Source organism: Kitasatospora sp. NPDC085464 (assembly GCF_044541955.1).
Lineage (GTDB): Bacteria > Actinomycetota > Actinomycetes > Streptomycetales > Streptomycetaceae > Kitasatospora.
Map to the genome: position 1 here is coordinate 1 of NZ_JBITTM010000028.1, position 55684 is coordinate 55684.

Consider the following 55684-nt stretch of genomic DNA (forward strand, 5'->3'; position numbering starts at 1 on the left):
CACCCTAGTGCGGCCTCCGGACGGCCGCACTAGGGTGGCGCGAAAAGGCGGTCGGCCCGGGATTCTTCACGCCGCGTTCCGCATTCATCGGGCGGGCGCCGCCCGGTTCGTCGGCGGACGTACGTGAAACTTGGAGTTGCGCGTGTTCCTGGGTGTGGAGATCGGCGAGCCGGAATCCGTGCGGTCCGCCGTGTCCGGCTGCGTGCGTGCCGCGGGACTGGCCGAGCGGGGATCCTTGGACTTCGTGACGCTCGACGAGGCCCTCACGCCCCCGGCGGTCTCCGTGCCCGTCCGGGGGGCCGCCCAGAGCCGGTTGAACCCGGTGACCGCGCTCGCCCACGTCGCCCCGCGGACGACCTCGATCGGGCTCGTCGCCACGGCGACCGTGACCGGTCTCGAACCTTTCCACGTGTCGAAGGCCCTGGCGACGCTGGACCACGTCAGCGCCGGACGGGCGGGCTGGTGCGTGCGGGTGGCCGGGGGCGCGGAGGAGGCCCGGCTCCTCGGTGAGCGCCCGGACCGGGACCTCTCCGAACTGTGCGAGGAGGCCGCCGAGTTCACCGAGGTGGTCGCGCTGCTCTGGGACAGCTGGGAGGACGGGGCGGAGATCCGGGACGCCGCCACCGGGCGCTTCCTGGACCGCACCAAGATCCGTGCCGTGAACCACAAGGGCCGGTACTTCCGGGTGAAGGGCCCGGGAATAGTCCCGCGACCGCCGCAGGGACACCCGGTGACTGCCGTGCGGATCACCTCGGAGCAGGAACTGGCGCTCGCCGCCCGCGCGGACCTGGTCTTCGGCCGCCTCGAACGGCTCGCCGGCGCCCGTCCACGGCTCAGGAGCGGAACCAGGACGATCGCGGACCTGTTCGTGGACCGCCGCGGGCTGCCGGCCGGCCGGTGGGCGTGGGGGACCGGAAGCGCGTTCGAGACCGGCGGCGTCGGCGAGTTCGCGGACTTCCTTCAGCGGCACGCGGAGACGGGCCCGGTGGACGGGTTCCGTCTGGTGTTCGCCGAGGTGGGCACGGAACTGGCCCGCTTCGTGGACGAAGCCGTCCCCGAACTGCGCAGGCGCGGGCTCGTCACCCCCTGGCGCGAGGAGTGCCGCAGCTTCCGCGAGCACCTGGGGCTGCCGCACCGGGCGCCCAACAGTCTGGTCCCGTAGGGGAACCACGTCACTCCGTCCGCGCGGATCGGCCCGGAGCGCGGAACGACCGGGTCCGCCGGGCCCGTCACCATCTTAGGAAGCCCTCAGTGAACCCTGAACCGCGCCGACTCCACCTGGGCGTTCTCTTCCCGGTCAACCCCAGTACGACGGTGTGGCAGGGCGGCCGCCCCGGCAGCCAGATCGACTTCGCCGCGATCGCCCGGCTGGCCCGGACCGCCGAGCGCGGCGGGTTCGACTACCTGCTGCTCGCCGACGACCTCCGTCTGCCCGAGCGCGGCGGCGAGGTGACAGAGGTCGGAGTGGCCGGCCGGCACGACCTGCTGACGATCCTCTCGGCTGTCGCGGCCGTCACCGAGGACCTGGGCCTGGTCGCCACCGTCAACACCACCTTCAACGAGCCCTACGACCTGGCCCGTCAGCTCGCCACCGTCAACCACCTCTCGGGCGGGAGGCTGGGCTGGAATGTGGTGACCACGCCGGACGCCTGGGTCGGCGAGAACTTCCGGCGCGGCGGCTTCCTCCCGCACGCCGAACGCTACGAGCGGGCCGCGGAGTTCGTCGCGCTGTGCCGGGCGTTCTGGCGCTCCGGCGGGTCCTTCGGCACCGGGCCGCTGGCCCACGAGGGAAACCACTTCCGGGCCGGGGGAGCGGCCGACACCGCCTACGAGGGCGTCGAGCCGGTCCTGGTTCAGGCGGGGGACTCCGAGCAGGGGAGGGAGTTCGCAGCCGCCCACGCCGAGCTCGTCTACAGCAGGAAGCGGGGCCGCGCGGGCCTTGAGTTCTACGCCGACCTCAAGGGAAGGCTGGCGCGCCACGGGCGTGCCCCGAGGCAGTTGAGGATCATGCCGGCGATCACCTACGCGGTCGGGCGGTCCCGGGCGGACGCCGAGGAGCGGGCGCGGGCACGGCAGCTGGACATCGTGACGCCGCAGTTGGCCATCCACCACCTGGAGGGGCTCTGGGGGTGCGACCTGTCCGCCCATGACCCGGACGGACCGCTGCCCGGCGTCGACCCGGACCCGGACGGAGGGGCGTTCGTCAGCGGACGGCCGAGCGGCATGGACGCACGGCGGAGGGCGGAGCGGGTGGCGTTCCTGCGGCAGGTCGCGGAGTCCAGGAAGCTGTCGATCCGGCAGCTCGTCGCGCTGATCACTTACACGAAGCCGCTGGCGGGCACGCCGTCCGACATCGCGACCGAGATGATCGAGCACGTCGGGGCCGGCGGCTGCGACGGGTACATCATCGTCCCGGACCGGGCACCCGGCGGGCTGGACGACTTCGTGGAGCACGTGGTTCCCGAGCTCCGGTCCCGCGGGGCCCTCCCCGAGGAGTACGGGCCCGGCACGTTCCGGGACCGCCTGGGCCTCACGGAACACCGCCGGACGCCGGTGGAGAGCGCTCGATGACACGGATCGCTGTCATGGTGGAGCGCTGCCCTGCGCGCCTTGGTGGCACTTCCGCGGAAGGCTTGCCGGGTGCCGGAGCCCGGAAATAGCGTCTGCACCACCACCGAGCGGAGCCGCGGGTTCCGTCCGAATCACTTCCCCGTACCACCTGTGACGGACCGTCATATCGTGGCGGCGTGACGGGGCAGCAGCGAAGTGCTGCGACGGCGAAGCAGCGCGACGGCCACCGACCGCCCTTCCGTCCCGAAGAGGAGAATGTGCCGTGAACGGACCGACCCTCCGGGTCGTGGGATCGCTGGAGGAGTTCCCCTCCGCACCCGAGGAGCTGACGGTGTTCCTGGCCGGCGGCATGCGCAACTGCCCCGACTGGCGGCAGGAGGCGATCGAGTCGCTCGCCGGCCAGTGGCGCCGGGCGGGGGCCGACCGCCCGGTCACGGTGTTCAGTCCGAGCCGGGTCGTCCCCGGCCGTGCGTTCAGCCAGGAGCTGGTGCGCTGGGAGCACGACGCCCTCCGCTCCTGCGACGTGGTCCTCTTCTGGTTCCCCCGGGGCAACGAGAAGGCGCCCGAGCAGCCGATCGCGCTCTACGAACTCGGCGTCGCCGCTGGGACGTTCAAGACCATCGCGGTCGGCGCCGAGCCCGGCTACGTGCGCCGCGAGGATCTGCGGGCCCAGCTGCGGCTGATCCGTCCGGGCCTCCCGGTGCGGGAGGACCTGACCGCCACGGCGGGCGACGTGGTCCAGGCGCTCCTGCGCACGGAGAAGGCGCTTGGCGGGGCGTACTCGGCGGCCGCCACCCTCCAGGCCGTCTGACCGGCGGGCGGCGCCCCGACCGCAGGAAGGAAGCTCAACCGTGCAGTTCCGTGAGCAGGCACTCGCCAAGCTCCAGTCCACCACCGACCTCGGCACAGCGGCCACGCTGGCCAAGCCGCGCAGCCTGGTCGCGCTGCTCATGGTCACGGTGCTCGTCGCCCTCGGCTCGCTCTGGGCGTTCACCGGGGCGATACCGCGCCAGGTGACCGTGCCCGGCATCCTCACCTACGGGCAGGGCAGTTACACCCTGGACAGTCCCGTCTCCGGGCAGATCACCGGCGTCTTCGCCCAGCAGGGCACCACCTTCCCGGCGCAGGCCCCGCTGTTCACCGTCCAGGTCGACTCGACCCAGCAGACCGTCCGCGCCTTCAGCGGCGGACGCACCACGGCGATCCTGGCGCAGGTCGGCCAGGTGGTCACGGCCGGCACCAATCTCGCCGTGGTCGAGCGCGTCAGCGGGCCGGCCGATCCCCTGATCGCGGTGCTGTACGCACCGACGAGCAGTGCCGGGCTCATCGCCGAGGGGAGCACCGTGGACCTCGACCTGCGGTCCGCCCCGGCCCAGGAGTACGGGGTGCTGCGCGGCGTCGTCCAGTCGGTCAGCCAGTTCTCGCAGACCCAGAAGCAGATCGCCGCCTTCCTGGGCGACGCCCAGCTGGCCGGCCAGTTCTCCGGCCAGGGCCAGCCGATGCAAGTGGTCGTGCGGCTGCTGACGGAACCCGGCACCACGAGCGGGTTCCAGTGGTCCACCCGATCCGGCCCGCCGTACCTGATTGATTCCCGCACGCTGGTGAGCGCTTCCGTGCACTTGCCATCGGTCAGACCGATTAGCTGGGTGTTGTCGTAGATGTCCGAACTCACCACCACCGACGGAACTCCGCGGACGAGGATCCGGCCGAGGCGCCGTCCGGCCCGTCGCGCCAAGCCCCCGATGGTGTTCCAGATGGAGGCGCTGGAGTGCGGGGCCGCGAGCCTCGCCATGATCCTCGCCCACTACAAGCGCTACGTGCCGCTGGAGGAGCTGCGGGTAGCCTGCGGCGTCTCGCGGGACGGCTCGAAGGCCTCCAACGTCCTCAAGGCGGCCCGCAGTTACGGCCTGACGGCGACCGGACGGCGGATGGACACCGAGGCGCTGGCGAAGCTGGCGCCCCCGGCGATCCTGTTCTGGGAGTTCAACCACTTCGTGGTCCTCAACGGCTTCGGCCGACGCCTGGGCCAGGACGTGGTCCACCTCAACGACCCCGGCAGCGGTCCGCGGGTCGTCAACCTCGCGGACTTCAACGAGAGCTTCACCGGCGTGGTGCTCACCATGTCGCCGGGCGAGGGGTTCCGCCCCGGAGGCCGGCGGCCCGGCTTCCTCGCGAGCATGCCGACCCGGCTGCGCGGGAGCTGGGGGCTGCTCGCCCTGAGCACCTACGTCAGCGTGCTGCTCGCGGTGGTCGGCGTGGCGTACCCGGCGCTCACCCGGGCGTTCGTCAACTCCATCCTGCTCGGCGGCGACCGCTCGTTCCTGACGTCGTTCTTCGGCCTGATGGCGGCGACCGTCCTGGTGACGGGCGTGCTCACCTTCCTGCGCCAGACCTTCCTGCTGCGGCTGCGGATCTCCAACGCGACGATCAACAGCAGCCGCTTCCTGCGGCACGTGTTCAGACTGCCCATCAACTTCTTCGTCCAGCGGAGTCCGGCGGACATCAGCAGCCGCGTGCAGTCCAACGACCAGGTCGCCGTGACCCTGTCCGGCGACCTGTCGAGCATGCTGGTCAACGCGCTGGTCGTGGTGCTGTACGCCTGCCTGCTGTGGGCCTACGACCCCTGGCTGACGGTACTGAGCGTGTCGCTGTCCCTGCTCAACATCGTGGCCCTGCGCACGGTGGCCCGGATCAGGGCCGGCGGGGTCAGCCGGGTGGCCACGGACGAGGCGCAGCTGTTGAACACCTCGTACAGCGGCCTGCAGCTCATCGAGACGATGAAGGCCACCGGCGGCGAGAACACCTTCTTCCGGCGCTGGGCCAAGGAACAGTCCGCCGTCGTCACCGGGCAGCAGAAGGTCGGCGTGCCGAGTGCCGTCATGGCGGTGGTCGCGCCCACGCTGGCGTCCGTCACCACCTCGCTGCTGCTGCTGATCGGCGGCCTGGAGGCCGTGCGGGGAGACCTGACCGTCGGTCTGCTCGTCGCCTTCCAGGCCCTGGTGTCGGCGTTCGTCAGTCCCATCGCGCAGCTGATCGCGGTGGCTCAGCGGGTCCAGGACTTCGCCGTCCAGGTGTCCCGGCTGCGCGACGTGGAGAACTACCACCCGGAGGAAGGGCCGGAGGCCTCCGACGGCCCGGCCGGGCGTCTCGCGGGCAACCTGACCTTCGACCGGGTCACCTTCGGCTACAGCCCGCTGGACGCCCCGCTGGTCAGCGAGTTCTCCTTCGCGGTGGGCCCCGGACGCCAGGTCGCGCTGGTCGGCGGCTCGGGGAGTGGCAAGTCCACCGCGGTGCGCCTGATCTCCGGCCTCTACCGGCCCTGGGAGGGCTCGGTGGACATCGACGGCCGCCCGCGCGAGAGCATCGCGCCGGAGGTGCTCAGCGCCTCGGTGGGCTTCGTCGACCAGGACGTGTTCCTGTTCGAGGGGACGGTGCGGGACAACATCACGCTCTGGGACTCCTCCATCTCGGACGACCAGGTCATCGCCGCGCTCCGCGACGCCGCGGTGTACGACGTGGTGTCCTCGCGCCCGGGCGGCATCTACGCCCACGTGGAGGAGGACGGCCGCAACTTCTCGGGCGGACAGCGCCAGCGGCTGGAGATCGCCCGGGCGCTCGTCCGCAAGCCGCGGCTGCTCGTCCTGGACGAGGCGACCAGCGCCCTGGACGCCGAGACGGAACTCCTGATCATGAACAACATCCGCCGCCACGGCTGCGCCACGGTCGTCGTGGCCCACCGGCTGAGCACCATCCGCGACAGCGACGAGATCGTGGTGCTGAGCCGGGGCGACGTGGTCGAGCGGGGGACGCACGAGGCCCTGTCCGCGGCCGGCGGCGCCTACGCCCAGCTCATCAGGGAGCACTGACGCATGAGCACGACATCCTCCGGGCCGGTCGCCCCGGTCGCCCCGGTCGCCCCGGTCGCCCCGGCTGCGGCGACTGCCCCGGCAACCGAGGCGGTCCCGGCCTGGCGACCGCCGGCCGGGACCGGGACCGAGGTCGACTTCGGTGAGGGACACGTCCGGCTGACGGACGGGGACACGCTGTGGGTGGTGACCGAGGGAGCCGTCGACCTCTTCGTCGTGGAGGCCGTCGAGGGCGGTCCGTGGCACTACGTCAACCGCTTCACCGCGGGTTCCGTCCTCGCCGCGCCCCCGGCGGGCGCCACCGGCGTGCCGGTCCTGCGGCCCGTCCTGGGCGCCCGCGTCCTGCGCCTGGACGCGGCTGACCTGGCCGGCCTCCTGCCCGCCTGCACCGGCTCCGGGCACGCCTGCACCGGCTCCGGGCACGCCTGCACCGGCTCCGGGCACGCCTGCGAGCCTGCAGCCCGGCGTGCCGCCCTCGCCCGGGGGATCGACGCCGGGCTCGACGGTCTCCTAGGCTTCGTCACCGAGCCGCCGGGCTCCCGTGAGCACCTGCTCCTGGGCGCCGGAGGCCGGGGCGAACTGGCCGACGGGGAAAGCGGCCGTGCGGCCGGGGACTTGCTCTGGATCGAGGTCCTGGCCGGCCGCCTCCGGGTCGGAACGCCCGACAGCGGCGAACGGCTCTCCCGCGGCGACACCTTCGTGGTCACCGGGGGCAGCACCGTCCAGGGCGATCCGACGGCCTCGTTCACCACCTGCGCGACCGGCGACCTGCTGGCCGGCAGCCGGTGGCGGGACCGCCTGGCCGAGGTGAGCGGGCGCCTGATGCGGATGGCCGACCGGGTCATCGCCGCCGACGGGGAGCAGGCCGAGTCTCGGATCCGGGCCGTGCGCGAGATGGAGGACGCGCTCGCCGACAAGGCCAACCGGGTCCTGACGGCCGTGCTCCAGCCGGCCGAGCACGTCTCGCGCAGCGGCCCCGTCCACGCCGAGGACCCCACCGAGGCGGTCTGCCGGATCGTGGCCGACGAACTGGGCATCGCCATCCTGCCCGCGCGCGGCTCGGCGGCCGCCGGCAAGACCGGCCCGATCGAGGCGATCGCGGTGCGCTCGCGCTTCCGCATCCGCGCAGTGGACCTGGGCGCACGCTGGTGGCGTACCAACATCGGCCCGTTCGTCGGGCGCCGCGCCGCCTCCGGCGAGCCGGTGGCCTTCGTCTGGAGGCGCGGACGGTACGTGGCGTGGGACCCGGTCACCGGCGAGCAGGACCCGGTGCGGGACCGGACGGCGGGGGAGTTCGACGACACGGGGGTGCTGTTCTACCCTCCCCTGCCCGAGCGGCCGGTCGGCACGGGACGGCTCGTCCTCTTCGGCCTGAAGGGCAGCGGGCGGGACATCCGCAACCTGATCGCCTTCACCCTGGTCGCGGTGGCCGTGGGCGCCGTGGTGCCCGTCAGCACCGGGCTGGTCCTGGGGACCTTCGTCCCCTACGCCGAGACGGACCTCATCGTGCAGGTGTGCGTCCTGACGCTGGTGGCCGCCCTCGCGTCGGCCGTCTTCGCGGTGCTGGAGAACCTGGCGCTGCTGCGCGTCGGGGGCCGTTTCGAGGCCACCCTGCAGGCCGCCGTCTGGGACCGGCTGCTGCGCCTGCCGGCCCCGTTCTTCCGCCGGTACTCCACGGGTGAGCTGGCCGGCGCGGCCCTGGGGGTGAAGAACATCCGCACGGTGCTGATGAACGTGAGCTACGTGGTGCTCTACTCCAGCGTCGTCGCGGTGGTGAACCTCGCCGTGATGTTCTGGTTCAGCGTGCCGCTGGCCCTGCTGACCGGGCTGTACGTCCTGGTCGCCGTGGTGTTCTTCCTCGTGCTGGGCGCGCGGCAGATGACCTGGCAGACCCAGTCGCTGGACCTGGAGCACAAACTCGCGAACCGGGTGTACCAGCGGCTGCGGGGACTCCCCAAGCTGCGGGTGGCGGGTGCCGAGAACCGCGCCTTCGCAGCCTGGGCCAACGAGTTCGCGCAGCAGAAGGAGCTCCAGAAGCGCATCGGCCGGTACCAGAACGCGGCAGCCACGTTCAACGCCGTCTACCCGCTCATCTGCGTGCTGCTCACCTTCGCGGTCATCAGCGGGCCGGCACGGGGGGAGCTGTCGATGACCAGGTTCCTGTCCTTCAACGCGGCCCTGGGCATCGTCCTCGCGGCCGTCATGCAGGTCACCAACTCCCTCTCCTCGGCCTTCGCCGTGATCCCCATGTTCAAGCGGATGAAGCCGCTGCTCGCCGAGCTGCCGGAGGTCTCGGAGACGCACACGGTGCCGGGCGACCTGACCGGGGAGATCGAGGTGAACCGGGTGACGTTCCGCTACGACGAGAACAGCCCGCCGGTGCTCGACAACGTGTCCCTGAGCATGCGGCCGGGTGAGTTCGTGGCGATCGTCGGCCCCAGCGGGTGTGGCAAGTCCACCCTGCTGCGACTGCTGCTCGGCTTCGAGACCCCCTTCAGCGGCAACGTCCTGTACGACGGCCAGGACCTGGCCACCCTGGACAGCGCCGCGGTGCGCCGGCAGTGCGGCGTCGTCCTGCAGCAGACGAAGCCGTTCGCCGGCACCGTCTTCCAGGCCATCACCGGAACGCTGAACTACAGCCACGACGACGCGTGGGCGGCCGCCGAACTGGCGGGCATCGCCGCGGACATCCGCGCCATGCCCATGGGGATGCACACGATGGTGAGCGACAGCGGCACCTTCTCCGGCGGCCAGCGGCAGCGCCTCGCCATCGCGCACGCCATGATCCGCCGCCCCAGGATCCTGTTCTTCGACGAGGCCACCAGCGCGCTGGACAACGAGACCCAGCGGATCGTCACCGAGAGCACCCAGCGGCTGAACGCGACCCGGGTCGTCATCGCACACCGGCTCTCCACCGTCCTCGACGCCGACAAGGTCGTCGTCCTCGCCGAGGGCCGGGTCGCCGAGTGCGCTCCGCCCTCCGAGCTCCTCGGCGACCCCACGAGCCTCTTCCACCAGTTGGTGCGCAGGCAGATGCACGAATCAGAAGGAGCGATGACATGAACCACAGGAGGAGGGGACTCCGGCTGCGGGCCGCCGCGGCCACCGTCCTGCTGGCGCTCGGAGGGACGGCCGGCTGCGGCTCGGTGCGGGGCGGCGCCACCGGCGTACAAGCGACGGCCCCGGAGACGGGCGTCTCCCGGGCGGACGCGGTGGCGGCGGTCAGCCGCTATGACGACGAGAACAACCGGGTCAACGGGGCCCTCGACAGCGCGGGCCTGCCCGGCATCGAGACCGAACCGTTGCTCAGCGCCGACGTCGCCTGGATGCGCATCAGCAAGGAGCTGAACCAGTCGGTCGCCCCGATCAGCGACCAGGGCATCACCGTCCACGCCCCGGCGGATTCGGCCTACCCCCGCTGGTTCCTGGCCGTGTCCAGCCGGGCGCAGGGCGGCATGCCGTTCCCCGGCCCGACGTACCGCGTCTTCGTGCAGGCGGGGCCCGGAGCGCCCTACCTCGCCGCGTACTCGCTCACGGCCGGCGGGCCGGTGCCGAAGGTCGCCGTCGACGCCGCGGGCACCGCCACCGCCGTCACGAGCCCGGACGGCCTGCTGATCCCCCCGGGGACCCTGGGCAGCGAGATCCTCGCCCACTACCAGCAGAACCTCGTGGGCAAGGACAGGTTCGCCTACAGCGCGCCGCTGGACGACAACCTCTCCAGTGGGTTCGCCGCGGGGACGAAGGCCCTCAGCGGCCGCGGTACGACCCTGTCCCGGGCGCTGACCCGGACGCTCCCCGAGAGCTACGCCCTGCGGACCGAGGACGGCGGTGTGCTCGTGTTCACCGCCGACGTCGTCACCGACACACTGACCCCGGTCCAGGCCGACGGCACCGTCTCCCTGGGCCCGAAGAGCAGCGACGCCGCGCAGTTGGGCAAACCCGGCGGCGCGACGGCGAGCCGGTTCACCATCAGTCGGCTGCAGACCTTCCTGACGTACGTCCCGACCGCGGCCTCGGGGTCGAAGGCCCAGGTCATCGGCTACAACGAGGTCCCCACAGCTGTCAGTTGACCACTGTCAGGCACACCCGCGAAACACCACCAGAGGAGTACACCATGAAGGACGACACCTTCCGGAACACCGACGCCGAGGACGCCGCCGCGGCGGGCACGGAGGTCGACGAGGAGATCAGCGACGGGGACCTGGACGCCATCGGGGGCGGCGACGGGGGTCAGCCGACCTACCCGCCGTACGTGTGAGCCCCCTGTGCCCGCGACCCCGGCACCGGGGTCGCGGGCACTCGGCATCGGTGGAGGGTGACGCCGGGTCGCGGCCTCGGTACGGAGTGATGCCGGGGCACCCGGCGTCACCGCAGGACGACACCGGGGGGCAGGCGGTCCCGGGGCTCGGTGCGCCAGGTGGCCGGCAGGGGACGGAAGAGGGTGCCGGGACGGGCCCAGAGGAGGGTGGTGACGCGGGGGTTGGCGACGAGTGTCGGGCATTCCACGCGGTGCCAGTTGCCCGTCCTCCGGACGGTGTCGCCGAAGACGACGCGCACCTCGCCCCGGGCGGCCTCGGAGAAGCCGGCCGAGGCGTCCCGCCAGAAGGCCTCGGCCCGGTCCGAGTAGTCGGAGTAGAACGGGGTGGGCATGCCGAGGCCCTCGATCAGCATCATCATGGTCTCCCCGCCGTACTTCCCGGCGGTGGCCTTGGTGGCCTCCTCGACCGACCGTCCCCGGCAGGTGCCGCTGTAGTACCAGAGCGCGGCGGGGTCACGGCCCTCGGCGGCGCTCCGGATCTGTTCCCGCGTCACCCAGCGGGCGGCATCGTTCGTCTGACCGGGCAGGACGATCCCGTCGTTCTTGGTCAGCCACTCGGTCTCGCGGGGCACCGAGTCGTCGACCACCTCGGCCCTGGGGCCGAGGTGGTCGACGTGGCGGTGGTGGTCGAGCTGGTCGCGGACCGTCACAGGTAGCCCGAGCGTTCGGGGCCGTCCGGCAGCGGCAGGAGCTGGACCACCGGGTTGCGTTTGCCGCCCGGGGTGAAGCGGAACGCCTGATCCGGGCGGTGACGCAGCCGGAAGCCCTGGTGCGGCCCGAAGGTCGCGGCGAGCCGGGTGTTGAGGTCACGGACGCAGGCGGCGGCCGGTTCCGCGGGGCCGGCGGTGACGAGGCCGAGCGTGCCCGGTTCGTCCTGGACGACCTGGTAGTCGGGGAGTCCGGCGGCGGCGAGCGAGGCGAGCAGCGCGTACGGCGAGTAGACGGCCCCGTCCCGGCCGACCAGGCTGCAGCGGGCGCGGCCCACGAGCCCTTCGGTGACGGTGCCGGGCAGGCCGCAGTCACAGGTGGTCGGGCGGGGAGCGAGGTCACCGGTGACGTAGCGGATGACCGGCATGGGCGTGGACACCAGGGAGGTCAGGACGATCTCGCCGACCTCCCGGCCGTCGGCGGGATCGATCTCGGGCAGCACGAAGTCGTCCTGGAAGTGCAGGCGCCGCCGCCCGCACTCGAAGGCCGCGTAGCCGGTCTCCGCGGTCGCGTACAGCATGGTCACCGGGCAGCCGAAGGCCTCCTCGGCCAGCCGGCGGCCGCTGTCGGGCATCTGCTCGTAGGTGGCGACGACTCCCCGCGGGCGCAGGGCGATGCCGCGGTCCAGGCAGTACCGGGCCAGGGCGATGACCCGGCTGGAGGAACCGGTGATCTGGTCGACGGGGAGACGGCCGACCACGGCCTCGTAGTCGGCGACGATTCCGGGGTCGTCGGGGTCGTACCCGCGCAGGTTGCACTTGACGTAGGGTCGGGGCAGCATCACCGGTTCCAGCAGGCGGGTGCCGGGGAACAGCAGCCCCAGGTTGAGCACGGTGCCGGTGTCGGGCAGGCCGAGGAAGGCGCTGAACCGCTCGCGGACGACGTTGGTCAGCAGCCCGCCGGTCTCCGCGGTGGACAACAGGGTGACGGGCTGTCCGGTGCTGCCGCTGGTCTGGGACAGGAAGAACGCACCGGGGGCCATCCGGCCGGTCGCGTCGCGGGTGACGAAGTCGAGGAAGCGCTCGCGCAGGTCGCTCTTGTGGACCCGCGGGAAGTCGCGCAGGCACGGCCGCTCGCGGGAGCGAAGGGCGGCGTAGTACGGCGCCCGTTCCACGGCGACGGCCAGCAGGTGGTCGAGACGTTCGCGCCCCCGGTCCGGGTCGTACGGCGCCAGGTCCTCGATCTCCTGGCGTTTCTCCAGGAACCAGCGGGACGACGCCTTGCGCGTGATGCGCTCGCGAAGCCGCTCGGCTGCGTGCGCAAGGTCGCTGGGCAGATTCAACGCGGGCCTCCGTACGGACGACCGGCCGGGGGCCGGCGAGGATCGCCGGCCCCCGGCCGAGGAGTGGACGTCAGATGCGCTCAAGGCCACCCGAGATGGCCTCCAGGTCCTCGTCGCCGATCTCGGCCGCGAAGTCGTCGGCGGCGGTCTCCGGGGTGGTGTTCTGGGTGTCGCTCATGATTCCTCCAAGATGCCGGGTTCCCGGGATTCCGGGCGGGATCCGGAGTAGATCGGTCGGGGGGAAATCGACCGGCCTCCACCGGGATGCTTCGTCTCTCGCTGAGACGTCTCGAAGCTATGGGCCTCGGTCAGGAGGGCACAAGGAACTCCCGACGGTTTCCCCGAAGCGTGCACGACGGGGCCGGGACGGTTCCACCGATCCGCTCCGCGGTCGGCGGCGGACCGTCCCGCCGCCCTGGACGCCCCCTCTCCTCGGCCGGACAATGGGCCGCCCGGGCCGCTTCCGGCCCGGCCCGACCCGTGTGGGAGCAACTGATGGAATACTTCGAGGCCCCGGCCGAGTACCACCCCGGCGGCCGGCCCGCGGTGTTCCTGGCGGGGGGCATCACCGGGTGCCCCGACTGGCAGGCCACGGCGGCCCGGATGTTCGGCGATGACGAGGTCGCGGTGCTCAATCCCCGCCGGAGTTCAGCGACTTCGCCGATCCCGGTGGCCGACCAGATCGCCTGGGAGTACCGGCACCTGCACCGGGCCGCGGTCGTGCTGTTCTGGTTCCCCCGGAGCGTCGACAGCGTGCAGCCGATCGCGCTGTACGAGCTCGGGATGCACGCCGGACGAGGTACCCCGATCGCGGTGGGTGTCGACCGGAACTATCTGCGCCGGCGCGATGTGGAAATTCAACTCTCCCTAGCTCGGCCGGAGTTGACGATCCACCACACCCTGTCCGACTCCGTCGGCGCCGCCCGGGCCCTGCTGGTGCAGGGCGATGCCGGCGGTGCCGCGGGCTGATCGGCGCCCTGCGCCGGCGCAGCGATGGCACGCATCCGTGCAACCGTTGCAGCGGCAGCGGCCCGGTGTGGTGGCGTCGGGGCCCGGTGCGGCACCGGTCGTGCCGTTCCGGTCTAGGCTCCCGGTCCGACGGGCCCCGCGGCGTGGGTGGTCCGGCCTTCGGCGTGCAGCCCCACAGAGAGGACCCCGAATGTTGCTCGGCCCGCCCCGGACACGTGAGCCCGCTCTCGCCGGGAGCATCAGGGCCGAACCGCTCGGGGAGTGGGTGCCCTACGAGGACCGGGCACCGACCAACGGCGGCGGCGTCGTCCTGCCCGGCCAGACGGACGACGTCTCCCGATGGGTGACGAGGGCGCAGATGCGCGACGCCACCAGGAGGAGCGGCCCCACCGCCCTGTGGTACTACTGCGGCACCTACCTGGGGAGGCCGGTCGAGGCGTCGGCGAAGGCCACGGCCGAACGGCACGGCGGCCGGACGATGATGATGCTGATCGAGGACCTCGGCCTGCCGACCCCGTACTACTCCGACTACTCCGAGCGGGCCGCCGCCTTCTGGCGGAACGCTTCGGTGGGATTCTCCGAAGCGGCCCGCGGCGAGATCCGGATCGTCTTCGGCGACGCCGTACGGCGGGGGAACACCTGGCAGCGCGTGGAATGCCCGACGCTCATGGCGAACCCGCACGTCACCGCCGTCCTGTGGGCCCAACCCGGTACCGCCTTCCGGCAGTTCCTGAGCGGGGGCCAGCGTGACCCGCGCTTCCAGCTACCCACCGGGGTCACGGTGCACCAGGTGTAGTGACCATGAGCGTCGTTGACGGCGGTCGGGCTCGATCACCTCGAAGACCTCCAGGTGGTGGGGGTGTCGGGGCTTCCGGGCGGGTCCGGTGGTGTCGGCGCGACCCGGAGGGGGCGTCGACCGTGGCGCAGGGCGCGGCGCCAGCCCAGCGGTCCCTGGCCGAACCCGCCTTGGGCCCGCCGAGGAATCCACGGGTACCTGATGGGACCGACCCCGCCCGGCCCGCAGCGTCCGGCCGCCACCGTCTGCCGCTGCGACCACCTTTCACGGAACGAGGGAGAAGTAGCTCTCCTCTTCCTGCCGGAAGTGCAGGCGCAGGACGGCGTGGAGTCCGTACAGGCAGGCGGTGAGGTCGTCGATCTGCTCGGGCTGCAGCGAGCCCTGTTCGGCGGCGAGGTCGAGGTGGGTGGTGATGCGGCGGGCGAGGCGGTCGATCTCGGTGTGGGCGCGGCTCATGGTCTCGGTGGCTTCGGGGCCGCCGAGGCGGCGGGTCAGGGCGGGGTAGAGCTGGTGCTCCTCGGCGTGTTCGTGCGGGAGCAGGCGCTCGGTGAGGAGTCGGTTGACCTCCCGGACGGCGGCGAGGGCCCGCGGGCCGTGTTCGGTGCTGAGCAGCCCGGCCGCGTCGCGGATGAGGTCGAGGGTGTCGCGGAGGTCCTCGTGTTCGGCGGCGAAGCGGTGGATGAGGTCTTCGGTGTCGGGTTCGAGCGGCGGCCGGGCTCCGCGGGCGGGCAGCAGGGCGCGCAGTGCGTTGAGGATCACCACGACGTCGATGGCCTCCTGGAAGAGGGCGCCGACGGCCGGCGGCAGCAGGCCGAACAGGGCGGCGACCATGGCGAGCAGCGACAGGGCCATGCCTCCTGCGGCGCTCTGGACGGCGATGCGGCGCGCCCGGACGGCGATCTCCATGGCCTCGGAGAGGCGGTCGACGCGGTCGGTGGTGAGGACGATGTCGGCGGCTTCGGAGGAGGCGCTGGAGCCTCGTGCGCCCATCGCCACGCCGATGTCGGCGGCGGCCAGAGCCGGCGCGTCGTTGACGCCGTCGCCGACCATGAGGGTGATCGCCCGGGCGGATTCGGCGCGGACGGCGGCGACCTTGTCGGCGGGTGACTGGCCGGATCTGACCTCGTCCAGGCCCAGGACGACGCCGACTTCCCGGGCGGGCTCGGGGCGGTCTCCGGTGAGCATGACCAGTCGGGTCAGTCCGGCCTCGCGCAGGCGTTGCACGGTGTGCGGGGCGTCGAGCCGCAGCGGGTCGCGCAGCAGGACGGCTCCGGCGAGGGTGCCGTCGACGGTGAGCCAGGCGCAGGCGGCCCCGTCGAGGATCGCGCGGTTGTCGACGGCCCGTGCCCAGGCGGGGAGGGCCGCCGGTGCGAGGTCGGTCTTTCCGACGGTGAGCCGGTGGTCGTCGACGGTGCCGGCGGGGCCGCGCCCGGGTTCTTCCGTGGTGTCGCGGGGGAGGGAGAGTGCCAGGTCGCGGGTGCGTGCCTCGTGGAGGATGGCCTGGGCGAGGATGTGGGTGGAGACCTGGTCGAGTGAGGCCGCCAGGCGGAGCACCTCGGCCGGGGTGCGGCCGGGGGCGGCGGCGACTTCGAGGACGCGGGGGCGGCCGGCGGTGAGGGTGCCGGTCTTGTCGATCACGAGTGTGCGGGCCCGGCCCAGGTTCTCCAGTGCCACGCCGTCGCGGACGATGACTCCTCGTCGTGCGGCGCGCGACAGGCCGGAGACGATGGCGACCGGTGCGGCCAGCAGCAGCGGGCAGGGCGTCGCCACCACCAGGACGGCCACGGCGCGCGTGGCGGAGCCGCTCAGCACCCAGGCCAGGGCGGCGAGCACGAGGGACAGCGGCAGGAACCAGGCGGCGTAGCGCTCGGCGAGGCGCACGGTAGGTGCCCGCTGCGCGCCGGCCTGTTCGGCGAGGCGGACGATCTCCGCGTAGGTGCTGTCTTCGGCGGTGGCGGTCGCCGTGATCTCGAAGACGCCGCCGGCGTTGACGACGCCGCTGCGCACGGTGTCCTGGATGCCGCGTTCCAGCTGTTCGGACTCGCCGGTGAGTACGGACTCGTCGAGTACGGCCGTGCCGTCGCTGACCAGGCCGTCCACCGGGACCACGTCGCCGGGCCCGACGACCAGCACGTCGCCGACGAGGACTTCGGTCAGGGGGACGACGGCCACGTCCGGGCCCCTGCGGCGGCGGGCGGAGCGCGGCGCGTGTTCCAGGAGGGCGCGCAGGTCGTGCGAGGCGCGGCGCTCGGCGGCGGCGTCCAGGGCGCGGCCGGTGGCCAGCATCAGGGCGATCAGGGCACCCGCCAGGTACTCGCCCACGGCCAGGGTGCCGACCAGGGCCAGGACCGCGATCAGGTCGACGCCGGCCCGCCCCTCGGCGATCCATGACGGTCCACTCAGGCGGAAGGGCTGACCGTGGGCGGCGTCAACGGGACGGCGCTCGGCGCCGGGCGCGGGATGACGGTCCTGCGCCGGCGCGGGACGTGTGCGGGCTGCAGCGCCGAGCGATGTGCATCCGGCTCCAAAATACCCCTCCAGGTATATTGGAAGCGAAGGGGACACCCTTCTCCTGAGTGATCGCGAGGAGTTCATCCATGTGTCGACGTACCACGTGCCGCACCTGCGGCAAGGCCACCTACGCGGGGTGCGGCATGCACGTCGACCAGGTGCTCGCCGGAGTTCGCAAGGCCGACCGCTGCAGCTGCGACCGGAGCGCGGCCAAGGGCGGCGGCTTCCTGGCGAGGCTCTTCGGCCGCCGCTGACCGGGCGAGCGGGTGCCATGTGATCGGGCCGTGCCGGGAGCCCCGGCCCGGCCCGCCCCGTGTCCACCCGCAGGTGCTGCGCCGCAGTGCGGCGGCAGCGGCCCGCGAGGACATGCGGTTCGGCCGAGCTGCGCCGTCCACAGCCTGCGCGCTGGTGGCCGCGTGTCGACTGCCTGCGCGCTCGCGTCGTGCCACGCCGGGACCGCCGGTGGCGGGAGCACTGAACCGCGCTCCCGCCACCGGCGGTCCGGTCGGTCAGCCGTGGGAGAAGGTGACCTTCGGCAGGACCCGGTCGAGCCGGGCCGGGGTGTGCCAGGCGGCCCGGCCGGTCAGCCGGAGGACGACCGGGAGCAGGACGAGGCGGACCAGCGCGGCGTCCAGGAGGACGGCGACGCCGAGGACGATGCCCATCTCCTTGGGTGGCAGCGGACCGGACCGGACAGGGCGAAGGTGAAGAACACCGCGACCATGACGCCGGCCGCCGCGAATCCGGTGCCCAGGTGGCCGACCGGCCGAAGGGCTACGCGTTCTCGCGGCTTTCCGGGAGGTCTCCACTTCCTCGGTCGTGCCCCGAGGATCGGGGGAGCCAGTCCCGTCAGCCTGGGGTCACCCTGACGGGTTATCTGCACGGACACAGTAGAGATCGGGTTTCAGGCTCGAACACGCAGGATCGGGGGATCCTGTCGTGACCCGCGTGCGGGTTCACCGTCGGACGTGCCGTCAGACGGTCTGGGGGTGTCGGCGAGGCGAGCCGGGCTTCGCTCCGGCAGAGATATCGCCATTCGTGTGGCGCAACGCGGCGCGCGTCGGCTTGTGTGAACAGGTCGCGCCGGATTGTCTGGGTCGCGTCAATCGGCATGTCCGCCGTCAGCCAGAACGTCCTCTGGCGGGATTCCAGGAGCCATCATGCGTACACGAAGCCTGTCCGTCGCGGCCGCAGCCGCCATTCTCGCCCTGGTCCAGCCGGGCATCGCCACCGCGGACAGCGACCCCAGCACCACGGTCACGTTCACCGTCACGAGCGGCGCACTGACGCTGTCGGTGCCGGCCGGCGCCAGCCTCGGCTCGGGAGCGCCCGGCACCACGATCAGCGCACCGATCGGCCCCTGTACCGTCACCGACGACCGCGCCCTCCTCTCGGCCTCCTGGACGGTGACCGCGGCGGAGACGGACTTCGCGAACGGATCGTCGACCATTCCCGCCGCCGATGCCACCTACACGGTCGGGACGGTGACGACGACCGGAACCATCACCGCCACCCCGACGAACGTGACGCTGAGCAACTCCGCGCAGACGGTGCTCACCGGGAGCGCCGGTGTCGGAGACAACACCGCGAGCTGGAACCCGACGGTCGCCGTGAACGTGCCCGCCGGCGCCGTCGGCGGAACCTACACCGGAACGCTGACCCAGTCCGTTGCCTGACGGAATGAAGGGTGTGCGCCGGTTCTGGGTTCTCCTGCCGATGCTGGCCTTCGTGCAGGCCGCGGGGGTGATGCCGGCGGCGGGGCAGGCACCCGGGGCACCCTCCCCCCGGGACCCGGCTGCGGGCAGGAGCATCGCCATCAAGCTGCTCGACGCTCCGGAGAACCGCCGTGCCGATCCCAGAGCGCACGCCTACATCGTCGACCACCTCGCACCCGGCTCGACCATCGAACGGCGGGTGGAGATCACCAACGAGTCGTCCATGCCGATGCACGTCGACGTCTACGCCGCGGCAGCCACCATCGCGAAGGGTGAGTTCACCTTCGCGCCGGAGCGCACCCCCGACGAGCTGACCGGCTGGACGTCGTTCGATGCGACGGACCTTGAGCTGGCAGCCTCCGAAACGGCGCGGGTGCGCACCACCATCCGAGTGCCCGGGGACGCCGTCGCCGGGGAGCGATACGGCGTCATCTGGGCGCAGACGAGCGCCCCCACGGATCGCTCGCACACTGTGACGGTGCTGGGCAGGGTGGGCGTCCGCATGTACGTCGACGTCGGTCGCGGTGACGAGCCACCCTCGGACTTCACGATCGAACGGCTCTATCCGGCCCGAGCCGGCGACGGGCGAGGAGAGGTTCGCGCCCGGATCCACAACACGGGGGGTCGCGCCCTGGACATCAGCGGGACACTGTCCCTCCCCTCCGGGCCGGCCGGACAGCACGCCGGACCGTTCTCGACCGCCAGGACGGGCGCCACACTGGCTCCAGGCGACCGCGGGGAGGTGGTCGTCCCAGTGGACGCAACACTGCCGAACGGCCCGTGGGCCGGGGAGCTCACGCTCGGAAGCGGCCTGGTCCAGCACAACGCCCGCGCCACCATCACCTTCCCGTCGACTCCCGGCAGCGTCGGAGCGGACGCCGTGTCGGTCGCCCTGCAGGGGGACTTCCCCACCTCGTTGGTCGCCTGGCTTTCAGCCCTCGCCCTTGCCGCTCTCTGCCTTCTGCTCTCCAGGTTCCTCCGGCGCCGTCGATGACGACTCCGACCATGACCCGCCCTCGCAGCCGGCTGATCTGCTTCGTGAGCGACGTATGACGGTCCTCGTCGAGCGCGTCACCGCTCCTTCTGCGCCGGCCCCATCCTCGCCGGTGTGCCGACGTCGGCACACCTCCCGTCCGCCCCCGGCCGTGCGGATGCTTCACGTAATGGTCCAGTCACTATGAGTATCCACAGCTTGTTCCCGACGGTTGGAAGCGGAGATGTCGGTGTTCGGACACGGGAGAGGGCGGGCCGGAGCAAGCCGCGGCACGGGAGGTGCGGGCGGCATGTTCCGATCCTGGCTGAGGATGCGGGCCCGGAGGGCGGGGGCGGTCACGCTGACCGGGCTGGCCGTCCTGGCGATCGTCCTGGCCACAGCCTGGACGGCGACGGTTCAACCCACCTACGTCGCCCAGGTCGGCGACGCAACGACGCCGGTGGTCGAGCCTTTCACCGCCATCGGCCTCACCAAACCCGGTGGCACCACCACGGGCCCCGGCAGCACTGTCAGAGCCGGCAGTGTCGGCACCACCGGCCTCGCGTTTACGGTCATCCCAGTCGGCCTGACCATCGCCAAGAGTCACACGGACCCCTTCATCCAGGGCGAGGACGGCGTCTACACCATCACGGTGGGTAACCTCGCGACGGCCAGCCCGACCAATGGCACCACGGTCACCGTCCACGACCGCCTTCCCGAAGGTCTTCGGGCCGAGAGGATCACCGGCGCGGGATGGACCTGCATTCCGGCCGCCCTCACCTGTACGCGCAGCGACGTCCTGCCTGCCGGTCAGAGCTACCCACCCATCACCCTGAAGGTCGATGTCTCCTGCCACGCCCGTGAGCGGGTCACCAACATCGCTACCGTCACCGGGGGAGGTGACAGCACCACCCACACCGCCACCGACCCCACCACGATCAAGCGCCACGGGCATGACGACGACGGGCACGGCGGCCACGACGGGCATGACGACGACGGGCACGGCGGCCACGACGGGCATGACGACGACGGGCATGACGGCCACGGCGGGCATCATGACCACTGCGACGGCCCCGACCACTGGTAGCACTCGGCCCGCGTGGACGGACGACCCCTGCGAAAACGGCCTCTTCCCGTCGGCCGAAGGCTGAAGCCTGCTGCAGAAGGCCGTAAGCGGGCAGGCCGGCGCCGGCCGGCGTCAATATCTGACGATCCGTCAAGTCGGCTGCGATCGTGTGCCCGTGTCGTCTCGACGGCCGATGAACGGTGCCGGGCCGCAGCCGAGTCCACCGTCACAGGTTCGGCTCGCCGTGCAGGCCGCCGATCCGGGTGACGCAGCAGTTCGAGCTCCGGCCGGTGGCGGCGAGGACCGGCTGGGCAGAGGTGCCGTCGTGGTGGACGTGGAAGCCGTGGCTGGACCCGGGCGCCACGCCGCGGCCCGCTCGACGGCGGCGTAGGGTCGTGGTGTGAGCGGTAGTGACGCCGGTCCGCGGTTGCGGCTGGCCGAGCTGGTCGCCGCGCTGTCGTTGGGCGTCGACCTCGGCTTCGGCCAGCCGATGGAGCACGTGCTGCGCCAGTGCCTGATCGCCCTGCGCCTGGCCGAGCGGATCGGCCTGGACGACGAGGAGCGGGTCGCCGTCTACTACACGGCACTCTTGGTGAACGTGGGTTGCCACTCGGATGCCCACGAGCAGGCGAAGTGGTTCGGTGACGACATCGCGTTGAAGGCCGGCAAGTACCGCTACGAGCAGCGCAGCCTGGCTGGTGCCGTCGCGGCGGTGCGGCTGGTCGGGTCGGGCAACCCGCCGCTGCACCGGTTGCGGGTCGGGCTGGAGTTCGCCCTGGGCGGTTTCCACGAGGTGGACCGGATGATCAGCGGCCATGCCGCCCTGGCCACCTCGCTGGCCGGGCGACTCGGACTGCCGGACTCCGTCCGGCGCGCGGTGGCCGCCTCCTACGAGCAGTGGGACGGACGCGGATGGCCCGGGGAGGTCAAGGGCGAAGCCGTACCGATCGCGTCGCGCCTGGCGCAGCTGGCCGAGTTCACCGAGGTCGCGCACCGCGTGGGCGGCACCGCGGCCGCCGCGGCGCTGGCCGGACGGCGCGCCGGGTCCCAGTTCGATCCCCGTCTCGCTGCCGTGCTGTGCCGGGACGCCGAGACGGTGCTCGGCGAGCTGGACGCGGTGCACACCTGGGAGGCGGTGATCGCCGCCGAACCGGCGCTGCGGGTGTGGCTGGGCGGAGAGCAGTTCGAGCAGGCGCTGCTGGCCGTCGCGGACTTCGTCGACCTGAAGTCGCCCTACACCCTGGGACATGCGCGGGCCGTGGCCGAGCTGGTGGACGCGGCCGCCGCCGGTCTGGGCCTGACCGTGGAGCAGCGGGCCCGACTCCACCGGGCCGCGCTGCTCCACGGCCTGGGACGCCTGGGCGTGTCGAACGCGATCTGGGACAAGCCCGGGCCGCTCGGCACGGGCGAGTGGGAACGGGTACGCCTGCAGCCCTACCTGACGGAGCGCATGCTCTGCCAGTCGCCGACGCTGGCACCGCTCGGGGCGATCGCCGTGCAACACCGGGAGCGGCTCGACGGCTCCGGCTATCCGCGCGGACTCACGGCGCCCGCCATCTCCCGGCAGGCGCGGATCCTCGGCACGGCGGACGCCTACCGCTCCATGATCGAGCCACGGCCGCACCGGGACGCGCTGACCGCACCGCAGGCCGCCGCCGAGCTGCGCGCCGAGGCCGCGGCCGGCCGACTCGACGCGGAGGCCGTCGCGGCGGTGCTCGCCGCGGCGGGGCATCGCGTTCCCCGTCGAACCGCTGGACCTGCCGGTCTGACCGGCCGCGAGGTCGACGTGCTGCGGCTGCTGGCCCGCGGCCTGTCCAACAAGGAGATCGCGAGCCGCCTGGTCATCTCCCCGAAGACCGCCCGCAACCACGTCGAGCACATCTACGCCAAGATCGACACCTCCAGTCGCGCCGGCGCATGCCTCTTCGCCCTGGAGCACGGCCTGCTGCCGCAGGCCGAGCCGGCCACCGCGTGAGGACGCCGCGAAAGACGCGAAAGATGGGGCAACCGCCCCACGCGACACCCGCCCCCGGTCCGTAGCGTCGAAGGTGTACCGGGCGGGTGAGCCCGGTGGTGAGGAATCGAGGCAGCCATGAGCATCCACACGGCGTTCTTCGCACTGGTCTACGACCGTGCCATGGCCCGGGCCGAGGAGGCGGGGCTGCGCGAGCGGCGGCGCCGGCTGATCGCCCGAGCAACCGGTGAAGTCCTGGAGATCGGTGCCGGGACCGGCGCCAACCTCGAACTGTACGGCCCCGACGTAGTCTCCCTGACCGCTACCGAGCCCGAAGCCGCGATGCTCCGCCGACTCGAACGGCACGTCCGGGAAGCGGCACCGCACACCACCGTGCTCCGCGCCCCGGCCGAGGACCTCCCGTTCGAGGACGACAGCTTCGACACCGTCGTCTCCACCCTGGTCCTGTGCGGCGTCGCCGACCAGCCGCGCGCCCTGCGCCAGATCGGCCGAGTACTGCGCCCTGGCGGACAGCTGCTCTTCCTCGAACACGTACGCTCCCGAGACCCGCGGCTCGCCCGTACCCAGGACCGCTTCAACTGGTTCAACCGCCTGCTGGTCTGCTGTGAATGCAACCGCCCGACCCTCGATTCGATCGAGGCTGCCGGCTTCGAAGTCGGGTCCGTCGAGCACGGCGAACTGCCCAAGGCGCCTCCGTTCGCCCGCCCGCTCATCCTCGGCACCGCGCGGTGGCCGCAGAAGGTCGACACCCCGAGCCGGCACCCGCACGGAACCACCAGGACCCGAACCCGTGAGGCGCCCTGAGGTTTCCGGAGAAGGACCGCGCAGTGGATACCCCGGTTGTCGAGCAGCGGATGCGCGCCCACGCCTTCGCCGCCGTCGGAGTCTCCCGCCGCACCGTCGACCGGTTCGCGAGCGGTGGCCGACTCGGGGGCGGGCACCGTCTTCAAGGGGGCCAAGCGCACCATCGACGCGGTGCCGGCCTTGCGGGACCGGGTGTTCGCCCGGGTCGGCGAGGACCGATCCCCCGCCGGGGAGGGGCCCGCCCGCCACACCCGCTCGCCGACTCGCAGACGGCAGCGTGCTCAGCGACACCGGTCCGCCCCCTGCACCGGGCGGGGCGCCGGACTCGATCCGATAGCCCCAGACCGGATGCGCGGTGTGGACGACCGGGTGGGCTCGGATCGCGACCTTTTCCAGGTCGAGGTCGCCTGCGTGCGGAACGAGCCCGTGCGGGGCGGCCATCGCTCGGAGGTCGGCGCGCAGCTCCGCCTGCTCGTCGGTCACCAGCCACGCGTCGAGGCGGGGCGGTGGTTCGGCTCCGGGCCTGCCGTCGAAGGCCACGACGGCGGGCCCGAAGCACATGGGCCGCCCGGCCCTATGCGAGGCGGCAGTCGGACACAGTCCGTGGGCGCCGTCGACGCGGCCACCGCCGTCCGCTGTCGGACGACGGTGGCGCTCTCGTCTCGCTCCGCCTGCTCGCGGAGGGATGGCGGAACATCAGCCATAGGGGACCACCGCGAGTGGGCAGTCGGGACATGGTGGATTCACCGAGGTGCTATTCGGCTCGGTGAATCCGCCTGGTCACCCGGACAGTGCTGGGGCCGTTCGGCCCTGGTGCCGGGCGGGGGCGGGAGTACCGTGGGAATCGGCCTGCAGGGCGAGCGAGGGAGTTCGGCCGGATGGCCCCGGGCGATGGGCGGAGGCTCCGCGCGGGGCGGTTGTCGACGGTCGGGCTGAGAGGCTGGAAGGTCTGTGAGACCGGAAGGCGACCTCCACCACCTGATCCGGACAATGCCGGCGAAGGGAGCCCACCTTGCAGGTTTCCGTCTGCCCACACGACACTGCTGCAAGACGCGATCAGCGGGACGGCGACGAGGGACGGCGCAGCGTCCGATGGGCCTCGCCGAGCGCCGCTTCGGTCATGGCCGGCCCGTGGGGAGCGGCGGACTCCCCGGCCACACTTCGAATGCCTGTGAGATCCCCGCCGGTGGTCCGGCGCGGAAACGCGCGCGGATCAGCGCATCGACCTTGACGACGGCATCGGTTCGACCGCTGAGTTCCACTTTCACCGGGTCGGCGTCGGCCTCGGCGAGGGCGACCGGCTGTGCGGCGGCTTCTTCGATCGGCGCCGACGTGTCCACCTGCCAGCGGCCTCGGACCACCTGATCGGCGGGTGAGACGTAGTCCCCTGCTGTGCTCGCACCAGGGACGGTGATCAGCCGGTACGACTGTCCCACCGTGTCGGCGACCACGTTGGCCGTGGGTGGTGCACCGGAGATCGACATGTGCACCATGGCGCTCGGTTCCCGTGAGCCACTGGTACTGGTCATCGCTCTCCTCCGAGGTCGGCTCCTCTCCCAGGATCTGCCAGCGCGAGGCCCCCCGCATCCGTTCAGGAGTCCCGCTCCTGCTCGCGATCGCCGGCGGCTCTACACGACCGAAGCACGTACGGGCGCCACAGTACGCCGCTTCGTGTCCTGTTCGGCGCCCTGGCTGCGGGATCCTCTGCGGTGTAACGTTTTGATCAAGCAGTCGTGGTTCCGAAGTTCTCGCCCGCGGTGACATGCCGTGGGCGTTCCTGCTGTTCAACGCCTCTCCGGACCAAGGCGATCACCTCCGGGCCCGCACCAGTGGGACCCGATCAGCTCTCACGAAGGAGAAGCGCATGGCTACCGGCACCGTGAAATGGTTCAACGCCGAAAAGGGCTTCGGCTTCATCGAGCAGGACGGCGGCGGCCCCGACGTGTTCGCCCACTACTCGAACATCGACGCCCAGGGCTTCCGTGAACTCCTGGAGGGCCAGAAGGTGACCTTCGACGTGGTGCAGGGCCAGAAGGGCCCGCAGGCGGAGCACATCCGCCCCGCCTGACAACAGCGCATGAGTGGGCGCCCCGCACGTACCCGTGTGCGGGGTGCCTCTGCGTCTCCGCCCCTCTTCGCCGGACACCGCAGGCTGGCACGGGCTGCGCGCTGGGCGGCTTCCGTGCGGTCGAGCTGGCCGGGGCTCACACCTGCCGAGTGCATCCGTGTGCCGACGACCGGACGCACACAGCGCCGGTCCGGGCCACCGTGGGGGTATGGGTCTCATGACCCACGCGGTGGTCGCGGTCGGCCGCGACGCGACTTTCCGGGAGATCCTGGAGACCCTTCAGCTGGAAGGTCAGCGCCGTCCCGGTGCTGGCCGGCGACGGCCGGGTGGTGGGCGTGGTGTCCGAGGCGGACCTGCTGGCGGCCGAGGACCGCGAGAAGGGCAATACCGACGGGCTGACCGCCGCCGGCCTGATGTCGGCGCCCGTCGTCTCCGTCCATGCCACGAGTCCGACCGCCGAGGTCGCCCGGGCCATGGCTCGCGGCCACTTCAAGCGGCTCCCGGTAGTCGACGCCGAGGACTGTCTGATCGGCATCGTCAGCCGCAGCGACCTCCTGAAGGTCCATCTGCGCACCGACGAGGACCTCGCCGACCAGGTGAGGTTCGAACTCCTCGCCGTACTGAAGCCCGAACACGCCTCGGCTGTCGACGTCCGTGCGGAGGAAGGTCGGATCACCCTGAGCGGGACGCTGCCCGACGCTTCACTACTGCCGGTGATGGAACGGTTGGTGCGCGCCGTCCCCGGAGTGGTGGACGCCGACGTCAGGCTCGTCGCACCCGACTGAGACGGCTCCATCGTCGCCCCCGCGGATGGGGCGGGCCCGCTCAGCCCGGGTAGCGAACCGTTCGTTGCCGCGCCTTGATCGACCGGCGGACGCTGTCGGTGAGCGCACGCAGCCGCTCGGAGATGACGGCCGGCGGCTGCTGCGGGTCGACGATGCGGCGGGCGGCGTCCGGGAGTTCGGCGAGATCGGCGTCGAACATGGTGCGGGCTTCGGTGAGTGACCGGGCCGGGCAGGTGCGGCGGCCGTTCGCCATCACGGTCTCCAGCAGCGGCCGGGTGCCTGTCGGCGCAGGCTCGTCGACCAGTGCGACGGTGTCGGCGAATCCGGGCGCTCGGTGAACCTGCTTGGCACCGGGGGCGGTCACTTTGCCGGTGGAGAGTTTCATCATCGGCCGGCCGTCGTAGGCGACCAGTTTGTAGGCCGCGTCCAGGTACGGCGCGTCGGCGGCCACCCCGACCAGGGTCCCGACGGCGAAAACATCGATCGGCGCGCCCGTGCGCACCAGCTCCTCCACCGCGTACTCGTCCAGCCCACCGCTCGCGGTGATCCTCACCCCGGGGAGCCCGGCCTCGTCCAGGATCCGCCGGGCGGAGACGGCCAAGGACCCGAGGTCGCCGCTGTCGAGCCGCACCGCGCAGCCCTCGTGCAGCCCGAGCTCGCGCAACACCCGGGCGGCGACCGTCACGCCGGCCGCCGTGTCGTAGGTGTCCACCAGAAAGGTCACCGGGCCGGGGTGGGCCCGGGCGAAGGCCCGGAACGCCTCGGCCTCGTCGCCGAACGCCTCGATGTACGAGTGCGCCATCGTGCCCACCGCCCGCAGACCGTACCGGCGCGCGGCAGCCACATTGCTCGTCCCGACGAAGCCAACCAGCGCACCCAACCGGGCCGCCTGCTCGCCCGCCGACACGCCATGACTGCGGCGCAACGAGAAGTCCACCACCGGCCGACCGGCCGCCGCGAGCACGCACCGCGCCGCCTTGGACGCCACCGCCGTCTGGTGGCACACCTGGTTGAGCAGGAACGACTCCACCAGCTGCGCCTCGGGCAGCGGCGCTGTCACCTCCAGGATGGGCTCGCCGGCGAGCACGATCCGCCCCTCGGGCACGGCCCGCACCTGGCCGGTGAAGCGCAGTCCGAGTAGCGGCTCCAGGTCCCGGTACGGCCGGCCGAGGGCGGCGGCGAAGGCCGCGACGTCCTCCTCGTCCACCCGCAGCTCGGCGAGGAAGTCCAGCACCGGCTCCAGGCCGGCCGCCACCAGGAAGCCGCGGCCGGGCGGGAGCTTGCGCACGAACAGGTCGAACGTCGCCGGGGCGGTCATCTGCTCCCGCAGATACGAGTGCGCCATCGTCACCTCGTACAGATCGGTGACCTGAACTGTCGACATCGGTTCAACCTCCGGCTGCCAGGGCCGTGGACTGCGGGGTGACCGCCCGCCGGTTCGAGTCCGGTACCGGCAACTCCGCCGGTACCGTGACCGCGGTGGTGCCTCCCGCCGAAACCCTGACCTGTGAGACCCGTCCGCGCGGGGCGATTGCCCGGGTACTCCGATCTCACGAAGCGGACGCTTCCGGGCCGTCTCTTCCCTGCCCGCAGTCGCCCGTGGATGATGGGGGTCCTGTTTCGAGTACGAAGTGAAGGCTGGTGGACCATGAGTGACCACGTCCATGTGCGGCTCCGCGAGGGGCTCGGGGTGAACGATGACGGTGACCTGGTGGAGCAGTTCGCCTGTCGCTGCGGTGCGGTGTGGGCGAAGACCTACCCGCTGGAGAGCGGTCAGCCCGACCAGTGACCGGTGACACGGCCCGGCTCATTGGAGGCCGGCGGTGGCCGTCAGTCTGCCGAGCTGCGGACGACCACGACCGGGCAGGACGCGTGCTGCACACAGTACTGCCCGACGGAGCCCAACAGGGCGCCTTCGAAGCCGCCGAGCCCGCGATGGCCGACGACGAGCAGGGACGCCTGCTCCTCGGCGGCGGCAAGCAGGACCCGGGCCGGGGTGCCCACCCCGACCCTGAGCCGGATGTCCACCGGCGGCGCGCTACCCACCACCTTCCCGACGTTCTCGGCCAGTACCCTGCGCGCCACCTCCGCAAGGTGCGCCTCCTCGCCGACCGGTACCGCGCTGCCCCACCCGGAGAACGGCGGCTCCCAGGCCATGACCGCCTCCACCACGGCGTGGGTGAGCTCGGCCTGCCGCACGGCCCAGCGCAGAGCCTGTCGGGACTGCTCCGAGCCGTCCACCCCGACGACGATCTTTCCCTCGAGGGCCGGTTCCTCAGCCATGGCCTCGTCCTTCCGATCGGCTGACATCGACATCCGACCAGGCGGCCGCTCCACATGGGCGCTTGCCGTCGGGTTGCCGGGGGCGGATCCGCCGAGGGGCCCGTGGCGGCATCGCCGAGCAACGCCCCCTCTTCTGCAGGATCCTTCTCCCACGCCGGGTTCGCACGCGGACCCGGCGGGCCCGCCCGGATGTCCCGGCCAGGTGGACCGATCGGCCCTGCCCCCCGCGGCCGGCGCGACGGGATGATGGGCGCGGAGGCTCGAATGCACCAGACGATCACGCCGAGGCGCTTTCCCGCCCGGCATCCGACGGGCCGGGCCACACCCGGGCCGCCGCGCGAGCCGCCGAAGCCCGCCCCCACCCCTCCACCGGCCTGGCGGCGCTGGCTGCTGCCCGCCGCGATCGCGATCGCCCTGCTGCTCATCCTGCTGTCCCGCAGCCCGTCGGGCAGCGGCACCCACTACAGCTACAGCGACTTCGCAGGGAAGGTCGACGCGGGCCAGGTCCAGACGGTCGAGATCACCGATAAGGGAGCGATCACCGGCGAACTCAAGGACGGAACCAAGTTCACCACCCAGATCCCGACCGCCCTGGACAGCAGCGCACTCACCACCCAGCTGAAGTCCCAGCACGTGGAGATCACCGCCAAGCAGAGCAGCAGCGGCAGCTCGTTCCTCTCGGTTCTGCTGATCTTCCTGCCGCTGATCCTCATCGGCGGACTGTTCCTCTGGTCCGGACGGATGGCGAGCCGGGCCATGACCGGAGGTCTCAGCGCGATCGGCCGCTCACGCGCGAAGATCATCGAGGCCGAGCGCCCGAGCACCCGGTTCGTCGACGTCGCCGGCTACGAGGGCGTCAAGCAGGAGGTCAGCGAGGTGGTCGACTTCCTGCGCAGTCCCGAGCGCTATGCCGCCGCGGGGGCGAAGGGCCCGCGCGGCGTGATCATGGTCGGCCCGCCCGGCACAGGCAAGACCTTGCTCGCCCGCGCGGTCGCCGGAGAGGCCGAGGTCCCGTTCCTGTCGGTGACCGGCTCGGCGTTCGTCGAGATGTTCGTGGGTGTCGGCGCCTCCCGGGTGCGCGACCTCTTCGACGAAGCACGCAAGAGGGCTCCCTCGATCATCTTCATCGACGAGATCGACGCCGTCGGCGGCCGACGCGGCGGCGGCACCAGGCTGGGCGGCAACGACGAACGCGAGCAGACCCTCAACCAACTGCTCGCCGAGATGGACGGCTTCGACCAGTCCACCGGCATCGTCGTCCTCGCCGCCACCAACCGCCCCGACGCGCTCGACCCGGCGCTGCTGCGGCCCGGCCGCTTCGACCGCCAGGTCACCGTGCCACTGCCCAACCAGGCCGAACGCTCCGCCATCCTCTCCGTCCACGTTCGAGGCAAGACGCTGGCACCCGACGCCCCGGGGCCCGGGGGCTCGTGGCGGGCAGCTCGGTAGGGTCTGCCGTGGAGAGCCGGGGGAGAGGGCCGTTCGGCCCTGGTACGCGTGAGGGTCGCGCGTAGCGTGGGAAGTGGCCTGCAGGGCGAGCGAGGGAGTTCGGCCGGAACGGTCCAGGGTGGTCAACTGTGCTGTCCTGGACTGGATTCGACGGTCGGGCTGAGAGGCCGGAGGGGGTCGACGAGACCCCGACGGCGACCTCCACCACCTGATCCGGGCAATGCCGGCGTAGGGAGCCCACCTTGCAGGTTCGGCCTGGGGAAGGGAACAGGGCGCGGGTAGCAGCCCCGCAGTTGACCTGCGGGGCTGCACCGGTGGACGGGACCCGGAGCGTGTCCGCCGGGCTCACGTGGGGGCGTCAGGGTAGCGGAGGAGGGCTCCGAGGCCGTCGTCGAGGGGCAGTTCGTCGTGGGGGATGACGATGAGGTCCGCGCCGGTGCCGACAATCGCGCGGATGAGTGCGGCGTCGGCCGGTGCCTCCCAGGAGGAGCTGATGCCGAGGGCCTGCATTTCACCTTGGGTGAGGCCGAGCTGTTTGGGTGCGACGCCGACCCACAGCTGTCGTTCCAGGTCGAAGGGGTCGTTGATCAGGACGGCTTCGGCCCGGCCGTGGCGCAGGGCGGTGACGGTGGCGGCGAGGCCCTCGACGGCACCGCTGCGGCGGGCGCGGCGGGCCAGGAAGCGCTGGGTGTTGGCCTGGTCGCGGGCGGACAGGCGGCCGTGGAACAGGTAGGCGATTTCGCCCTCCATGAGCGCGCGTTCGGGATCGGTGTCCCAGCCGTCGCTGTCGATGGTGACGATGCGCTTGCGCAGGCGCTTGGGCAGTTCCCGGGTGAGGGTGTTGCGGGCCCAGTGGTCGCCGGACAGGACGATCGTCTCGGCCTCGCTGCAGTCGGCGAGGCCGGCGAGTTCTTCGGCGACCTCTGCGGCGGCCTGTCGCCATTCGGAGGCCGCGCGGTGCCGGGTCAGGTGGCCGGGGGCGACCCTGGCGACGGGCCACCGGCCCGCTTGGAGGTCGACCTCCAGCTCGGAGGTGAGTGCGCCGCCCGGTCGGGCGACGCGGTGGACGCTGACGGCGGCGTAGGGAATGTCGGGGGCGTGCTGGAGGGCGAGCGGCATGGCGTCGGGGACCATCGTGAACCGGGCGCCGTCGCGGGGTGGCGGCTCGGGCAGTTCCTCGGCGAGCGCGAGGCGGCCGTGGGCGGCGAAGACAGCCTGGCCGTGTCGGCCGGGCAGATCGCGGTCGGTGCCGACGACGTGGGTGACCGCGCCGGTGGTGGCGGTGTCGGCCCCCTGGGCGGTGAGTTCGGTCGCCAAGTGCCGACGGCGTAGGTCGATGGCCCGGTCCCGGGTTCGTCGAGGTCGCGTGAGGTGTCGACGTCGGCACAGGCGTAGGGGCCCTGTCGGGCGTAGAGCGGTCCGAGGAAGGTGAGTTTCATGGCCGTCCGCTCCTGGGGGTGGTCAGAGTCCTTGGGCGAGCAGGAGTTCGTGGGCCAGGCGGGCGGCGCGGCCCCCGCGTTCGGGGTCGGGCTCCTGGTCGGGAATGTCTTCCAGTCCTTGGAGGAGGGCGCGCATGGCCTGGCCGAGAGCCTGGACCTGGGTTTCGAGCAACTCCAGGCGTTCGACGGCGCTTTCGAGGTCGTGGCCCGGCGGGTGGAAGGCTTCGGCGGTCGGTGGTGGGATCGGTCATGATCGGCTCCCTCGCTGAGTGATTCCGCCGGTGGGTCACTCGGCGGGTGTGATGAGGCCGTAGTGGCCGTCGTAGCGGTGGTAGAGGACGTTGCCGCGTTCGGTGACGTCGTCGGTGAAGAACACGAACGGCTGTCCGCCGGTGTCCATCCGGCGTTTCGCGTTGGCCACGTTCATCCGCGGCGCGGGGGTGGGGCTGACGGTCAGCTGGACGGCGGTCGTGCCGATCTGTTCGGGGTGGGGACGGACCTGGGCGAGACGGTAGCCGGTGGGTGCGGCGCGGTAGATGACGCTGTCCTCGCCGGTGACGAGGTCGGTGAAGAGGAGGAAGTCGTAGTCCATGGTGTCCAGCTCGAAGGCGGCCTCGTCCGGCGTTTCGCGGGCGAGGGAGAACGACTTGTGGCGGATGATCTCGCGCTCGTCCGCCGGACGGGGATAGTGGGCGGGGCGGTGCGTGGGTTCGGACCCGTGCCGCCACTCGTGCTCGCCAGCTCTGGGCGTGCCACCGCGTTGGGCCTCCCAGTGCCTCCGGAGCCGGGCCAGCTTCAGGGCCAGCAGGTCGTGCAGCAGGTCGATCGCCTCGGGCATGGTCCCCGCCGCCACATGGGCGCGGGCGGCGCGGCCGTTGACGTCCAGGCTGGCCTGGGCGAGGCAGGGGCGCTCGGTGGCGGGGTTGTGCATGCGAGTGAGCCGGATCCGGACGGACAGGACAGGTTCGCGCGCCTCGTCCAGGAGCGCGAGCACCTTGGTACGGGCGAGTTCCGCCACGCCGGGCTGAAGGTCGCCTTGGGCCTCGACCTGGATCTCGGGTGTCTGCGTGGGCATCGGTCGATTCGTCATCGGGTCTTCTCCGTTCGTCGGGTACCGGTGATGGCGGGTGTCAGCGGTAGCGGGTCAGTCCGCCGATGCCCTGGGCGGGCGCACAGGGCATGCCGGGCGCGACGATGCGGACGTCGGCTCCGGTGAGGAGTGCGGTTCGGACGGCGGCGTCGGCCAGTTTCGTCTCCACCAGCGGTCCGGCGTCTGCTGCGAATGCGGTGCCGAGGTCGGCGATGTCGGTGGGGTTCGGGCCGAACCAGGCTGTGTGGTGGGAGGCGGGGTCGTCGGTCACCAGGAGGGTGCGCAGTTGTCCGTCGGCGAGGGCGCGCAGGGTCCCGGCGATGCCTTCCACCGCGTGGCCGCGAGGTAAGCGCTCCTCGGAGTACCGGCGGAGCAGGGCCGCCGTCTGCTCACGCCCGGCGCGGCAGGTCTCGGTGTCGACCTGGGCCATGCGCTCGGGCCAGGCACCGTCGGGGCTGCGGCTGCCGCTGACCGGGTGGATCGACACGTTGTTGCGGACCCAGGTGGGCAGGTGCTTGGTGAGGTACTGGCGGGCGCGGACGTCACCGGCCAGCATGAGGTCGTGCGCGTCCACCTCGGCCAGGGCGGCGCCTAGGGCTTCGGCGACCTTGGCGGCGTTGTGCTCCCAGGAGTCCGCGGCACAGTCCCTGCCAGCGCTCCTCGGCGTCCTGGCCCATCTCCGGGCGCGGGTCGAGATCGAAGTAGACCGACAGGAAAGGGCCGGGCGCGGCGAGCAGCTTGCGCAGGACCTCGGTGCCGATCTCGGTTCCGGTTGTCATACGAGTCCTCCTCGGGCGGGACGAAGGCTCCCCGGGGGTCTCGGGATCCGATGCGACAGCCCGAGTCGTGGTCCGGCCGGAGAGCACAGCGTGTTCGGCCGAACTCGCTACCGTACCGGCCCGGCGCGTGACCGGCCCATCGGCGAACCGCCCTGCAACCGACGCTAGTTCGTTCTGCTCCTGGCCGCGATGGGCCACCCGGCCCAGCAGCCGGCGCCACCCGGCCCACAGCCGACGGTGCCGCGAACCACAACCGGGAGGCAACTCGCGTGCTCCACGCAGTGCAGACTTACCGAGCCCAGCAGCGCGTCGGTGAATCCGCCGTGACCCGGGCTGCCCGCGATCGGCAGGTCGGCACCGCAGGACCGATCCAGCAGCACCCGGGCGGCGTGGCCGGGCACCGCGATCTGCCGGATCTCCACCGGCGGCTGTGGCCCGGCGAGCTCCTCGACCACCCGGGCCAGGACCTGTTCCGCGGTGTGATGGAGCGGGAGGGCCGGGTGCCGTCATGGCGCAGCCGCAGAGCGTCGGAAAGACCCAGGCGATCACCGCGTCCACGACGGCTCTGGTCAGCCGCTCCGGCCCGCGCGGCCGAACCCGGCTGCTCTGGCACACGTCACTCCCGGTAGCGGGCCGATCCGGGACCGGCCGACAGGGCGGTCGGCATCAGGCTGACCCGGGTACCGTCCTGAACCGCATCATGCGAATCAGCTGATCAGACAAAGCGGCTGCCGTGGTGGGAGGTTGCTCCCATCGCGGCAGCCGTAGTTGCGCAGCAGGATGGAAGGAGATGCCCGGACGAATGAGGAGGTCTGAGATGGCCGGCGAGATACTCCACAGGCGATCGCACTGGTGGCCTCCATTCGCGGAGTTGTTTGAAGACTTCCCCGTCGAACTGCGGATGGGGGAGCACATGATCCGCGTCGAGGAGTCCGAGGAGGACGGGGCGTACGTGGTCAGGGCCGAGCTACCGGGGATCGACCCCGCGAAGGACGTCGAGATCACGGTCGAGGGCGGCGTGCTGACCGTCCGTGCGGAGCGCACCGAGGAGAAGAAGGAGAAGCAGCGCTCGGAGTTCCGTTACGGCTCCTTCACCCGCAGCGTCCGGCTGCCTGAAGGCGTGAACGAGCAGGACATCACCGCGACCTTCGACAAGGGCGTGCTGACCGTGAGGGCCCCGGTGGGCAAGGTCGAGAAGCAGGCCCGCCGGATCGAGATCGCGCGCGGACCTGAGGCGTGACAACGGGCTCGGTGCGGTGCGGGGCACTGCACCGATGTCTTCGTCGCCCTGTGCGTTTTCCTGGCCAGGCGACAGCGGTGGTGAGCTGAATCCGCGGGACGGCTGGCCGTCCCGTCCGGGTGATGCCCTCGACCGCGGAGACCTTCATGTCGTCGAGGCGTACCCGGCCCTGCGTGTGGTGGCGGCATGCGGCGTGTCGTGCAGGAGCCGGCTCGTGGTGAGCAGCAGCGCGCTGCTCGGACCGGTGATGTCGTTGTCGGCGGCGGTTCAGCCCAGTGCCCCCCCAGCCGGGCGGAGGGGGCGGATTCCGCATCGGGGACTGCCTGTCGACGGCGCTCACTCGCTTCTCCGGCCGGAGGAGTGAAGAGATGTCGACGGAGAACACGGGCAAGTACTCGGTTGGGCCCCGACTGGCGCACCCCGGAGACACCGGGCGGCGCGTGACCGAGCGCAGACAGCAGCTCGGTCTCAGCCGCGAGGAGGTGGCCGAGCGAGCCGGCGTGGCGGTCGGGTACGTGGAATTCGTCGAGTCCGGCCTTGTAGTAGCGGGGCAGCAGTTAACGCTGAGATTGATCATGGTCTTGGGTCTCAGGCGGACCGGGCGGCCGTAGCGGCGCCCCCAGCCCTCGTCGACCAGGCCGGTCAGCAGGTGCGAAGCGGTCCGGGCCACTTCTTCCAGCGCGGCGCGGACGGCCTCGGTGACCAGTTCCAGCCGGGTCAGGTCACGTGCGGCGGCCAGGACGTGGGTGGAGTCGGTGCGCTGCGTGGTGAGCTCGCGCACGAGTCCGGCCTCCTTCGGACGCGGGAGTGCCAGATCGAGGAGCCGGTCGGCGCGGTCATCCAGGGCCAGGCGTTCGCGGAAGTCGGCCAGCACACTGTGGTGGAAACCGGGATCGTCCAGTTCCATGGCCATGGCGTACTTGAAGTCGATGCGCCAGCGGACCGCTTCGGCTGCCTGCCGGTCCGACAGGCCGAGGAGAGTGCGGATCGCCGGGATGTGCTGGGCGATCGAGGAGTGCTTTCAGTCCGCGAAGAACGAGTGCGGCCTGGACCAGTACGAGGTCCGCCGCCACACCGGCTGGATGCGGCACATCACCCTGGCCATGCGAGGGACGGGCTCATGATGACCGCCCCTGACGGAGCACCAGCCCACTGCACTCACCGCGCAGCCTTCTGAACAGGCAAAACGTCGAAGTCTTGCTGGAGTACTAGCGCGGTGGGGACCTTCCGCGCAGAAGTTTCGTCTCGCGACTCACTGATCTGGTGTCGTCCCGGCTACCGTCCGCCCTGCGCCGGCTGAGTTCTTGAGTGATGATCAGGTCGCGCCGTAAAGCTCGGCGCGCTCGGCGAGGGCAGGTCGCTGACGTGGCTGCGCAAGACCACATTGGCGATCACAGTCGGTCACCAGCGGGCTGGGTTCCTCGGGAACCGGCGACAGTTGAATACGCGAGTCCACCAGTAAGCCGAGCAGCGTGGATGTGGAGGACTGGGAAGAGCGGTAGGGCGGAGCCGGCTCAGGTGTTGCCTTACGCTGGGTCACGGGCGCGGCTTTCCTTCCAACCTGGCGGGCGGGCCGTTCTTGCCAAACTTGGCGTGAGTATCCGGAGGTCTTTGCATCGGGCTGCGGTGGACGTGGCCACCGGACGGTGTGCCGGTGCCCGGGCGAGATGCGCGAATCACCCGATATGCCCTGTTAGTCTTCGATCGGGTGCCCTCACTGCATCGACCGAAGAGGGAAGGAAGCTCGTGTCCAGGGTGGCAGGAGTCGAAGCGGGTCAGCGCCGCCTGAACGGTCCGCAGACGACGGGCCGCGAGTACCGCAATCTGTCGGAGCCCGTGCACGGCATGCGGTGCGACCGGGACGTCACCGTGGGGATGCGCGACGGTATCGAGTTGCTGGCCGACGTGCATCGACCGGACAGCGACGGCCGGTTTCCCGTACTGATCGCGGCATCACCGTACCCGCGCCAGATCCAGGACCTCGGCGCGCCGATGGGCTTCATCGAGGCCGGTGCGTCCGATTTCTGGGTGCCGCGCGGCTACGTGCACGTGATCGCCAACCTTCGGGGGACGGGGGGATCCGGGGGGACGTTCGGGTTCTTCGACGCTCAGGAGCGTCGTGACCTGCACGACCTGGTCGAGTGGGCTGCGGACCAGCCGTGGTGCGACGGCAAGGTCGGAATGATCGGCATCAGCTACTTCGCCATGGCCCAGCTGGAGGCGGCCGTCGAGCGCCCCGCGCACCTGCGGGCGATCTTCCCGGTGGCTGTCACTACCGACCTGTACGAAGCGGCGATGCACCACGGGCTCTTCAGTTCCGGCTTCGTGACGCCCTTTCTCGCCATGGTGGGGCTCACCTCGGCTCGCAGCGACCGGTTCTGGCGCAACCGGCTGATCGACGTGGCCCGAGACGTTCTGCGTACGGCGCCACTGCACAAGAAGTTCGCCACGATGAACGGCGAGTCGTCAGTCGCGCTCCTGCGCGCCGGGCTCAAGCTCCACCACGACCCGCACCCGTGGGACGACTTGTGGCGCGCCATGGCGGTCGAGCACCCGCTGCGTGACGCGTGGTGGGACGAACGAAACCTCCTGCCGCTCCTCGACCGAGTCGAGGTCCCCACCTATCTCGGCTGCGACTGGCAGAACGTCCCGCTCCACCTCCCCTCCACGTTCCCCGCCATGCGGGCGCTGACCGGTGCTCCGGTCGTCCGGGTCGCGATGCTCGGCGAGTTCGGACTCACCTGGCCGTGGGAGAGCCTCCACGTCGAGGCACTCGCCTGGTTCGACCACTGGCTGAAGAATCACGACACGGGCATCCTCGACGGCCCCGCGATCCGGTACTGGATGCCCGGCGCCGACGAGTGGCGCACAAGCGATACCTGGCCCCCCGAGGGCACTGAGCAACGCGAATGGCGCCTGCGTGCCGACGGCGCGCTCGGCGACGACCAGGGGAGTCCGGGCGAGCGGTCGCTCATGGTGCTCGGCGCGGGTCTCGGCCGATCTCGGTCGAGCGACGCCGACCCTCCCACCCAGCTGGCATGGACCAGCCAGCCGCTGACCGAGACGCTCGACGCCGCCGGGGATTTCGAGGTCGAGCTCCACGCCGCCACCACCGCCACCGACACGGCATGGGTCGTCACCCTCCAGGACGTGGCGCCCGACGACACCGCTGTCGACGTCACCGCCGGATGGCTCCGGGCCAGCCTGCGCCGGCCCGATCCTGACGCCGACTCGGCCAGGCCGCCGGGCCTCCCCTGCCGTGAACCCGAGATCGTCGTCCCGGGTTCGGTCACCACCTATCGGATCCCGCTCGTCACCAACGCCCGGAGGTTCACCACCGGGCATCGCATCCGGCTCGTGGTCACCAGCGACGACCAGGACCACAGCACCCCGGCCATCATGGGATTCCGCCATGCGCCCGTCGGCACGAGCAGCCGCAACACCGTCCGTTCTTCGTCGAGGCTCGTGCTGTCCGTGGCCGGGCAGCCCGAGCGGGGCACCCCGGAAGCGGGCGTGAACTCGTGAAAGACGAGCGTGACGAGAACGCCGGCTCCGACGGCCCGAGCGGCCTCGACCTCGAGCAAGCCCTGACCATGCTCGCCTGGAGCGATCCCGCACTGACCGAGAACCCCGGGGCGGCGCCGGCCCGGCTCGGCATCGACGTACCGCCTGCCCTGCGGTTCGACGTACGGGTCCAGCGTCCGGACACCCTGTACCTCGTCATCCCGCCCGCATCCTCCGACGACGCCGGCGGCGAGAACGTCGTGAACCAGATGGACTTGTGGCGCAGCGGCGACCAGTTCGTCTGGATCCTGCCGCAGGACGCGAAGACGGCACTACTGGAGATGCGCGAGCAGTACCGCAATCGTGGCGGCGGGGACGGCCAATGAGCGCCGCCGATCGTTTCACCGAGCACTACCGGCTGCTCAGCACCGACCCGGCGATGAGGGCAGCGCTGCTGGCCGACCCCAAAGCGGCGCTCGCCGCCTACTTCGGCTCCGTCGTCGACGGCACGTACCGCATCGAGGTCATCGAGCAACGGGCGGACACGATCACCGCGGTCGTCCCGGCTCCCCCCGAGCCGGGTGTCGACCCGGCCGCCCGACTGGCCGACGTCGCCGGACGGATCTACGACATGCTGCACAGCAGCGGCATCGGCGGCTACCTGATCCCCGACGAGGCACTCACCTGGGTGCTGCGGGACATGCGAGCGCTCTGGGCGGGAGGGGATGCCGCCGATGACGCCGACAGTTCCACCCCGGGCAGCTGATCATGCCGAGCGCGCACTGTGCTCCGTACCGCGGGAGAGGAAAGTGGCGTGAAGGTACGCGACGCGTTTTTCGAGGTGCTCCGGAGCCACGGCATCACCACCGTCTTCGGCAATCCCGGCTCGAACGAGCTGCCGCTGCTGCGTGACTTCCCCGACGACTTCCGCTACGTCCTCGCACTGCACGAGGGCGCGGCGATCGCGATGGCGGACGGCTACGCCCTGGCGACTGGCAGGCCCTCATTGGTCAACCTGCACGCCGCGGCCGGCACCGGCAACGCCATGGGGAACTTGACCAACACCCAGTCCGGCCACGTTCCCGTGGTCGTCACCTCCGGACAGCAGGCCCGACGCTACACCGCCCTGAACGCGCTCCTCACCAACGTCGACGCCACGGCACTGGCCGACCCGCTGGTGAAATGGAGCTGCGAACCCCTGTGCCCCGAGGACGTACCCCAGGCGCTCTCGCAGGGCATCCTGCTGGCAGGATCCGCCCCCGCCGGCCCCGTCTACCTCTCGCTGCCCCTGGACGACTGGGACCACCAAGCGGATCCCGGCGCACTGAAGCACCTCAAGGCCCGCACCGTGCAAGGCGACCCGGTCGTCTCCGAAACCGCCCTCGACCTCCTACGCCGCCGGCTCACCGGCGCGGCCAACCCGGTCATGGTCGTCGGCCCCGGTATCGACGACGCCACCGGATGGGACGGAGCCTGTCGGCTCGCCGACCGGCTCGCCCTTCCCGTGTTCGTGGCGCCGAGCCCGTCCCGCTGCCCGTTCCCCACCCGGCACCCCGCCTATCGCGGTGTCCTGCCCTCGGACATCCCCGGGGTCGCACGCCACCTCGACGGACACGATCTCGTGGTTGCCTTCGGCGCGGCGATCTTCCGCTACCACGCGTTCGAGGAAGGCGACTACCTGCCTCCGGGCACCGAGCTGTGGGCCGTGACCTCGGATCCCGACGAAGCCACCCGAGCACCATTCGGGCAAATCCTGGTCGGCAACCCCTCCGACGCCCTGGCCCGCCTCGCCGAGACCGTCCCCGCCCGCCACCGACCGCCGCCACCACAACTCGAACGAACCAGCCGCCTGAACGAGGCCGGCCCGGCATTCAGCGCGGAGGCGATCGTCGACGCCCTCGACACGGCCAAGGACGAGAGCACCGTTCTCGCCCACGAATGGACGTCGGTCGACACCACCTGGGACCGCTTCGACATCTCACGACCGGGAAGCTTGTACTTTCCGGCGTCCGGAGGCCTTGGCTGGGGCCTTCCGGCAGCCATCGGCCTCCAGCTGGGCGATCCCTCGCGCCGCGTACTGGCCATGCTCGGTGACGGCGCCCTGCATTACACCGTCAGTGCGCTGTGGACGGCAGCCCGATACCGCGTCCCCGTGGTCTTCGTCGTCGCCCGCAACGGCGAGTACGGGGCGCTCAAGAAGTTCACCCAGATCATGCAGGCGCCCGGCGTACCCGGCCTCGAACTGCCTGGCATCGACATCACCGGTATCGCCTCGGCATACGGCATTTCCGCCACCCGCATCGACACACTCGCCGGACTGACAGCGGCGGCAACAGCCGCGCTCGCCACGGACGAGCCGCACCTGATCGAGGTACCCCAGCAGCCGCTGACCGCCAGCTGGTCGGCAGCCGGACCCGAACGGCCCCGCCGACGTTGAACCCGGCATGGCCACAACGATGCAGCGCACGCCCGTCACCGGAGTGGACGAGAACAGCACCGTCGTCTTCCCCGCACCTCTCATGAGCACCATCGGCGAACTCGGTACCTTCCTCGTCCGCGAGACAGCCGCCGCCGCACAGCAGGGCAACGCCCTCGTGGACCTCGGCAAGGTCCTTGCTGTCCCGCTGCGTACGAACGGATCCGCCAAGACCCCGTGACCAGCTGGCACCCTGGCCGGATTGCAGGGACGGGGTCGCGCTGACCGCATGGGGAGGCCCTGAGGTCGCCGCGGCGGGTATCGCACCGAACCGACCGTTCGAAGTATGTGCGATTTTCGTCGGATGTGTGCCTTACCTGGTTCACGGACCGCCTCGCCCAGGGCATCGCCCGGATCGCGGCCTCGCGCTCGCCGGACCCGGTGATCGTGCGCACCAGCGACTTCAAGACCAACGAGTACGCCAAACTGGTGGGCGGGCGCCCCTTCGAACCGGTCGAGGCCAACCCGATGATCGGCTGGCGAGGCGCCAGCCGGTACTACAGCGAGGGCTACCGGGAGGGCTTCGCCCTGGAGTGCCAGGCGCTGCGGCGGGTCCGCGACGACATGGGCCTGACGAACGTGGTGGTGATGATCCCGTTCTGCCGCACCACGGGGGAGGCCGACCGCGTGCTCGCGGTGATGGCCGCCGAGGGCCTGCCGCGGGGCGGGAACGGGCTGAAGGTGTACGTGATGGCGGAGATCCCGGCCAACGTGATCCTGTCGGCGGAGTTCGCCGAGCGGTTCGACGGCTTCTCCATCGGCAGCAACGACCTCACCCAGCTCACGCTGGGCGTCGACCGTGACTCCGACGCCCTCGCGCACCTCTTCGACGAGACCGATCCTGCCGTCACCCGGAGCATCGAGACCCTGATCGCCACGGCGCATGCGGCCGGCCGCCCGGTGGGCCTGTGCGGCCAGAGGCCCAGTGACGACCCGGCGTTCACCCGGTTCCTGGTGGGTGCCGGGATCGACTCGATCTCGGTGGCGCCGGACAGCTTCGTGGCGGTGAAGGAGCACGTGGCCGCCGCCGAACGGGCCTGACCGCGCATGCCGGGCTGCGGGTGGCGAGGGTGGCATTCGCCCACCGGAGGCTGCGGGGGCAGGCGCTCGACGGTCGGGGGCCGGTGGTCAGGGGCGGGAAGCAGTCTGCTGCCTCCGATCGCGGCCCTGCCCGGCCGAGTCGACGGCCCTGCGCACCTCGACGGCGATCTCCTCCAGGGGGACCCGCCGCGTCTCGCCCGTCGCCCGCTCGGTCAGCTCCACCACCCCGTCGGCGAGTCCGCGCCTGCCGACGGTCACGCGCAGCGGGATGCCGACGAGCTCGACGTCCCGGAACTTGACACCGACCCGCTCGGAGCGGTCGTCGATGATCGTGTCCACCCCGGCGGCGAGCAGGTGCCGGTAGGCCTTCTCACCGGCCGCGGCGGTGGCCTCGTCGTCGGGCTGCGCCACCACGACGACCGCCTCGAAGGGGGCGATGGCCATCGGCCAGACGATGCCCTTGTCGTCGTGGTGGCACTCGACGGCGGCTGCCATCGCCCGCTCGACGCCGATGCCGTAGCAGCCCATGACGACCTTCCTGGGTCTGCCGTCGGCGTCCAGGACGGTGAGGCCGAAGGCGTCGCTGTACCTGTAGCCGAGTTTGAAGATGTGGCCGACCTCGATCGCCTTCCGGACCTGCAGCGGCTGTCCGCACCGTACGCAAGGCTCCCCGGAGGCGACCTCGCGAAGGTCCGTCCACCTGGAGACGGCGATGTCCCGCTCCACGTCGACGCCCCGCAGGTGGACACCGTCCTCGTTGGCGCCGGTGAACATGTCCGTGCGGCCCCGCAGGGCCTCGTCCGCCAGAACGGCCACCGACGTCACCCCGACGGCGCCGAGGCTTCCTGGCAGGGCGCCGAGGGCTTCCCGGATCTCCTCGGGCCGGGCGGGCCGAACCACGCCGGCCCCGCAGGCGTCCGCGAGCTTCTGATCGGCCAGCGCGTGGTCGCCGCGCAGGAGGACAAGGGAAAGCTGCCCGTCCAGGACGTAGACCAGGGTCTTCACCTGGCGCTCGGCGGGAGCGTCGAAGCGCGAGGCCAGGTCGTCGATCGTCCGTACACCGGGGGTGTCGAACGGCTCCGGCGCGGGCAGGCCCGGACCGTCCGCGACCGCGGCGAGCCGGGAGACGGCCTTCTCGCTGTTGGCCGCGTAACCGCAGGAAGGGCAGTGGACGACGAAGTCCTCGCCGGCCTCGGCCGGGCACATGAACTCCGTCGACACACCCCCGCCCATGCTGCCACTGGACGCCTCCACCGGGATGGCCGGAATCCCCAGTCGCGCGAAGATCCGCAGGTAGGCCTCACGGTGCAGGTCGAACGACCGGTCCAGGCCTTCCGGTGTCAGGTCGAAGCTGTAGGAGTCCTTCATCGTGAACTCCCGGGTCCGTAGCAGGCCGCCCTTGGCACGGGGTTCATCGCGGAACTTGGTCTGGAACTGGTACCACGTCTGCGGCAGTTCGCGGTACGACTTCAGCTCGGTGGCGAGCGAGGTGAAGATCTCCTCGTGGGTCATGCCCAGCGTCAGTTCGGCGCCCTTGCGGTCCTTGAGGCGGAACATCTCTTCCCCCATGGCGTCCCACCGGCCACTGCGCCGCCACACCTGGGCCGGGTGCATCGCGGGCAGGGAGAATTCCTGCGCCCCGACGGCGGTCATCTCCTCGCGGATGATGGTGACGATCTTCGACCGTACCTGGACGGCGAGCGGCAGCAGCGAGTAGTGGCCCGCCATGAGCTGCCGGATGAATCCGGCGCGGAGCAGGAGCTGATGGCTTGGCGCGTCGGCCTCCGCCGGGTTCTCGCGAAGGGTCGGGATGTGCGTCTGGGACCAGCGCATGGCCAGCGGCTTTCGTTCGGTGGCCGACGGGTCTGCCGCGGCCGGTTCAAGGGGCTTGTCGGCGGGGGCCGGATTGATGCGTTCCGAAGGATCGTCGGCCGGTTGTCCGTCATTCCAGTCGACCCGCACCGCAGGCCGGGTGCGGCCCGCCCCCTTCGATGGTGCTCCCCGTCCGAGGCATCCGGCGACGCGGGTGGCCGAGACCGACCGGAGCATCCGGCCCGCTGTGGTCTCCGCCGAGATCATGGTCCTGCCCGGCACCCTCGCCGGCACCGAGCCGTTGCGTGCTCGACCGGTCGCGTTCGCCACCGCCGCCCAGTGGGCCGACCGGCTGGCCGCAGCCCACCAGGCCGGCCGGCTCCAGGAGGAACTCGTCAAGCTGGGCCGCTACCCGCTGATCGTGATCGACGAGGTGGGCTACATCCCGTTCGAGGCCGAGGCCGCGAACCTGTTCTTCCAGCTGATCTCGAACAGATGCGAACGCGCGAGCGTGATCGTCCCCTCGAACAAGCCGTTCGGACGCTGGGGAGAGGTCTTCGGCGACGAGACCGTGGGCGCCGCCATGATCGACCGCCTCGTCCACCACGCCGAGGTCCATTCCCTCAAAGGCGAGTCCTACCGCATGCGAGGACGCGAACTCGGACGCGTCCCCACCGACGACAACAACTGACAACCATCCGCGAGACCATGGATGGCCCACAACTGAACCGTTGAAACCGGCCGGTTTTCAGCCGTTGCCGACAAGCTTCCGTTCCGAGCGTCGCCAAGCCTGTCAGGCCGCGGCAACCAGCGGCCGCCCGGTGGACGTTGTTGTTCTGGGCCCAGCGGCGGATCTTGGTGCCAGTGTCGTCCGCCCGCACAAGCTGGGCAATCACCGGCACCCGGTTCCCGCCGGCCGAGGCGAGCAGCACCATCGCCCGTCGGTAGCGCGCCGAGCTCGTTCTGCCACGACGCACGATCCGCTGTAACTGCTCGCCTTACTGGTCGGTCGGCCTCCGGACCTTGACCGGCTCCGCCACGACGCCTCCCCGCACCGAATCGGACGTTGCCCATCCAACCGGTTCAGACGGCAGCATCGCCAACCCGGCGAACGTTCTTGGTCACAGCATGAGGTCCGGTTCGGAGCCCACTGGCGGAACGACACCTCAGGCCGGGCTTGTACCTGCCGGCCCTTGCGGCTGGGCAGGCAGTACGGGTTCGGCGGCTACGGGATGCTCCCGATCGCGCCTCCTGTGCTCGCGCAGCACGATGGAAGGAGTGCCCGAGTGAGGAGACGAGATGGCGGGCGATCTGCTCATGGACGTGGGTACTGGTGGCCTTCGTGCCCGGACCTGTTCGGGGACCTCTCCATGGAGTTCCGTCCCTCTCCGGATGACCTGGGAGGGCAGCCACGGACGATCGACATCACAACTGCCGTGTCACCGCGATGAGCGGCCCCGACGTGTTCGGCGTGCTCGCCGTGGATAGCGGCGGGAGCAGTCCGCTGCCGGAGACCATGCCGTCGATCCTCACCCTGACCGTGAACCCCACCGTCGACATCTGCTGCGATTTCGACCGCCTGGCGGACATCGGCAAGACCCGCGCCCGGGTCAGGTCCGTGGCCGCCGGCGGCGGAGGGATCAACGTCGCCCGGGACGTGTCGCGGCTCGGAGGACGGGCGACCGCCGTCCACACCGCCGGCCGCGAGGTCGGCCAGCGCCTCAACCGGCTACTGGACGAGGAGGGGGTCGACCACCTCCCCCTCGGGATCGCGGGCGAGACCCGCGAAGCGTTCGTGCTGTTCGAGACCGAGTCACGCCGCAGCTATCACATCGTGCCGCCGGGCCCGCGACTGGACGCCTCCGAGGGAGAGCGTCTCCTGGACACGCTGGGCCGGGCAGCCGGCAGCCACCGGTACGTCGTGGCCAGCGGCAGTCTGCCGAGCGGCCTGCCCGATGCCTTCTACGCGGCTGTCGCCCGCCGGGTCAAGGAGGCCGGGGCCCGACTGGTGCTGGACACCTCGGGGCGGGCTCTGCGCGAGTCGCTGCACGAGTGCGTCTTCCTGCGGAGGTGTAACAATCACGAGGCCGCATCCCTCGCCGGCCGGGCGGTCCGGAGCTTCGACGACGCCCGCGCCGTCAACGAGTCCCTACTCGCTTCAGGGACGACCGAGATCGCCGTCACCACCCTCGGGGAACTCGGCGCACTCTGTTCGACCAGGCACGGTCACACCGAGTTGAGAGTCCCGCCGTTGCCCGGGGAGCCGCTCAGCGACGCCGGGGCCGGAGACGCCATGGTGGCCGCACTCACCCTTCGGCTGGCGGCGGGAGACGATCCCGTCGAGGCCTGTGCCCTCGGAGTGGCCGTGGCCGCCGCGGCAGTGCTCACCCCCGACACCGAACCGTTCGATCGAGAGGTGGCCGAGTCCCTCTACCCCGCCGTGCGGATGAAACGGCAAGCCGGTTCATGACCGAACCGCCGTCGGCCGTCCGTGCCCGCCGACGATCGCAGCTTCAGCGTCCACGAGCTACACGGTGACGTCGCCGTGGACAGTGCCAGAGGGGCGGATGTCATGCGGGCTCATGATGTGGGCGAGTTGCCACAGCGGCGGCGGAATGGAGACGGAGGCCCTCCGCGTCGGAGGGTCGGCCTCCCCTGCGGCACGGCACGGAGCGGCAGAGGTCATGGACACGGGTGAAGGCGGCCCGGATCAGGCGCTGAGGGACCCTCGCCGAGACCGAGCTGCGGGCCCACCGGGGCACGGGGTACGTCCTGTGCCCGGGCTCGGGAGCGGGTCGCCGGTGTCCCGGGGGTCCGCGCGGTGGACGGGGTGCGCAGGGCGAGGACGGCGAGGTCGTCACGGCCGTCTCCGATGTGGGCGTCGGCGAGGGACCGGCACAGCTCTTCGAGGGGCAGATCGGCGTGGGCGGCGGCGACCTGGGCAAGGGCGCTCAGCCCGGCGTCCAGGGGGCGGTGCGGGTGCTCGACCAGGCCGTCCGTGAAGAGCACGAGGGTGGCGTTGCCGGGCAGGGGGCGCTTGTGGTCGGGGCGGGGCACGTTGGGGTCGACGCCGAGGGGCAGGCCGGGGTCGGCGTGCAGGTAGCGGGCGGTGCCGTCGGGGCCGATCAGGAGCGGTGGCGGCTGTCCGGCGTTGCTCCAGTGGATCGTCCAGCCGTCCTCGGTGGGTTCGATGCGGGCGAGGCAGGTGGTGGTGATCGGGTTGTCGGTGATCGCCTCCAGGGTGCGGTCGAGCTGCGTCAGGACGGCGCTGGGCGGGGTGCGGCGGTCGTAGAGGAGGGCACGCAGCATGTTGCGGGTCTGGGCCATGGTGGCGGCGGACTTCAGGTCGTGTCCGGCGACGTCGCCGATGACCAGGGCGCAGGCGCCGTCGGGGAGCGTCAGGGCGTCGTACCAGTCTCCGCCGACGTGGTCCGGGGTGCTGGCGGGGCGGTAGATCGCGGCGACGGAGAAGGGCGCCACATCGGGCAGGGCGGGAAGGAGGAGGCGCTGGAAGTACTCGGCGTTGGCGCGGACCTGCCGGTAGAGGCGGGCGTTCTCGATGGCGAGGCCGGCTGCGCCAGCGAGCGCCACGAGGATGTCCTGGTCGTGGCCGTCGAAGGGCTGCCCGTCGCGCCGCTCGCAGAGATAGAGGTTGCCGTAGACGCGTCCGCGTCCGGTGAGTGCCACCCCGAGCAGTGTCCGCATCGGCGGGTGGCCCGGCGGGAAGCCGACCGCGTCCGGGTGGGCGCCGATGTCCGCGACCCGCAGTGGTTCGGGGTGGTCGATGAGGTGTCCCAGGAGTCCGCGCCCGTGCGGGAGGGAGACCCCGGCCAGCGCTGCGACCTGCTGCTCGCTCAGCCCGACGGGGATGAACTCCTCCAGGTGTTCGCCGTCCTCGCTGAGCACGCCGAGTGCGCCGTAGCGGGCGTCGACCAGGCCCATCGCGGTGGTGATCACCCTGCGGAGTACGACCGGCAGGTCCAGTTCCCGGCCCACTGCCATCACCGCGTCCAGCAGGTCCTGGAAACGGCGCTGGGTGTGGGCCAGGTCCCGTAGACGTTCGACGATCCGGTCCATCTCGTCATCGATCCGGTGGCTGAGATCGGGGACGTCCGCCCGCTCGGCCCCGTCCTCCGGATCCAACCGGCCCACCTTCGATTCCCTGCTGGACGATCGTACGTTCGACGCGTGGCGCCACCGGTAGCCGGATGCATCGGCGCGTCCTGGTGACAACCGTAAGCAGCCCCGTCGCCGACCGCGACTGCGACCGGCGCAGCCGCACCCTCGGCTGCCGCGGCCACCACTCGGCCGATCTCCCGCCGTGGCGTTGCCCGCAGTTCCGGCGATGCCCCGCGCCAGCCCGGGCGTGACGACCGTGCCCCGTTCGGCCGCGTCGTCAGCGGTGCCACCGTCGTTGCTCTGCCGTCCGGCGCCGGATGACGATCAGGTCGATCACCGCGACGACGGTGGACACGGCGCACAGCACGGCGAGGCCCGTGTAGAAGGCGCGGTCGGCGCCCGGCGCGGGGAGCGCGTTCGCCGCGAGCAGTGCGAAGACGACGGTCCCGAGCAGGAAGAACGGGAAGAAGATCCTTCCGAGCAGCCGCCGGGCCGGCAGATCGCTGCGTGCCCAGCGCGGCTCGCTTCCGGCGTGCCGCCACCGCCGGGCGGCGGCCCGCGCGCGGCGGTCGGCCGCAGCCGCCTTCCAGCGATCGAGGAGGCGGTGCGGCCCGTGGTGCGGTGGGTGGAACGGCTGGGTCATCTTCTCGGGGGCCTTCCGTGGGATGCGCTCCACCGCCCGCCCACCGACGCGGTTCCCCCTCGGCCTCGGCCGGGCGGGGAGCTGACGTCTACGGGGTTCCGGTTTCTGCCCCGTTGGGTGCCGGTACGTGAACGGGGTCGGGCGTAGGCAGGTGGACGGGCTTGGCCAGGAAGGGGGTGTCGGGGGGCGGCTGCGGTGCGGGAGCGGCGGCGGCGGTCGCCTCGCGGGCGAGGAAGGAGCCGAGTTCGCCGATGGTGCTCATCAGGGGAGCGGGGAAGACGACGGTGCTGTTCTTGTCGACGGCGATCTCGACGAGGCTCTGCAGGTTGCGCAGCTGGAGGGCGAGTGGGTGGGCCATCATCGTGTCGGAGGCGTCGCCCAGTGCGGAGGCGGCCAGGGCCTCTCCCTGAGCGCTGATGATCTTGGCGCGCTTCTCCCGCTCGGCTTCGGCCTGCTTGGCCATTGCGCGTTTCATGGTGTCGGGCAGTTGGATGTCCTTCAGTTCGACCAGGGTGACGTCCACGCCCCATTCGGTCGTGGTGACGTCCAGGATCTGGCGGATGTCCAGGTTGATGCGGTCGGTCTCGGAGAGGGTCTCGTCCAGGGTGTGCCAGCCGACGACCCTGCGGAGGGTCGTCTGGGCGATCTGGTTGATCGCGGAGCTCACGTTCTCGATGGCGATGACCGACTTGATGGCGTCCACGACGCGGAAGTAGGCGACGGCGGAGACGTCGACGCTGACGTTGTCGCGGGTGATGATGCCCTGGGACTGGATCGGCATGGTGACGATCCGCAGTGAGATGTGGTGCATGACGTCGGCGAACGGGATGATCAGGCGCAGTCCCGGGTCGCGTGCTCCGGTGATCCGGCCGAACCGGAAGACGACCCCCTTCTCGTACTGGCGGACGATGCGGACCGACATCGCGAGCCCGATCAGGACCAGGATGACGAGCGCCACCACGACTGCGATCAAGGCGGTCATGTCGGCTCCCTTCGGTAGCGGACCTGCATCGACAGCCAGGTCCGGGAACGCGTCGCCGCGAGCAGAGCGACCGGGAGGCGCGGGACCGGCTTTCGGTCCTACTGTGAGCCTGCCCCGCATCCGGTGCCGGCGACAGGGCCTAACGGGCCTGCTCCCCGTCGTGGCCGGCCCACCCACGTGCAGGATCTCCTGCACTGGCGGGCCACCGGTGGCGTCCCCGGGGATGCATCTGTCGCCCGAACGCCGACACCGGAGCGGGGCGGCGGGCAACGCAAGCACCTGGCCACCCTGCGCGTCGCCCGCAACCAGACCTGGCGGCGACCGTCCGCCGGCAAGGCGCCCGTGCCGATGCCCTCGCCGCTACGCCACCTGGTGCCGCACGCTGGAGTGAATCGGCAGCTCTGGCTTCTCCGGCTTCGCAGTCGAACACTGGATGCGTTCTGCGGACCACGGATCCCATCGAGTCACCGTCGCCGCGGAGGCGGCTCCTGGTCGGCAGCGGACCGCAGGTCCGCCCGATGAGGGCCGGCGTGCTGGTCCACCGGGCGGCCGGGTGGGTCAGGCTGACGATTCGCCGTATCCCAGGCTGTCGTGCCAATCGGCCAGGTCGAGGATCTCCTCGACGGGGCGGCGCGGGGTGGCCGGTCCGAGAGGTTCGTAGCCGAGCCGCAGCATGAGCGGGACGTGGTCGGGTGGGCCTTCGGGGTCGCGCAGGCGCCACCGGGTCTCCGGCCATTCGACGGCCTGGTGCAGGACGGAGGCACGCAGGCCGTGGACTGTCGCGAGGAGCCAGACGTGCTCCAGCGCCTGTCCGGTGCGCAGTCAGTCGGCGGGCTGATCGGTGCGGGTGCTCAGCAGGCAAGCTGGGGGAGCGGCGCGAAGTTCCCGGGGCGGGCGACCGGGCCCTTGCCGCGCGCCCCCAGGCCGGGCGGTCCCGTGTCTGTCAGGCTGGAAGAGGCTCTGTCGGCGACCCGGAAGGGGAGCGGCCATGGAAACCGAGGCCATCCGTGCTCGGCCGGTGCCGGGAGTCGCGCCCAATCTCGCCGACTACGAGCGGGCCCGGCGCGACTTCTCGTGGGATTCGGCGCGTGAGGCGCTCGACGGGCTGCCGGGCGGCCGGGGGCTCAACATTGCGTACGAGGCGGTCGACCGGCACGTCGCCGCCGGACGCGGCGAGCGCGCCGCGCTGCGCTGCATCGCCGTGGACCGGCAGGTCAGCACGGTCACGTACGACGAGCTGGCCCGCTGGACGAACCGCTTCGCGCATGTGCTGCGTTCACTGGGCGTGGGCCGCGGCGACCGGGTCGCCTCGCTGCTGAGTCGCTGCCCTGAGCTGTACGTGTCCGTTCTCGGGACTCTGAAGAACACCTCGGTGTTCTGCCCGCTCTTCCCAGCCTTCGGGCCGGTCCCGGTCGAGGAACGGCTGCTGCTGGGCGGTGTGCGGGTGCTGGTCACGACCGAGGACCTCTACCGGCGCAAGGTGGCCGGCCGGCGCGAGCAGTTGCCGCAATTGGAACAGGTGCTGATCGTCGGCCCGTGCGCCGAGCCGCTGCCGGGTACCCATTCGTTCGATGTGCTGTTGGCGCAGGCATCCGAGGAGTTCACGATCCCGGACACCGACCCGCAGGACATGGCGCTGCTGCACTTCACCAGCGGTACCACGGGTACTCCCAAGGGCGCGGTACACGTCCACGAGGCCGTGGTGGCACACCACGCCACTGCGGCCTTCGCCTTGGACCTGCATCCCGACGACGTGTTCTGGTGCACCGCCGATCCGGGCTGGGTCACGGGCACCTCGTACGGGGTCATCGCGCCGCTCACCCACGGGGTGACGATGGTTGTCGATGCGGGGGACTACGAGGCCCGCCGGTGGTACGGCATCCTCGCCGAGGAGCGGGTGAGCGTCTGGTACACGGCGCCGACCGCTATTCGGATGCTGATGCGGGCCAGCCCCCGCGGCATCCCGCCCGACTTGCCGCGCTCCTTCGACCTGTCGGCGCTGCGGTTCATCGCCAGCGTCGGTGAACCGCTCAACCCGGAGGCGGTCCGCTGGGGGCAGGAGATCCTGGGCCTGCCGATCCACGACAACTGGTGGCAGACGGAGACCGGCGCGATCATGATCGCGAACTTCGCGGCCACCGAGATCAGGCCCGGCTCGATGGGCCGCCCGCTGCCCGGGGTGGAGGCGGGCCTGCTGGAGCGAGGGCCGGACGGACGGGCCCTGGTGGCGGATGGTCGAGTGCGCGAGATCGACGTGCACGGGCGCGAGGGAGAGCTGGCGCTGCGTCCGGGCTGGCCGTCGATGTTCCGTGGTTATCTGAACGCCGAGGAGCGTTACGAGGCCTCCTTCGCGGACGGCTGGTACCTCACCGGCGACGTGGCCCGGCGCGACGAGGACGGCTACTACTGGTTCGTCGGCCGCGCCGACGACGTGATCAAGTCTGCCGGCCACCTGGTCGGGCCGTTCGAGGTGGAGAGCACCTTGATGGAGCATCCGGCGGTCGCCGAGGCGGGGGTGATCGGCCGCCCCGACCCGGTCGCCGGTGAGATCGTCAAGGCGTTCGTCTCCCTCAAGCCGGGCTTCGAGCCGGGCGCCGGCCTGGCCCGCGAGATCACCGCCTTCGCGCGCAGGCGACTCGGCCCGGCCATCGCGCCCCGCGAGATCGCCTTCGACCAGCACCTCCCCAAGACCCGCAGCGGCAAAGTGATGCGCCGACTGCTGAAAGCGCGTGAGCTGGGCCTCCCGGAGGGCGACACCTCGGCCCTGGAGGAACCGCGATGAGTCCGCGCCGAACGCCAGCACCGACCGCCTCGCGTGGCAGGACCCGCACCCACAGCCGCGGCGGGCCGACCGCGCAGGCGGCTCACCGCCGAGACCTGCTGCGGGAGATGGTGCGCATCCGGCAGTTCGAGGAGCGCTGCGTCGAGCTCTACAGCAGCGGTGAGGTGCGGGGCTTCGTCCACCTGTGCATCGGTGAGGAGGCCGTCTCCGCGGGCGTCCTCGGCGCACTCGGACCCGAGGACGCGGTGGTCACCACCTACCGCGAGCACGGCCACGCACTGGCCCGCGGCATCCCCGCCGAGTCGGTGTTCGCCGAGATGCTCGGCCGCGTGACCGGCTGCAGCCGCGGCCGCGGCGGTTCCATGCACCTGTTCGACGTGAGCCGGCGGTTCTACGGCGGCCACGGCATCGTCGCGGGCGGCCTGCCGGTCGCCGCGGGGCTGGCCCTCGCCGACCGGATGCGCGGACAGGAACACGTGACCTGCTGCCTGTTCGGCGACGGCGCACTCGCCGAGGGCGAGTTCCACGAGACCGCCAACCTGGCCGCCCTGTGGGACCTTCCGCTGCTGCTCGCCTGCGAGAACAACCTCTACGCCATGGGCACCGCGCTGAACCGCGAGCACGCCCAGACCGACCTGGCCGCCCGCGCGGCCTCGTACGGGCTGGTGGCCTGGGAGGTCGACGGCATGGACGTGCTGGCCGTCGAGCGGGCCGCCGGGAGGGCCGCTCGGGCGATCCGGGACGGTGCCGGACCCGTCTTCCTGGAACTGCGGACCTACCGCTTCCGCGCGCACTCGATGTACGACCCGGACCGCTACCGGGCCAAGGCGGAAGTCGAACGCTGGAAGGAGCGTGACCCGATCCAGGCGCTCAGCACGCGGATGCGGGCCGAGGACGGCCTGGACGACAAGGCGCTCGCTGCGGTGGAGAAAGAGGTCGGGGAGGAGCTGGACACGGCCCTCGACCGTGCACGCCAGGGCGGGACCGAACCGGTCGAGGACCTGCTGCGCTTCGTGTACAGCCCGGCTGAGGGGTCGTCATGACCGGCGACGGGGCCCGTCAGGCCGAGTCGATGAGCTACCGCGAGGCGATGCGTGCGGCGATGCGGGAGGCGCTCGCGGCCGATGACCGGGTCTTCCTGATGGGCGAGGACGTGGGCCGCTACGGCGGCGCCTTCGGTGTCAGCCTGGGCCTGGTGGAGGAGTTCGGTCCCGAACGGGTCCGGGACACCCCGCTCTCGGAGTCGGGTTTCGTCGGGGCCGGGATCGGTGCGGCGATCGCCGGGCTGCGTCCGATCGTGGAGATCATGACCGTCAACTTCAGCCTGCTCGCCCTCGACCAGATCCTGAACAACGCGGCGACGCTGCTGCACATGTCCGGCGGGCAGGTGGCGGTGCCGCTGGTGATCCGGATGACCACCGGCGCCGGCCGCCAACTCGCCGCCCAGCACTCCCACAGCCTCGAAGCCTTCTACGCGCACATCCCCGGCATCCGGGTCCTCGCACCCGCCACCGTCGCGGACGCGCGGTGGATGCTCGCCCCGGCCCTGGCCGACCCGGACCCCGTGATCGTCTTCGAGCACGGCTCCCTCTACAACGGCACCGACACGACCGCAGACGACCCCGGACCGGTCGACCTCGACAGCGCCGCGGTCCGCCGATCGGGCACCGACGTCAGCCTCGTCACCTACGGGGGCTCGCTGGGCAAGGCCCTGACCGCGGCCGAGCAACTCGCGGACCAGAACCGGGTGGACGCCGAGGTGATCGACCTTCGCAGTCTGCGCCCGCTCGACGACGCCACCGTCATCGGCTCGGTCCGTCGCACCCACCGCGCGGTGATCGTCGACGAGGGCTGGCGCAGCGGCGGCCTGTCCGCCGAGGTCGCGGCACGCATCACCGAGCAGGCTTTCTACGACCTCGACGCGCCGGTCGAGCGGGTGTGCGGCGCGGAGGTGCCGGTGCCGTACGCTGCGGAAATGGAGCGTGCGGCGTTGCCGCAGGTGCCCGACATCGTGGCGGCAGTGCTTCGGACGGTGGGTTGAGATGGCCGAGTTCACGATGCCCTCACTCGGCGCCGACATGACCGAGGGCACCCTGCTCGAATGGCTCGTCCGCCCCGGCGACCAGGTGCACAAGGGGGACATCGTCGCCGTCGTCGACACCGCCAAAGCCGCGATCGAGGTGGAGTGCTTCGAGAACGGCGTCGTGGAGCGCCTGCTGGTCGAGCCGGCCGAGACGGTTCCGGTCGGGACGCCGCTGGCCGTGATCAACCCGGTGGGCGCTGTCACGCAGCTGGCAGCCCCGGCGGCCGACGAGTCGGCAGTCTCGTACGCGCCCGCACCGACCCCGCTGGTTCGCCGCCTCGCCGAGGAGCGCGGGGTCGACCTGAGTACCGTGCACGGCACGGGGCCCGGTGGCAGGATCACCCGCGCCGATGTGCCGGCTGCCCCGCCGCTCGAGGTCGCGGCTGCGTCGCCGCGGACCCGGAAGGCGACCGCGCCCCCGGTCGCTGCCGCGCCCGTGGCGCAGCCGCCCGCGAGGACGACAGGCCGGGTCCGTGCGACGCCGATGGCACGGCGCCTGGCCGCCGAGGGCGGGGTCGATCTCGCGGGCGTTCTGGGCACCGGGGCGGACGGTGCGATCCGGGTCGCCGACGTCCGGGCCATGCTGACCGGCTCTGAGACCGCTCCCGCTGCTCAGACCGCTCCCACCGTCGAAGTGTCGCCCATCCCCGACTGGCACGCTGAGACTGCCGACCGTTCCGAGGCGATGCGCCGTGCCATCGGTGACCTGATGGCACGCTCCAAGCGCGAGATCCCGCACTACTATCTCTCCACCACCATCGATCTCGGCCCCGCGCTCGTCTGGCTGCGCGAGCAGAATCGCGGGCTCCCGGTCTCCGAGCGCCTGGTACCCGCGGCCATGCTGCTCAAGGCCGCAGCGCGGGCTGCCCGGGAGGTTCCCCAGCTCAACGGCTTCTTCACCGACGGTCGGTTCGTCCCGGCGCCCGAGGTTCACCTCGGGGTCGCGGTCTCACTGCGCGGCGGCGGCCTGGTGGCTCCGGCCATCCACCGCGCCGCCGACCTGCCGCTGGCGGAACTCATGGCCCGGCTCCGGGACCTGGTGGCACGCGCCCGGGCCGGCCGGCTGCGCGGATCCGAGACCACCGACCCCACCATCACCGTGACCAGCCTTGGCGACCAGGGCGTGGAAGCGGTCTTCGGCGTCATCTATCCGCCCCAGGTCGCCCTCGTCGGCCTGGGCAAGGTGGTCGACCGCCCGTGCGCCGTCGACGGCCTGCTCGGCGTCCGTCCCGTGGTGACGGCGACGTTGTCCGCCGACCACCGGGCCAGCGACGGCGCCACCGGTGCCCGCTACCTGGCAGCCCTCGAACGGCTACTGCGCACACCGGAGGAACTGTGAACCGCGACCAGGCCCTGCTCCTCGTCCAGGAGGCGCTCACCGAGATCGTCCCGGACGCGGACTTCACCACGATCGGACCCGACGCCGCCTTCCGGGAAGCCCTCGAACTCGACTCGCTGGACTTCCTGAACCTGGTCGAACGACTGGCCCAGCGTGCAGGCTGCCGGATCGACGAGGACGACTACCCCCGCCTGACCACCCTGAACAGCGCCGCTG

The 55684-nt window shown here is 71.5% G+C and carries 53 protein-coding genes, 3 pseudogenes and 1 riboswitch (1 of these 57 cut by a window edge); of the genes and pseudogenes, 37 read left to right on the forward strand and 19 right to left on the reverse strand.

Translation table 11 applies throughout. From position 1 onward, the window contains the following. Positions 1-154: 154 nt before the first annotated feature. The 8 genes from ACIGG8_RS24240 (at position 155) to ACIGG8_RS24275 (ending at position 10695) form a co-directional block, all read left to right on the forward strand. Complete coding sequence (locus tag ACIGG8_RS24240; protein ID WP_396550811.1) at positions 155-1162, forward strand: LLM class flavin-dependent oxidoreductase; 1008 nt, start codon at positions 155-157, stop codon at positions 1160-1162. 89 nt (positions 1163-1251) lie between these two features. Further along, positions 1252-2571 carry an LLM class flavin-dependent oxidoreductase gene (locus tag ACIGG8_RS24245; RefSeq protein ID WP_396550624.1) on the forward strand — a complete coding sequence of 440 codons (1320 nt, stop codon included), beginning with the start codon at positions 1252-1254 and terminating at the stop codon, positions 2569-2571. A gap of 262 nt (positions 2572-2833) precedes the next feature. Next, entirely contained in the window at positions 2834-3382 is a 549-nt protein-coding gene (locus tag ACIGG8_RS24250) for a nucleoside 2-deoxyribosyltransferase domain-containing protein (protein WP_396550626.1), read from the forward strand. Between the two features lie 40 nt (positions 3383-3422). Beyond that, positions 3423-4229 carry an HlyD family efflux transporter periplasmic adaptor subunit gene (locus tag ACIGG8_RS24255; protein WP_396550627.1) on the forward strand — a complete coding sequence of 269 codons (807 nt, stop codon included), beginning with the start codon at positions 3423-3425 and terminating at the stop codon, positions 4227-4229. 84 nt (positions 4230-4313) lie between these two features. After that, positions 4314-6437 (forward strand): NHLP family bacteriocin export ABC transporter peptidase/permease/ATPase subunit, encoded by a 2124-nt coding sequence (locus ACIGG8_RS24260; RefSeq protein ID WP_396550628.1) that lies wholly within the window; start codon positions 4314-4316, stop codon positions 6435-6437. A gap of 3 nt (positions 6438-6440) precedes the next feature. Next, positions 6441-9500, forward strand: a complete 3060-nt coding sequence (locus ACIGG8_RS24265; protein WP_396550630.1) for an NHLP bacteriocin export ABC transporter permease/ATPase subunit — start codon at positions 6441-6443, stop codon at positions 9498-9500. Continuing rightward, complete coding sequence (locus ACIGG8_RS24270; RefSeq protein ID WP_396550631.1) at positions 9497-10507, forward strand: hypothetical protein; 1011 nt, start codon at positions 9497-9499, stop codon at positions 10505-10507. The genes ACIGG8_RS24265 and ACIGG8_RS24270 overlap by 4 nt, the downstream gene beginning before the upstream one ends. Positions 10508-10551: 44 nt before the next feature. Next, the gene (locus ACIGG8_RS24275) at positions 10552-10695 is read left to right on the forward strand and encodes a hypothetical protein (RefSeq protein ID WP_396550633.1); all 144 of its coding nucleotides are present in this window, start codon (positions 10552-10554) and stop codon (positions 10693-10695) included. Between the two features lie 107 nt (positions 10696-10802). Here ACIGG8_RS24275 and ACIGG8_RS24280 read toward each other — a convergent pair whose 3' ends face one another. Together ACIGG8_RS24280 and ACIGG8_RS24285 are read right to left on the reverse strand one after the other, a co-directional pair. After that, a complete protein-coding gene (locus tag ACIGG8_RS24280) occupies positions 10803-11405 on the reverse strand; it encodes a hypothetical protein (RefSeq protein ID WP_396550634.1) in 603 nt (200 codons plus the stop codon). Further along, a complete protein-coding gene (locus ACIGG8_RS24285) occupies positions 11402-12745 on the reverse strand; it encodes a hypothetical protein (protein ID WP_396550636.1) in 1344 nt (447 codons plus the stop codon). The genes ACIGG8_RS24280 and ACIGG8_RS24285 overlap by 4 nt, the downstream gene beginning before the upstream one ends. Before the next feature lie 495 nt (positions 12746-13240). Between ACIGG8_RS24285 and ACIGG8_RS24290 the strand changes: the two genes are divergently transcribed. Together ACIGG8_RS24290 and ACIGG8_RS24295 are read left to right on the forward strand one after the other, a co-directional pair. Then, positions 13241-13714 (forward strand): nucleoside 2-deoxyribosyltransferase domain-containing protein, encoded by a 474-nt coding sequence (locus ACIGG8_RS24290; RefSeq protein ID WP_396550638.1) that lies wholly within the window; start codon positions 13241-13243, stop codon positions 13712-13714. A gap of 190 nt (positions 13715-13904) precedes the next feature. Beyond that, positions 13905-14510, forward strand: coding sequence for a hypothetical protein (locus tag ACIGG8_RS24295; RefSeq protein ID WP_396550640.1), 606 nt, complete (start codon positions 13905-13907; stop codon positions 14508-14510). Between the two features lie 264 nt (positions 14511-14774). Here the strand turns inward: ACIGG8_RS24295 and ACIGG8_RS24300 are convergent, their stop codons facing one another. Beyond that, complete coding sequence (locus ACIGG8_RS24300) at positions 14775-16913, reverse strand: heavy metal translocating P-type ATPase (RefSeq protein WP_396550813.1); 2139 nt, start codon at positions 16911-16913, stop codon at positions 14775-14777. 194 nt (positions 16914-17107) lie between these two features. Here ACIGG8_RS24300 and ACIGG8_RS24305 point away from each other — a divergent pair, with 194 nt between their 5' ends. Continuing rightward, complete coding sequence (locus tag ACIGG8_RS24305; protein ID WP_360508679.1) at positions 17108-17275, forward strand: hypothetical protein; 168 nt, start codon at positions 17108-17110, stop codon at positions 17273-17275. A 255-nt stretch (positions 17276-17530) separates the two neighbouring features. Here ACIGG8_RS24305 and ACIGG8_RS24310 read toward each other — a convergent pair whose 3' ends face one another. Continuing rightward, positions 17531-17686, reverse strand: coding sequence for a hypothetical protein (locus ACIGG8_RS24310; protein WP_396550641.1), 156 nt, complete (start codon positions 17684-17686; stop codon positions 17531-17533). Positions 17687-18181: 495 nt separating this feature from the next. On the opposite strand from ACIGG8_RS24310, the gene ACIGG8_RS24315 reads away from it, so the two are divergent. The 3 genes from ACIGG8_RS24315 to ACIGG8_RS24325 all read left to right on the forward strand — a co-directional run bounded on the left by ACIGG8_RS24315 (position 18182) and on the right by ACIGG8_RS24325 (position 20796). After that, complete coding sequence (locus ACIGG8_RS24315; RefSeq protein ID WP_396550642.1) at positions 18182-18697, forward strand: hypothetical protein; 516 nt, start codon at positions 18182-18184, stop codon at positions 18695-18697. Positions 18698-18737: 40 nt separating this feature from the next. Continuing rightward, positions 18738-19730, forward strand: a complete 993-nt coding sequence (locus tag ACIGG8_RS24320) for a peptidase (RefSeq protein WP_396550643.1) — start codon at positions 18738-18740, stop codon at positions 19728-19730. Between the two features lie 289 nt (positions 19731-20019). Beyond that, a complete protein-coding gene (locus ACIGG8_RS24325; protein ID WP_396550644.1) occupies positions 20020-20796 on the forward strand; it encodes a hypothetical protein in 777 nt (258 codons plus the stop codon). 205 nt (positions 20797-21001) lie between these two features. Here ACIGG8_RS24325 and ACIGG8_RS24330 read toward each other — a convergent pair whose 3' ends face one another. Beyond that, positions 21002-21139, reverse strand: coding sequence for a hypothetical protein (locus ACIGG8_RS24330; RefSeq protein WP_396550646.1), 138 nt, complete (start codon positions 21137-21139; stop codon positions 21002-21004). A 36-nt stretch (positions 21140-21175) separates the two neighbouring features. Between ACIGG8_RS24330 and ACIGG8_RS24335 the strand changes: the two genes are divergently transcribed. Beyond that, the gene (locus tag ACIGG8_RS24335) at positions 21176-22750 is read left to right on the forward strand and encodes an HD domain-containing phosphohydrolase (RefSeq protein ID WP_396550647.1); all 1575 of its coding nucleotides are present in this window, start codon (positions 21176-21178) and stop codon (positions 22748-22750) included. 117 nt (positions 22751-22867) lie between these two features. Next, entirely contained in the window at positions 22868-23554 is a 687-nt protein-coding gene (locus tag ACIGG8_RS24340; RefSeq protein ID WP_396550648.1) for a class I SAM-dependent methyltransferase, read from the forward strand. A 1118-nt stretch (positions 23555-24672) separates the two neighbouring features. On the opposite strand, the gene ACIGG8_RS24345 is transcribed toward ACIGG8_RS24340, so the two are convergent. After that, on the reverse strand, positions 24673-25083 hold the full coding sequence (locus ACIGG8_RS24345) for a hypothetical protein (protein ID WP_396550650.1): 411 nt from the start codon (positions 25081-25083) through the stop codon (positions 24673-24675). 335 nt (positions 25084-25418) lie between these two features. Here ACIGG8_RS24345 and ACIGG8_RS24350 point away from each other — a divergent pair, with 335 nt between their 5' ends. Continuing rightward, a complete protein-coding gene (locus ACIGG8_RS24350) occupies positions 25419-25622 on the forward strand; it encodes a cold-shock protein (protein ID WP_230048148.1) in 204 nt (67 codons plus the stop codon). Positions 25623-25927: 305 nt separating this feature from the next. Continuing rightward, on the forward strand, positions 25928-26407 hold the full coding sequence (locus tag ACIGG8_RS24355) for a CBS domain-containing protein (RefSeq protein ID WP_396550652.1): 480 nt from the start codon (positions 25928-25930) through the stop codon (positions 26405-26407). A gap of 40 nt (positions 26408-26447) precedes the next feature. Here ACIGG8_RS24355 and ACIGG8_RS24360 read toward each other — a convergent pair whose 3' ends face one another. Further along, the gene (locus ACIGG8_RS24360; RefSeq protein ID WP_396550654.1) at positions 26448-27791 is read right to left on the reverse strand and encodes a nicotinate phosphoribosyltransferase; all 1344 of its coding nucleotides are present in this window, start codon (positions 27789-27791) and stop codon (positions 26448-26450) included. A 264-nt stretch (positions 27792-28055) separates the two neighbouring features. Here ACIGG8_RS24360 and ACIGG8_RS24365 point away from each other — a divergent pair, with 264 nt between their 5' ends. Then, positions 28056-28196, forward strand: coding sequence for a hypothetical protein (locus ACIGG8_RS24365; protein WP_396550656.1), 141 nt, complete (start codon positions 28056-28058; stop codon positions 28194-28196). Positions 28197-28237: 41 nt separating this feature from the next. On the opposite strand, the gene ACIGG8_RS24370 is transcribed toward ACIGG8_RS24365, so the two are convergent. Next, positions 28238-28690, reverse strand: a complete 453-nt coding sequence (locus ACIGG8_RS24370; protein ID WP_396550658.1) for a universal stress protein — start codon at positions 28688-28690, stop codon at positions 28238-28240. 264 nt (positions 28691-28954) lie between these two features. Here ACIGG8_RS24370 and ACIGG8_RS24375 point away from each other — a divergent pair, with 264 nt between their 5' ends. After that, on the forward strand, positions 28955-30139 hold the full coding sequence (locus ACIGG8_RS24375; protein WP_396550660.1) for an ATP-dependent metallopeptidase FtsH/Yme1/Tma family protein: 1185 nt from the start codon (positions 28955-28957) through the stop codon (positions 30137-30139). An 81-nt stretch (positions 30140-30220) separates the two neighbouring features. After that, positions 30221-30391, forward strand: a riboswitch (TPP riboswitch). Between the two features lie 93 nt (positions 30392-30484). Here the strand turns inward: ACIGG8_RS24375 and ACIGG8_RS24380 are convergent. Continuing rightward, on the reverse strand, positions 30485-31456 hold the full coding sequence (locus tag ACIGG8_RS24380; RefSeq protein ID WP_396550662.1) for a hypothetical protein: 972 nt from the start codon (positions 31454-31456) through the stop codon (positions 30485-30487). 153 nt (positions 31457-31609) lie between these two features. Here ACIGG8_RS24380 and ACIGG8_RS24385 point away from each other — a divergent pair, with 153 nt between their 5' ends. Further along, entirely contained in the window at positions 31610-31831 is a 222-nt protein-coding gene (locus ACIGG8_RS24385) for a hypothetical protein (RefSeq protein ID WP_396550664.1), read from the forward strand. A 33-nt stretch (positions 31832-31864) separates the two neighbouring features. Here ACIGG8_RS24385 and ACIGG8_RS24390 read toward each other — a convergent pair whose 3' ends face one another. From ACIGG8_RS24390 to ACIGG8_RS24400, 3 genes are all read right to left on the reverse strand, one after another. After that, positions 31865-32653, reverse strand: a complete 789-nt coding sequence (locus ACIGG8_RS24390) for a sigma 54 modulation/S30EA ribosomal C-terminal domain-containing protein (RefSeq protein ID WP_396550665.1) — start codon at positions 32651-32653, stop codon at positions 31865-31867. Between the two features lie 55 nt (positions 32654-32708). Further along, positions 32709-33365 (reverse strand): hypothetical protein, encoded by a 657-nt coding sequence (locus tag ACIGG8_RS24395; RefSeq protein WP_396550815.1) that lies wholly within the window; start codon positions 33363-33365, stop codon positions 32709-32711. 246 nt (positions 33366-33611) lie between these two features. Continuing rightward, entirely contained in the window at positions 33612-33911 is a 300-nt protein-coding gene (locus ACIGG8_RS24400) for a universal stress protein (protein WP_396550817.1), read from the reverse strand. 407 nt (positions 33912-34318) lie between these two features. Here ACIGG8_RS24400 and ACIGG8_RS24405 point away from each other — a divergent pair, with 407 nt between their 5' ends. Next, complete coding sequence (locus ACIGG8_RS24405) at positions 34319-34687, forward strand: Hsp20/alpha crystallin family protein (protein ID WP_396550667.1); 369 nt, start codon at positions 34319-34321, stop codon at positions 34685-34687. Between the two features lie 368 nt (positions 34688-35055). Then, positions 35056-35298: a helix-turn-helix domain-containing protein gene (locus ACIGG8_RS24410; RefSeq protein ID WP_396550668.1), complete on the forward strand. Its 243-nt coding sequence runs from the start codon at positions 35056-35058 to the stop codon at positions 35296-35298. Between the two features lie 269 nt (positions 35299-35567). Here ACIGG8_RS24410 and ACIGG8_RS24415 read toward each other — a convergent pair. Then, a pseudogene (locus ACIGG8_RS24415) lies at positions 35568-35696 on the reverse strand (transposase); the annotation flags it as partial. On the opposite strand from ACIGG8_RS24415, the pseudogene ACIGG8_RS24420 reads away from it, so the two are divergent. After that, positions 35668-35793, forward strand: a pseudogene (locus tag ACIGG8_RS24420) (IS701 family transposase); the annotation flags it as partial. The pseudogenes ACIGG8_RS24415 and ACIGG8_RS24420 overlap by 29 nt on opposite strands. 209 nt (positions 35794-36002) lie before the next feature. Here ACIGG8_RS24420 and ACIGG8_RS24425 read toward each other — a convergent pair. After that, positions 36003-36227: a hypothetical protein gene (locus ACIGG8_RS24425; protein ID WP_396550670.1), complete on the reverse strand. Its 225-nt coding sequence runs from the start codon at positions 36225-36227 to the stop codon at positions 36003-36005. 335 nt (positions 36228-36562) lie between these two features. On the opposite strand from ACIGG8_RS24425, the gene ACIGG8_RS24430 reads away from it, so the two are divergent. From ACIGG8_RS24430 to ACIGG8_RS24455, 6 genes are all read left to right on the forward strand, one after another. Then, positions 36563-38212 (forward strand): CocE/NonD family hydrolase, encoded by a 1650-nt coding sequence (locus ACIGG8_RS24430; RefSeq protein ID WP_396550819.1) that lies wholly within the window; start codon positions 36563-36565, stop codon positions 38210-38212. Continuing rightward, on the forward strand, positions 38209-38577 hold the full coding sequence (locus tag ACIGG8_RS24435; protein WP_396550671.1) for a nitrile hydratase: 369 nt from the start codon (positions 38209-38211) through the stop codon (positions 38575-38577). Before ACIGG8_RS24430 ends, ACIGG8_RS24435 begins: the two co-directional genes overlap by 4 nt. Beyond that, a complete protein-coding gene (locus tag ACIGG8_RS24440) occupies positions 38574-38957 on the forward strand; it encodes a hypothetical protein (protein WP_396550672.1) in 384 nt (127 codons plus the stop codon). The genes ACIGG8_RS24435 and ACIGG8_RS24440 overlap by 4 nt, the downstream gene beginning before the upstream one ends. Positions 38958-39005: 48 nt before the next feature. Beyond that, a complete protein-coding gene (gene mdlC, locus ACIGG8_RS24445; RefSeq protein ID WP_396550673.1) occupies positions 39006-40628 on the forward strand; it encodes a benzoylformate decarboxylase in 1623 nt (540 codons plus the stop codon). Between the two features lie 7 nt (positions 40629-40635). Next, positions 40636-40848, forward strand: coding sequence for a hypothetical protein (locus ACIGG8_RS24450; RefSeq protein ID WP_396550675.1), 213 nt, complete (start codon positions 40636-40638; stop codon positions 40846-40848). 125 nt (positions 40849-40973) lie between these two features. Beyond that, positions 40974-41708: a putative PEP-binding protein gene (locus tag ACIGG8_RS24455; RefSeq protein WP_396550676.1), complete on the forward strand. Its 735-nt coding sequence runs from the start codon at positions 40974-40976 to the stop codon at positions 41706-41708. A gap of 87 nt (positions 41709-41795) precedes the next feature. Here ACIGG8_RS24455 and ACIGG8_RS24460 read toward each other — a convergent pair whose 3' ends face one another. Further along, positions 41796-43541, reverse strand: coding sequence for a proline--tRNA ligase (locus ACIGG8_RS24460; protein ID WP_396550677.1), 1746 nt, complete (start codon positions 43539-43541; stop codon positions 41796-41798). 193 nt (positions 43542-43734) lie between these two features. Between ACIGG8_RS24460 and ACIGG8_RS24465 the strand changes: the two genes are divergently transcribed. Then, positions 43735-44211, forward strand: coding sequence for an ATP-binding protein (locus ACIGG8_RS24465; RefSeq protein WP_396550679.1), 477 nt, complete (start codon positions 43735-43737; stop codon positions 44209-44211). Positions 44212-44386: 175 nt separating this feature from the next. On the opposite strand, the pseudogene ACIGG8_RS24470 reads toward ACIGG8_RS24465, so the two are convergent. Beyond that, a pseudogene (locus tag ACIGG8_RS24470) lies at positions 44387-44560 on the reverse strand (IS630 family transposase); the annotation flags it as partial. Between the two features lie 407 nt (positions 44561-44967). On the opposite strand from ACIGG8_RS24470, the gene ACIGG8_RS24475 reads away from it, so the two are divergent. Continuing rightward, the gene (locus ACIGG8_RS24475) at positions 44968-45990 is read left to right on the forward strand and encodes a 1-phosphofructokinase family hexose kinase (RefSeq protein ID WP_396550681.1); all 1023 of its coding nucleotides are present in this window, start codon (positions 44968-44970) and stop codon (positions 45988-45990) included. Between the two features lie 212 nt (positions 45991-46202). Here the strand turns inward: ACIGG8_RS24475 and ACIGG8_RS24480 are convergent, their stop codons facing one another. The 3 genes from ACIGG8_RS24480 to ACIGG8_RS24490 all read right to left on the reverse strand — a co-directional run bounded on the left by ACIGG8_RS24480 (position 46203) and on the right by ACIGG8_RS24490 (position 49264). Further along, positions 46203-47597 (reverse strand): PP2C family protein-serine/threonine phosphatase, encoded by a 1395-nt coding sequence (locus ACIGG8_RS24480; protein WP_396550821.1) that lies wholly within the window; start codon positions 47595-47597, stop codon positions 46203-46205. A gap of 319 nt (positions 47598-47916) precedes the next feature. After that, positions 47917-48315: a hypothetical protein gene (locus tag ACIGG8_RS24485; RefSeq protein WP_396550683.1), complete on the reverse strand. Its 399-nt coding sequence runs from the start codon at positions 48313-48315 to the stop codon at positions 47917-47919. Positions 48316-48370: 55 nt separating this feature from the next. Further along, positions 48371-49264 carry a slipin family protein gene (locus ACIGG8_RS24490; RefSeq protein WP_396550685.1) on the reverse strand — a complete coding sequence of 298 codons (894 nt, stop codon included), beginning with the start codon at positions 49262-49264 and terminating at the stop codon, positions 48371-48373. Between the two features lie 988 nt (positions 49265-50252). Here ACIGG8_RS24490 and acsA point away from each other — a divergent pair. The 5 genes in view from acsA to ACIGG8_RS24515 are tightly spaced (at most 1 nt apart) and all read left to right on the forward strand, a layout consistent with a single transcriptional unit that may run on beyond the window. Next, positions 50253-52046: an acetate--CoA ligase gene (gene acsA / locus ACIGG8_RS24495; protein ID WP_396550687.1), complete on the forward strand. Its 1794-nt coding sequence runs from the start codon at positions 50253-50255 to the stop codon at positions 52044-52046. After that, entirely contained in the window at positions 52043-53089 is a 1047-nt protein-coding gene (gene pdhA, locus ACIGG8_RS24500; RefSeq protein ID WP_396550689.1) for a pyruvate dehydrogenase (acetyl-transferring) E1 component subunit alpha, read from the forward strand. The genes acsA and pdhA overlap by 4 nt, the downstream gene beginning before the upstream one ends. Continuing rightward, positions 53086-54087 (forward strand): alpha-ketoacid dehydrogenase subunit beta, encoded by a 1002-nt coding sequence (locus ACIGG8_RS24505; protein WP_396550691.1) that lies wholly within the window; start codon positions 53086-53088, stop codon positions 54085-54087. The genes pdhA and ACIGG8_RS24505 overlap by 4 nt, the downstream gene beginning before the upstream one ends. 1 nt (position 54088) lies before the next feature. Then, entirely contained in the window at positions 54089-55468 is a 1380-nt protein-coding gene (locus tag ACIGG8_RS24510; protein ID WP_396550693.1) for a dihydrolipoamide acetyltransferase family protein, read from the forward strand. After that, positions 55465-55684 carry the 5' portion of an acyl carrier protein gene (locus ACIGG8_RS24515; protein WP_396550695.1) on the forward strand. It continues 23 nt past the right edge of the window, so 220 of the gene's 243 nt are visible here — the first part of the coding sequence; it begins with the start codon at positions 55465-55467; its stop codon lies beyond the right edge, outside the window. Before ACIGG8_RS24510 ends, ACIGG8_RS24515 begins: the two co-directional genes overlap by 4 nt.

Bases quoted from the DNA above. Each gene is read 5' to 3' on its own strand.
- ACIGG8_RS24450 (WP_396550675.1), top strand. From the start codon at position 40,636: ATGGCCACAACGATGCAGCGCACGCCCGTCACCGGAGTGGACGAGAAC.
- ACIGG8_RS24290 (WP_396550638.1), top strand. From the start codon at position 13,241: ATGGAATACTTCGAGGCCCCGGCCGAGTACCACCCCGGCGGCCGGCCC.
- ACIGG8_RS24375 (WP_396550660.1), top strand. From the start codon at position 28,955: ATGCACCAGACGATCACGCCGAGGCGCTTTCCCGCCCGGCATCCGACG.
- ACIGG8_RS24430 (WP_396550819.1), top strand. From the start codon at position 36,563: ATGCGCGACGGTATCGAGTTGCTGGCCGACGTGCATCGACCGGACAGC.
- ACIGG8_RS24370 (WP_396550658.1), bottom strand. From the start codon at position 28,690: ATGGCTGAGGAACCGGCCCTCGAGGGAAAGATCGTCGTCGGGGTGGAC.
- ACIGG8_RS24365 (WP_396550656.1), top strand. From the start codon at position 28,056: ATGAGTGACCACGTCCATGTGCGGCTCCGCGAGGGGCTCGGGGTGAAC.
- ACIGG8_RS24315 (WP_396550642.1), top strand. From the start codon at position 18,182: ATGCGTACACGAAGCCTGTCCGTCGCGGCCGCAGCCGCCATTCTCGCC.
- ACIGG8_RS24325 (WP_396550644.1), top strand. From the start codon at position 20,020: ATGTTCCGATCCTGGCTGAGGATGCGGGCCCGGAGGGCGGGGGCGGTC.
- ACIGG8_RS24310 (WP_396550641.1), bottom strand. From the start codon at position 17,686: ATGGGCATCGTCCTCGGCGTCGCCGTCCTCCTGGACGCCGCGCTGGTC.
- ACIGG8_RS24270 (WP_396550631.1), top strand. From the start codon at position 9,497: ATGAACCACAGGAGGAGGGGACTCCGGCTGCGGGCCGCCGCGGCCACC.
- ACIGG8_RS24295 (WP_396550640.1), top strand. From the start codon at position 13,905: ATGTTGCTCGGCCCGCCCCGGACACGTGAGCCCGCTCTCGCCGGGAGC.
- ACIGG8_RS24505 (WP_396550691.1), top strand. From the start codon at position 53,086: ATGACCGGCGACGGGGCCCGTCAGGCCGAGTCGATGAGCTACCGCGAG.
- pdhA (WP_396550689.1), top strand. From the start codon at position 52,043: ATGAGTCCGCGCCGAACGCCAGCACCGACCGCCTCGCGTGGCAGGACC.
- acsA (WP_396550687.1), top strand. From the start codon at position 50,253: ATGGAAACCGAGGCCATCCGTGCTCGGCCGGTGCCGGGAGTCGCGCCC.
- ACIGG8_RS24440 (WP_396550672.1), top strand. From the start codon at position 38,574: ATGAGCGCCGCCGATCGTTTCACCGAGCACTACCGGCTGCTCAGCACC.
- ACIGG8_RS24480 (WP_396550821.1), bottom strand. From the start codon at position 47,597: ATGGACCGGATCGTCGAACGTCTACGGGACCTGGCCCACACCCAGCGC.
- ACIGG8_RS24320 (WP_396550643.1), top strand. From the start codon at position 18,738: ATGCTGGCCTTCGTGCAGGCCGCGGGGGTGATGCCGGCGGCGGGGCAG.
- ACIGG8_RS24390 (WP_396550665.1), bottom strand. From the start codon at position 32,653: ATGCCCACGCAGACACCCGAGATCCAGGTCGAGGCCCAAGGCGACCTT.
- ACIGG8_RS24350 (WP_230048148.1), top strand. From the start codon at position 25,419: ATGGCTACCGGCACCGTGAAATGGTTCAACGCCGAAAAGGGCTTCGGC.
- ACIGG8_RS24275 (WP_396550633.1), top strand. From the start codon at position 10,552: ATGAAGGACGACACCTTCCGGAACACCGACGCCGAGGACGCCGCCGCG.
- ACIGG8_RS24260 (WP_396550628.1), top strand. From the start codon at position 4,314: ATGGTGTTCCAGATGGAGGCGCTGGAGTGCGGGGCCGCGAGCCTCGCC.
- ACIGG8_RS24510 (WP_396550693.1), top strand. From the start codon at position 54,089: ATGGCCGAGTTCACGATGCCCTCACTCGGCGCCGACATGACCGAGGGC.
- ACIGG8_RS24340 (WP_396550648.1), top strand. From the start codon at position 22,868: ATGAGCATCCACACGGCGTTCTTCGCACTGGTCTACGACCGTGCCATG.
- ACIGG8_RS24410 (WP_396550668.1), top strand. From the start codon at position 35,056: ATGTCGACGGAGAACACGGGCAAGTACTCGGTTGGGCCCCGACTGGCG.
- ACIGG8_RS24305 (WP_360508679.1), top strand. From the start codon at position 17,108: ATGTGTCGACGTACCACGTGCCGCACCTGCGGCAAGGCCACCTACGCG.
- ACIGG8_RS24490 (WP_396550685.1), bottom strand. From the start codon at position 49,264: ATGACCGCCTTGATCGCAGTCGTGGTGGCGCTCGTCATCCTGGTCCTG.
- ACIGG8_RS24345 (WP_396550650.1), bottom strand. From the start codon at position 25,083: ATGACCAGTACCAGTGGCTCACGGGAACCGAGCGCCATGGTGCACATG.
- ACIGG8_RS24460 (WP_396550677.1), bottom strand. From the start codon at position 43,541: ATGCGCTGGTCCCAGACGCACATCCCGACCCTTCGCGAGAACCCGGCG.
- ACIGG8_RS24265 (WP_396550630.1), top strand. From the start codon at position 6,441: ATGAGCACGACATCCTCCGGGCCGGTCGCCCCGGTCGCCCCGGTCGCC.
- ACIGG8_RS24360 (WP_396550654.1), bottom strand. From the start codon at position 27,791: ATGTCGACAGTTCAGGTCACCGATCTGTACGAGGTGACGATGGCGCAC.
- ACIGG8_RS24475 (WP_396550681.1), top strand. From the start codon at position 44,968: ATGAGCGGCCCCGACGTGTTCGGCGTGCTCGCCGTGGATAGCGGCGGG.